The 54,068-nt window shown below is 61.7% G+C and carries 47 protein-coding genes and 1 pseudogene; 26 read left to right on the top strand and 22 right to left on the bottom strand.

The genetic code is table 11. The features are described 5' to 3' along the window. The coding region (locus JKA62_RS22090) for an Ig-like domain-containing protein (protein WP_201819428.1) at nt 1-5,915 on the top strand (5,915 nt) is incomplete at its 5' end. 25 nt (nt 5,916-5,940) lie between these two features. Here the strand turns inward: JKA62_RS22090 and JKA62_RS28980 are convergent. From JKA62_RS28980 to JKA62_RS22070, 4 genes and pseudogenes are all read right to left on the bottom strand, one after another. Then, nucleotides 5,941-6,153 (bottom strand): annotated as a pseudogene (locus JKA62_RS28980) (DUF454 family protein); the annotation flags it as partial. Between the two features lie 134 nt (nt 6,154-6,287). After that, nucleotides 6,288-6,977, bottom strand: coding sequence for a hypothetical protein (locus JKA62_RS22080; protein WP_041475172.1), 690 nt, complete (start codon nt 6,975-6,977; stop codon nt 6,288-6,290). Between the two features lie 117 nt (nt 6,978-7,094). Continuing rightward, complete coding sequence (locus JKA62_RS22075; protein WP_064383238.1) at nt 7,095-7,490, bottom strand: YbaN family protein; 396 nt, start codon at nt 7,488-7,490, stop codon at nt 7,095-7,097. 10 nt (nt 7,491-7,500) lie between these two features. Then, nucleotides 7,501-8,088: a UPF0149 family protein gene (locus JKA62_RS22070; RefSeq protein WP_201819426.1), complete on the bottom strand. Its 588-nt coding sequence runs from the start codon at nt 8,086-8,088 to the stop codon at nt 7,501-7,503. Nucleotides 8,089-8,365: 277 nt separating this feature from the next. Here JKA62_RS22070 and recQ point away from each other — a divergent pair, with 277 nt between their 5' ends. The 3 genes from recQ (at nt 8,366) to JKA62_RS22055 (ending at nt 12,979) form a co-directional block, all read left to right on the top strand. Beyond that, nucleotides 8,366-10,495: a DNA helicase RecQ gene (gene recQ, locus JKA62_RS22065; RefSeq protein WP_007958398.1), complete on the top strand. Its 2,130-nt coding sequence runs from the start codon at nt 8,366-8,368 to the stop codon at nt 10,493-10,495. Between the two features lie 134 nt (nt 10,496-10,629). Further along, nucleotides 10,630-11,064 (top strand): MarR family transcriptional regulator, encoded by a 435-nt coding sequence (locus JKA62_RS22060; RefSeq protein ID WP_007958397.1) that lies wholly within the window; start codon nt 10,630-10,632, stop codon nt 11,062-11,064. 127 nt (nt 11,065-11,191) lie between these two features. Further along, nucleotides 11,192-12,979, top strand: a complete 1,788-nt coding sequence (locus JKA62_RS22055) for a FimV/HubP family polar landmark protein (RefSeq protein WP_201819424.1) — start codon at nt 11,192-11,194, stop codon at nt 12,977-12,979. A 6-nt stretch (nt 12,980-12,985) separates the two neighbouring features. Here JKA62_RS22055 and JKA62_RS22050 read toward each other — a convergent pair whose 3' ends face one another. After that, nucleotides 12,986-15,187, bottom strand: a complete 2,202-nt coding sequence (locus JKA62_RS22050) for a patatin-like phospholipase family protein (protein WP_201819422.1) — start codon at nt 15,185-15,187, stop codon at nt 12,986-12,988. Between the two features lie 71 nt (nt 15,188-15,258). Between JKA62_RS22050 and JKA62_RS22045 the strand changes: the two genes are divergently transcribed. After that, the gene (locus JKA62_RS22045; protein WP_011332993.1) at nt 15,259-15,546 is read left to right on the top strand and encodes a SelT/SelW/SelH family protein; all 288 of its coding nucleotides are present in this window, start codon (nt 15,259-15,261) and stop codon (nt 15,544-15,546) included. On the opposite strand, the gene JKA62_RS22040 is transcribed toward JKA62_RS22045, so the two are convergent. Next, the gene (locus tag JKA62_RS22040) at nt 15,540-16,433 is read right to left on the bottom strand and encodes a DMT family transporter (protein WP_103385740.1); all 894 of its coding nucleotides are present in this window, start codon (nt 16,431-16,433) and stop codon (nt 15,540-15,542) included. The genes JKA62_RS22045 and JKA62_RS22040 overlap by 7 nt on opposite strands. A 72-nt stretch (nt 16,434-16,505) precedes the next feature. Next, on the bottom strand, nt 16,506-17,270 hold the full coding sequence (locus JKA62_RS22035; protein WP_011332995.1) for an AraC family transcriptional regulator: 765 nt from the start codon (nt 17,268-17,270) through the stop codon (nt 16,506-16,508). A gap of 133 nt (nt 17,271-17,403) precedes the next feature. Between JKA62_RS22035 and JKA62_RS22030 the strand changes: the two genes are divergently transcribed. Next, nucleotides 17,404-18,219, top strand: a complete 816-nt coding sequence (locus JKA62_RS22030; protein WP_007958385.1) for a UDP-2,3-diacylglucosamine diphosphatase — start codon at nt 17,404-17,406, stop codon at nt 18,217-18,219. A gap of 14 nt (nt 18,220-18,233) precedes the next feature. On the opposite strand, the gene JKA62_RS22025 is transcribed toward JKA62_RS22030, so the two are convergent. Both JKA62_RS22025 and JKA62_RS22020 read right to left on the bottom strand, forming a co-directional pair. Then, nucleotides 18,234-18,824 carry an HD domain-containing protein gene (locus tag JKA62_RS22025; RefSeq protein WP_011332996.1) on the bottom strand — a complete coding sequence of 197 codons (591 nt, stop codon included), beginning with the start codon at nt 18,822-18,824 and terminating at the stop codon, nt 18,234-18,236. Nucleotides 18,825-18,848: 24 nt separating this feature from the next. After that, complete coding sequence (locus tag JKA62_RS22020; protein ID WP_041475173.1) at nt 18,849-19,160, bottom strand: DUF962 domain-containing protein; 312 nt, start codon at nt 19,158-19,160, stop codon at nt 18,849-18,851. A gap of 167 nt (nt 19,161-19,327) precedes the next feature. Between JKA62_RS22020 and JKA62_RS22015 the strand changes: the two genes are divergently transcribed. Continuing rightward, nucleotides 19,328-20,389, top strand: a complete 1,062-nt coding sequence (locus JKA62_RS22015; RefSeq protein ID WP_011332998.1) for an AraC family transcriptional regulator — start codon at nt 19,328-19,330, stop codon at nt 20,387-20,389. Here JKA62_RS22015 and JKA62_RS22010 read toward each other — a convergent pair. After that, on the bottom strand, nt 20,346-21,800 hold the full coding sequence (locus tag JKA62_RS22010) for a TrkH family potassium uptake protein (protein ID WP_007958377.1): 1,455 nt from the start codon (nt 21,798-21,800) through the stop codon (nt 20,346-20,348). The two genes, JKA62_RS22015 and JKA62_RS22010, sit on opposite strands and share 44 nt — an antisense overlap. 121 nt (nt 21,801-21,921) lie before the next feature. Here JKA62_RS22010 and JKA62_RS22005 point away from each other — a divergent pair, with 121 nt between their 5' ends. Then, complete coding sequence (locus JKA62_RS22005) at nt 21,922-22,488, top strand: nitroreductase family protein (RefSeq protein WP_011332999.1); 567 nt, start codon at nt 21,922-21,924, stop codon at nt 22,486-22,488. Between the two features lie 10 nt (nt 22,489-22,498). Here JKA62_RS22005 and JKA62_RS22000 read toward each other — a convergent pair whose 3' ends face one another. The 6 genes from JKA62_RS22000 to JKA62_RS21975 form a co-directional block, all read right to left on the bottom strand. Beyond that, complete coding sequence (locus tag JKA62_RS22000; protein ID WP_011333000.1) at nt 22,499-23,839, bottom strand: sensor histidine kinase; 1,341 nt, start codon at nt 23,837-23,839, stop codon at nt 22,499-22,501. A gap of 67 nt (nt 23,840-23,906) precedes the next feature. Continuing rightward, complete coding sequence (locus tag JKA62_RS21995) at nt 23,907-24,356, bottom strand: Spy/CpxP family protein refolding chaperone (protein ID WP_007958371.1); 450 nt, start codon at nt 24,354-24,356, stop codon at nt 23,907-23,909. Nucleotides 24,357-24,492: 136 nt separating this feature from the next. Beyond that, entirely contained in the window at nt 24,493-25,170 is a 678-nt protein-coding gene (locus JKA62_RS21990) for a response regulator transcription factor (protein ID WP_007958370.1), read from the bottom strand. A gap of 7 nt (nt 25,171-25,177) precedes the next feature. Further along, nucleotides 25,178-25,588: a translation initiation factor 2 gene (locus tag JKA62_RS21985; protein ID WP_011333001.1), complete on the bottom strand. Its 411-nt coding sequence runs from the start codon at nt 25,586-25,588 to the stop codon at nt 25,178-25,180. A gap of 124 nt (nt 25,589-25,712) precedes the next feature. Next, complete coding sequence (locus JKA62_RS21980) at nt 25,713-26,012, bottom strand: YciI family protein (RefSeq protein WP_064378589.1); 300 nt, start codon at nt 26,010-26,012, stop codon at nt 25,713-25,715. Between the two features lies 1 nt (nt 26,013). Next, nucleotides 26,014-26,610 carry a septation protein A gene (locus tag JKA62_RS21975; protein ID WP_011333003.1) on the bottom strand — a complete coding sequence of 199 codons (597 nt, stop codon included), beginning with the start codon at nt 26,608-26,610 and terminating at the stop codon, nt 26,014-26,016. A gap of 87 nt (nt 26,611-26,697) precedes the next feature. Here JKA62_RS21975 and JKA62_RS21970 point away from each other — a divergent pair, with 87 nt between their 5' ends. The 8 genes from JKA62_RS21970 to arfB all read left to right on the top strand — a co-directional run bounded on the left by JKA62_RS21970 (nt 26,698) and on the right by arfB (nt 34,385). Then, nucleotides 26,698-27,561 carry a PHP domain-containing protein gene (locus tag JKA62_RS21970; RefSeq protein WP_011333004.1) on the top strand — a complete coding sequence of 288 codons (864 nt, stop codon included), beginning with the start codon at nt 26,698-26,700 and terminating at the stop codon, nt 27,559-27,561. Between the two features lie 13 nt (nt 27,562-27,574). After that, the gene (locus tag JKA62_RS21965) at nt 27,575-28,204 is read left to right on the top strand and encodes an L-threonylcarbamoyladenylate synthase (RefSeq protein WP_201819419.1); all 630 of its coding nucleotides are present in this window, start codon (nt 27,575-27,577) and stop codon (nt 28,202-28,204) included. Nucleotides 28,205-28,324: 120 nt separating this feature from the next. Then, nucleotides 28,325-29,023, top strand: coding sequence for a segregation and condensation protein A (locus tag JKA62_RS21960; RefSeq protein WP_170928268.1), 699 nt, complete (start codon nt 28,325-28,327; stop codon nt 29,021-29,023). Between the two features lie 11 nt (nt 29,024-29,034). Further along, entirely contained in the window at nt 29,035-30,048 is a 1,014-nt protein-coding gene (gene scpB, locus JKA62_RS21955) for an SMC-Scp complex subunit ScpB (protein WP_011333007.1), read from the top strand. 2 nt (nt 30,049-30,050) lie between these two features. Beyond that, the gene (locus JKA62_RS21950) at nt 30,051-30,242 is read left to right on the top strand and encodes a DUF1289 domain-containing protein (protein ID WP_007958358.1); all 192 of its coding nucleotides are present in this window, start codon (nt 30,051-30,053) and stop codon (nt 30,240-30,242) included. A gap of 154 nt (nt 30,243-30,396) precedes the next feature. Next, entirely contained in the window at nt 30,397-31,614 is a 1,218-nt protein-coding gene (gene rluB, locus JKA62_RS21945; protein WP_201819417.1) for a 23S rRNA pseudouridine(2605) synthase RluB, read from the top strand. 848 nt (nt 31,615-32,462) lie between these two features. Then, entirely contained in the window at nt 32,463-33,881 is a 1,419-nt protein-coding gene (locus JKA62_RS21940) for an amino acid permease (RefSeq protein ID WP_011333009.1), read from the top strand. A gap of 90 nt (nt 33,882-33,971) precedes the next feature. Beyond that, a complete protein-coding gene (arfB, locus tag JKA62_RS21935) occupies nt 33,972-34,385 on the top strand; it encodes an alternative ribosome rescue aminoacyl-tRNA hydrolase ArfB (protein ID WP_011333010.1) in 414 nt (137 codons plus the stop codon). Here the strand turns inward: arfB and JKA62_RS21930 are convergent. The 6 genes from JKA62_RS21930 to phhA form a co-directional block, all read right to left on the bottom strand. After that, nucleotides 34,382-35,569: an MFS transporter gene (locus JKA62_RS21930; protein ID WP_172829517.1), complete on the bottom strand. Its 1,188-nt coding sequence runs from the start codon at nt 35,567-35,569 to the stop codon at nt 34,382-34,384. The genes arfB and JKA62_RS21930 overlap by 4 nt on opposite strands. Nucleotides 35,570-35,664: 95 nt before the next feature. Then, nucleotides 35,665-35,844 carry a hypothetical protein gene (locus tag JKA62_RS21925; protein ID WP_011333012.1) on the bottom strand — a complete coding sequence of 60 codons (180 nt, stop codon included), beginning with the start codon at nt 35,842-35,844 and terminating at the stop codon, nt 35,665-35,667. A gap of 73 nt (nt 35,845-35,917) precedes the next feature. Further along, on the bottom strand, nt 35,918-36,049 hold the full coding sequence (locus tag JKA62_RS29040; protein ID WP_007958347.1) for a hypothetical protein: 132 nt from the start codon (nt 36,047-36,049) through the stop codon (nt 35,918-35,920). A 196-nt stretch (nt 36,050-36,245) separates the two neighbouring features. Continuing rightward, nucleotides 36,246-37,439, bottom strand: coding sequence for an amino acid aminotransferase (locus tag JKA62_RS21920; RefSeq protein ID WP_011333013.1), 1,194 nt, complete (start codon nt 37,437-37,439; stop codon nt 36,246-36,248). Continuing rightward, nucleotides 37,439-37,795, bottom strand: coding sequence for a 4a-hydroxytetrahydrobiopterin dehydratase (locus JKA62_RS21915; RefSeq protein ID WP_003222798.1), 357 nt, complete (start codon nt 37,793-37,795; stop codon nt 37,439-37,441). The genes JKA62_RS21920 and JKA62_RS21915 overlap by 1 nt, the downstream gene beginning before the upstream one ends. Before the next feature lie 110 nt (nt 37,796-37,905). Further along, nucleotides 37,906-38,697 carry a phenylalanine 4-monooxygenase gene (phhA, locus tag JKA62_RS21910; protein WP_011333014.1) on the bottom strand — a complete coding sequence of 264 codons (792 nt, stop codon included), beginning with the start codon at nt 38,695-38,697 and terminating at the stop codon, nt 37,906-37,908. A gap of 280 nt (nt 38,698-38,977) precedes the next feature. Here phhA and JKA62_RS21905 point away from each other — a divergent pair, with 280 nt between their 5' ends. The 10 genes from JKA62_RS21905 to JKA62_RS21860 form a co-directional block, all read left to right on the top strand. Next, nucleotides 38,978-40,540, top strand: coding sequence for a sigma-54-dependent transcriptional regulator (locus tag JKA62_RS21905; protein ID WP_201819414.1), 1,563 nt, complete (start codon nt 38,978-38,980; stop codon nt 40,538-40,540). Between the two features lie 204 nt (nt 40,541-40,744). Then, a complete protein-coding gene (locus JKA62_RS21900) occupies nt 40,745-41,485 on the top strand; it encodes a flagellar basal body rod protein FlgF (protein ID WP_011333016.1) in 741 nt (246 codons plus the stop codon). Nucleotides 41,486-41,530: 45 nt separating this feature from the next. After that, the gene (gene flgG, locus JKA62_RS21895; RefSeq protein ID WP_011333017.1) at nt 41,531-42,316 is read left to right on the top strand and encodes a flagellar basal-body rod protein FlgG; all 786 of its coding nucleotides are present in this window, start codon (nt 41,531-41,533) and stop codon (nt 42,314-42,316) included. Nucleotides 42,317-42,369: 53 nt separating this feature from the next. Next, nucleotides 42,370-43,065, top strand: coding sequence for a flagellar basal body L-ring protein FlgH (gene flgH / locus JKA62_RS21890; RefSeq protein ID WP_011333018.1), 696 nt, complete (start codon nt 42,370-42,372; stop codon nt 43,063-43,065). A 27-nt stretch (nt 43,066-43,092) separates the two neighbouring features. After that, nucleotides 43,093-44,181, top strand: coding sequence for a flagellar basal body P-ring protein FlgI (locus tag JKA62_RS21885; protein WP_011333019.1), 1,089 nt, complete (start codon nt 43,093-43,095; stop codon nt 44,179-44,181). A gap of 11 nt (nt 44,182-44,192) precedes the next feature. Next, a complete protein-coding gene (flgJ, locus tag JKA62_RS21880) occupies nt 44,193-45,485 on the top strand; it encodes a flagellar assembly peptidoglycan hydrolase FlgJ (RefSeq protein ID WP_011333020.1) in 1,293 nt (430 codons plus the stop codon). Nucleotides 45,486-45,506: 21 nt separating this feature from the next. Then, on the top strand, nt 45,507-47,552 hold the full coding sequence (gene flgK, locus JKA62_RS21875) for a flagellar hook-associated protein FlgK (RefSeq protein ID WP_011333021.1): 2,046 nt from the start codon (nt 45,507-45,509) through the stop codon (nt 47,550-47,552). A gap of 13 nt (nt 47,553-47,565) precedes the next feature. Beyond that, nucleotides 47,566-49,137: a flagellar hook-associated protein 3 gene (locus JKA62_RS21870; RefSeq protein ID WP_201819410.1), complete on the top strand. Its 1,572-nt coding sequence runs from the start codon at nt 47,566-47,568 to the stop codon at nt 49,135-49,137. Between the two features lie 116 nt (nt 49,138-49,253). Continuing rightward, nucleotides 49,254-52,850, top strand: coding sequence for a glycosyltransferase (locus JKA62_RS21865; protein ID WP_011333023.1), 3,597 nt, complete (start codon nt 49,254-49,256; stop codon nt 52,848-52,850). A 229-nt stretch (nt 52,851-53,079) separates the two neighbouring features. Next, nucleotides 53,080-54,068 (top strand): calcium-binding protein (locus JKA62_RS21860; protein WP_201819407.1); only part of this gene is annotated, 989 nt, incomplete at its 3' end.

The raw sequence follows: 54,068 nt of genomic DNA, 5'->3' as shown, positions 1-54,068 counted from the left end.
CCTACACCATCACCGATGCCGACGGCGACACCAGCACCGCCAACCTTGTGTTGCAGATCCACAACAACGACGATCCGGTGGTCATCAACGGGTTGAACGTCGAGGGCGGCGAACTCACCGTCTACGAAAAAAATCTGAGCGACGGCAGCAGCCCTGACGCTCCAGCCCTGACCCAAAGCGGCACCTTCACCATCACCGCGCTGGACGGCGTCACCACCCTGACCATCGGCGGCATCGCCGTGGTCACCAATGGCGTGGCCGCCGGCTTCCCGCAATCAATCGTCACTCCGTTGGGCAGCACGCTGACCATCACCGGCTTCAACGCTGCAACCGGCGTCGTCAGCTACAGCTACACCCTGGTCGATAACGAAGCGCACCCGACTGCCAACGGCGCGAATGTGCTGAACGAGCAATTCGCCGTGACCGTAGTCGATGACAACGGCACCACCACCAACGCGACGCTGGACGTGAACATCGTCGATGACTTGCCAAAAGGCGTGGACGACAGCAACGCGAGCACCGCGTCGGAAACCAATCTCACGCTGAGCGGCAACGTCCTGACCAACGACGTGCAGGGTGCTGACCGCGTGCCTGTCGGCGAAAACGCCGGCCCGATCACGGCGGGCACTTTCACCGGGAGTTACGGGACATTGGTGCTGAACGCCAACGGCACTTACACCTACACCCTCAATACCAACGATGCGGACTTCAAAAACCTGCACGGCGGTGGCAACGGCACTGAAACCTTCACCTACACCATCACCGATGCCGACGGCGATACCAGCACCGCGAATCTGGTGCTGAACATCCACAACAACGACGATCAGGTGTACCTCAACGGCATCGACGTCAACGGTGGCGAACTCACCGTCTACGAGAAAAACCTCAGCGACGGCACCAGCCCCAACACCCCGTCACTGACCCAGAGCGGCACCTTCACTGTGACTGCCCTCGACGGTCTGCAAACCCTGACCGTGGGGGGCATTGCCGTGATCACCAACGGCGTTGCGGCAGGCTTTCCGCAGTCGGCGGTCACTCCGCTGGGCAGCACGCTGACCATCACCGGATACGACCCGGCCACTGGCGTGGTCAGCTACAGCTACACCCTGGTGGATAACGAAACCCATCCGACCGCCAACGGCGCCAACAGCATCACCGAGAACTTCAACGTGGTGGCGACGGACACCGATGGCAGCACCGCCACCGGGCAGATCAACGTCAACATCATCGACGACCTGCCGACCGCCAAACCCGACGCGACGTCGGTGCAGGAGGGCGGCACCGTCAGCGGCAACGTGCTGGACAACGATATCGGCGGCGCCGACGGCCCGGCTGCCAGTGGCGCGGTAGTGGGCGTGCGCGCCGGTTCCGACACCTCGACCTCGGCCATCGGCGGCCTCAACAGCAACATCAACGGCACCTACGGCTACCTGACCCTCGACGCCAACGGCAACGCGGTCTATCACAGCAACCCGAATGCCGTGAGCGGCCCGGGTGCGGTGGACGTGTTCACCTACACCGTGCGCGATTCCGACGGTGACGAAAGCACCACCACCATTACCATCGACGTCTACAACAGCAAACTGTGCGCGGTCAGCGACACCGACGTCACCGTCTACGAAAAAGCCCTCGATCTGACCAAGGACGGCCAGGATCTGGCTCCTGGCACGGTCACCGGCAGCGATCCGACCAGCACCGGGGAAACAGCGTCCGGCACGCTGGTCGGCTCGGTCACCGGCGCGGTCGGTGCGATCAGCTATGCGCTGGTCGGCAGCGCCACCGGCAACTACGGGCAGATCGTGCTCAACCCCGACGGCACGTACACCTACACCCTGACCTCACCGGCCAGCACCACCCCGCACGCCGATGACGGCGCCAACAGCCTGACCGAAACCTTCACCTACCAGGCCACCGATTCGCTGGGCAACGTCGTCACCAGCAGCCTCGTGGTCAACATCGTCGATGACGTGCCGAAGGCGATCAACGACAGCAACGCCAGCACCGCGTCGGAAACCCAGTTGACCCTCAACGGCAACGTGCTGACCAACGACGTGCAAGGCGCCGACGTGGTGGCGACCGGCCCGAATGCCGGCCCGATCACCCCCGGCACCTTCACCGGGACTTACGGTACGCTGGTGCTGAACGCCAACGGCACGTACACCTACACGCTCAACACCAACGACGCAGACTTCAAAAACCTGCACGGCGGTGGCAACGGCACCGAGACCTTCACCTACACCCTGACCGATGCCGACGGCGACACCAGCACCGCCAACCTGGTGCTGAACATCCACAACAACGACGATCCGGTGGTCCTCAACGGCCTCGACGTGTATGGCGGCGAGCTGACCGTTTACGAGAAAAACCTCAGCGACGGCACCAGTCCCGACACCCCGGCGCTGACCCAGAGCGGCACCTTCACCGTCACCGCCCTCGACGGTCTGCAAACCCTGACCGTGGGCGGCATCGCCGTGATGACCAACGGCGTTGCGGCCGGCTTCCCGCAATCGACCGTCACCCCGCTGGGCAGCACGCTGACCATCACCGGTTACAACCCGACTACCGGCGTGGTCAGTTACAGCTACACCCTGGTCGATAACGAATCCCATCCGAACGCCAACGGCGCCAACAGCATCACCGAGAACTTCAACGTGGTGGCGACCGACACCGACGGCAGCACTGCGACCGGGCAGATCAACGTCAACATCATCGACGACCTGCCGACCGCCAAGGCCGACACCGGCTCGGTGGCGGAGGGCGGCACGGTCAACATCAGCGTGCTGGGCAATGACGTCAGTGGCGCAGATGGCGCGGCGATCGTGGTCGGCGTGCGCGCCGGCGGCAACACCGCGACTTCGGCCATCGGCGGCCTCAACAGCAACATCAACGGCAACTACGGTTACCTGACCCTCGATGCGGCCGGCAACGCGGTCTATCACAGCAACCCGAACTCGGTGAGCCCGCCGGGCGCCACCGACACTTTCACCTACACCATCCGCGACAGTGACGGCGACGAAAGCACCACCACCATCACCGTCAACGTCGCCGACAGCAAGCTTGTGGCCTCGACCGATCAGGACGTGACCGTCTACGAGAAAGCCCTCGACCTGACCCAGGACGGACAAGACCTGGCCCCCGGCACGGTCACCGGCAGCGACCCGGGCAACACCGGCGAAACCGCGACCGGCACGCTGGTCGGTTCGGTCAGCGGCGGCAGCGGGGCGATCACCTACACCCTGGTCGGCAGCGCCACCGGGACTTACGGGCAGATCCAGCTCAACGCCGACGGCACGTACACCTATACCCTGACCTCGGCGCCGAAAACCACGCCGAACGCCAACGACGGGCCGAACACCCTGAGCGAAAGCTTCACCTACAAAGCCACCGATGCGCTGGGCAACAGCACCACCAGCACCATCGTGGTCAACATCGTCGACGACGTGCCAAAAGCGGTAGCCTCGGAGCGTTCGGTGGCGGCGGTGGAGATCGACTCCAACATCCTTATCGTCCTCGACATCTCCGGCAGCATGGCTGACGCCTCCGGCGTACCGGGTCTGTCGCGGCTGGAACTGGCGAAGCAGGCGATCAGCGCCTTGCTCGACAAGTACGACGATCTGGGCGATGTGAAAGTGCAGCTCGTCACCTTCAGCAGCAACGCCACCGACCGCACTTCGGTGTGGGTCGATGTCGCGACGGCCAAGACCCTTCTGGCCGGCCTCAGCGCGGGCGGCGGCACCAACTACGACGCTGCCGTGGCAACCATGTACAACGCGTTCAACACCTCGGGCAAACTCACCGGGGCACAGAACGTCGGCTACTTCTTCTCCGACGGCAAACCCAACGAGGGTGACATCGGCACCGCCGACGAAGCGACGCTCAAGGCGTTCCTCGATGCCAACAACATCAAGAACTACGCGATCGGCCTGGGCAGCGGCGTGAGCAACGCCAATCTCGATCCGCTGGCGTACGACGGCATCACGCACACCAACACCAACGCAGTGGTGGTCACCGACCTTAATCAACTCAATTCGGTGCTGTCCGGCACTGTTGAGGGCGCGCCGGTCACCGGTTCGTTGATCGGCGAGGGCGGCACGTTCGGCGCCGATGGCGGGTTCATCAAGTCCATCGTGGTCGACGGCACCACCTACACCTATGACCCGAAAGCCAACGGCGGGCAGGGTTCACTGGTCGCCAGCGGCGGCGCCAACCACGGCACGTTCAACACGGTGAACAACACCCTGAGCATCGCCACCAACAACAGCGGCACCCTGGTGGTCAACCTCGATACCGGCGACTACAGCTACACCTCGCAGAAAACTACCACCGTGGTGATCACCGAGAACATCGGCTTCACCCTCAGCGACAACGACGGCGACCTCGCCAGCTCGACCCTGACCGTGAAAGTGATCCCCAACGCGCCTCCGGTGGCGGTGGACGACCACATCATCACCAACGTGCTGTCGGGCAACATCGTGGTGCCGGGCGAACTGTTGCTGGCCAACGACACCGACCCGAACGGCGACACCCTCAACGCCACGCCAACCTCGTTCAACACCGGCTGGATCTCCAAATCCGCGGACTTCACCGGCAGCGGCGCGATCAGCTTCACCGGCACCAACGCCAACACCGCCGCCAACCAGAACCTGGCCAACGTGCGCAATGCGTTCAGCGCCAACGCCGCAACCATGACCGCCGTGCTGGTGGTCAGCGGCTACCTCGGCGCGGTCACCAACACCAATGCCAACGATGAAGACCGCATCACCGTCAACCTGCGCCAGGGTGAAACCCTCAACCTGGACCACAACCTGGCGGCCGGTCACATCACCATGGAGTACTCGATCAATGGCGGCGCCTGGATCGCCCTCGCGGACGGCCAGACCCTGACCGCGACGTCCGACGGCGTCTACCAGATCCACATCACCAACATCACCAACACCACGGGCAGCAACGCCAACGCGGCGGAGAACTACCAGCTGACCATGACCCTCAACTACGCCGGGGCCCACGACATCACCCCGGACTACCACGGCACCTACACCGCCAACGACAACCACGGCGGCAGTGACACGGCGAACGTGACCATCAGCTATCAGGACGGCCACACCCTCACCGGTACCTCGGGCGATGACGTGCTGGTGGCCGGCACCGGCGACAACATCATCAACGCCGGCGACGGCAACGATGTACTGACCGCAGGCTCCGGCAACAACGAACTGCACGGCGGGGCCGGCAACGACTTGCTCTACAGCGGCCCGGGCAACGACCTGCTCGACGGCGGCACTGGCATCGACACCGCCAGCTACGCCCACGCCACTGCCGGGGTGACGGTCAACCTCGGCCTGCTCGGTGCGCAAAACACCATTGGTGCCGGGACAGACACCCTGACCGGTATCGAAAACCTGGTCGGCTCGAACTTCAACGACACCCTCACCGGCGACAACAATAACAACGTGATCAACGGCGGTCTGGGCAACGACATCCTCAACGGCGGCGGGGGCGATGACCTGCTGATCGGCGGGATGGGCAACAACACCCTGACCGGCGGGCCGGGCGCCGACACCTTCCAGTGGCTCAAGGGCAACAGCGGTCATGACCTCGTCACCGACTTCACTCCAGGCACCGACAAGCTCGACCTGTCGCAACTGCTGCAAGGTGAAAACGGCACCTCGGCGTCACTGGATGACTACCTGCACTTCACCGTCACCGGCAGCGGCGCCTCGGTCATGACCAGCATCGATGTCAGCGCCATGGCCGGCGCCACGCCTAACCAGACCATCGACCTGGCCGGCGTCAACCTCGCCAGTCATTACGGCGTGACGCCGGGGGCCGGTGGGTTGATCGCCAGCGGGCACGATACGGCGACGATCATCAACGGCATGCTGAATGATCATTCGTTGAAGGTGGATACGGTGTAAGCCGGAGCTGAAACGACAAAACCCGCTATCCCGGTTGAACGGGAGAGCGGGTTTTCAGAGCCGGGACTGGAAAACAAATACGTCCCCATTTCCTTTGCACCAGGTAGCACGAGAACAGAATGCTCGCCCAAATCAGCCTGATCGCGTAGCCCTTGCTTTTGAGCAGAATGCCGTTGCCATCAAGATAATCACGGATCCATGGCCCGAGCCGGGGATGCTCGACCAGCCATTGGTAGAAAAGGGCCGGTGAATAAATGCGTCCCCTTTTCACCCGCCGTTTCTCCCAACCGGTCAACGCAACGTACACTTTCTCTATTTCAGGACTGGATAATCTCTTATTTGTTAACTCTTTTCGCCTAGGTCGGGTTAGTGCTAACTCCATTTAATTATTTTGATTTCGAAGGTGCCGCGAATTTCGAAGCTAGATATTTCCTTGTTGTCCGTCGCTGTGTACTGGTATCTATCTTTGCCAAAAGAGTAATCAGAATATATAAAATTGTTCGAGTGATAAATAAGTATGTCGAGTGAGTGGCCCGCGTGATTGAATTCTATTGTTTTTGCAGTCGATGGTAGTGTGAATCTTGAATTGATCCCGCCTGCCACTAACAGTTTGATGTTATTTGCCGAGATAATACGTGCTGGGTAGAATCCCTGATTTTGGGGGGTAAAGGTTAATTCGCTCGGGAATATAAAAGATGCATTAGTTGGAAGGATCTGGTCAGGTGTACTCCTAAAGTCTTCTATTGTTTCATTCGTGCCCACGGTCAATGCCCATTGGTCAGTGGGCACCGAACTTGAGTTTGCTCGCAAGCCAAAGGTGTGCACCCCGTCCAGCATATTCAGCACTCGATGGAGGTATCGACCGCTCTGGTTGTACACGCTGCCGGCTGGGGTCAAAACCTTAAGTGTGCCGTTATGGGTATCGGTTATTTCCAGCGGATTTCCGGGCGGCCCGTCAGCACCCATTTCGATGCCTTTGGATTGCGTGGTGTCGGGGTTATTCAGCGGAGTTCCACCGGGATACGTGGTGAAGAAAGAGAAAAACGGATTCTGGGTGCTCATGAGAAACGCTCCTTCGTGGACTCAGCCGTTTCTGCCGGATCAGAAGCGGGCCTGTGACATGAAGCACCATCAGAGGAATGTTGCGCACCTGTCAACTCCGACAGTCACGACAAGCGGTCAAGGCTTGCGCAAGGTCTTCTGCCGCAGGATATAAACCGTCACCAGCACCGCACTGGTGAGCATGAACCCCCGCGCCCACGGCAGCGGCACCAGGTAGCACGAGAACAGAATGCTCGCCCACATCAGCCCGATCGCGTAGACCTTGCCCTTGAGCGGAATGCCGTTGCCGTCGAGGTAATCGCGGATCCATGGCCCGAGCCGGGGATGTTCGACCAGCCATTGGTAGAAACGCGGAGAGCTGCGGGCGAAGCAGGCGGCTGCCAGCAGCAGGAAGGGAGTCGTGGGGAGAACAGGCAGGAAAATCCCGATCACCCCCAATGCCACGCTGAGCCAGCCGATGGCCAGCAGGATGTAGCGCAACATCAGGGGGCGGTTGCCTATGGGGTTGTCCATAGGCCGGATCTTAGTGGTGACGTGGCTTGAGGATCGCCGGTTTTTCGTCGGGCGCCTGGCACAGCAGGTACAGCGCGGTCAGGGCTTCCGGGATCTGCACGATCATGTCGTCCATCAGGTTGTCGTCCTTGGCGATGTCTTCGAACTCGGGCTGTTCGTCGAACAGGCCCGAACCGACCATGATCGGCAGGAGCATTTCGCTGACTTCTTCTTCGGCGGTTTCGAACCAGGCCGCTTCGCGCAGGAACACGCCTTCCATGAAACCGATGCACCAGCCGCGCAGCTCGGAATCGTCCGGGTCGTCGCCCAGGTCCAGTTCGCAGGGCAGCTCGAATTCTTCATCCGACGCCAGTTGGCGGGCGATGTGGGCCTTGAGGCCGATCAGCGTGGCTTCGATTTCTTCACGCTGGGCTTCGCTGCTGTAATGCGGCTCTTCGGCGAACAGGGCGTCGATCCACTCACGATCCGGCACCACATCGGCGCAGATCGACAGCGCGGTCAGGTAACCGTGAGCGGCCACGTAGTCCAGCGCCTCTTCATGCAGCTCGTCGGCGTCGAGGAAGACTTGCAGGCGGGTTAGTTGCTCGGCGAAGGACATTAAAGGGCTACCTTGGGGGAATAAACAATGCGGGAATTCTAGGCCTTCTTGAGCCCTCAAGCCAGCCGCACGGCAGATTTGCCCGTACAAGCTTCTTATCGGCGGTGCCCTTTGCCGGGAAGGGCTCGGGTATACTGCCGCGCTTTGCGATCCCTGCCGGTGTCGCGGCTGATTGTGTAGGGCGCGATGCAATGCGCGCTTACGTTTTGTTTAAAGCAGCCTCGGCTGTCTTGAACCAGCCTGTGCAGGGATGTTTCGGTGGATTTTTGGAGTTTTTATGCTCGAGCAGGCTCAACGCGTCCTCAAGGACATCTTCGGCTACGACAGTTTCCGTGGCCGTCAGGGTGCAATCATTGAGCGCGTGGCCAGTGGCGGTGATGCCCTTGTCCTGATGCCGACCGGCGGCGGTAAATCCCTGTGTTTCCAGGTGCCGGCGCTGCTGCGCGACGGCCTGGCGGTGGTGGTGTCGCCGCTGATCGCGCTGATGGACGATCAGGTCGCCACCCTCGAAGAGCTGGGCGTGGCCGCCGCCGCGTTGAACTCCACACTGAGCGCCGAACAGCAGCGCGACCTCGCCAACCGGATCAAGCGCGGCGAAGTGAAAATGTTGTATCTGGCGCCGGAGCGTCTGGTGCAGCCGCGCATGCTGTCGTTCCTGCAAGGCTTGAACATCGCGCTGTTCGCCATCGACGAAGCGCACTGCGTATCGCAATGGGGTCACGACTTCCGTCCGGAATACCTGCAACTGGGGCAACTGGCGGAAATGTTCCCCGACGTGCCGCGCATTGCCCTGACCGCCACCGCCGACAAGCGCACCCGCGAAGAAATCGTCACCCGCCTGCATTTGCAGAACGCCGAGCGTTTCCTGTCGAGCTTCGACCGGCCGAACATCTTCTACCGCATCGTGCCCAAGGAGCAGCCGCGCAAGCAGTTGCTGGCGTTCCTGGCCGAACGGCGCAGCGATGCCGGCATCGTCTACTGCCTTTCGCGCAAGAAGGTGGAGGAGGTGGCCGCGTTTCTCACCGAGCAGGGCTTCCCGGCGCTGCCTTACCACGCCGGTCTGCCCAACGATCTGCGTGCCTATCACCAGAAGCGCTTCCTCAACGAGGAAGGGCTGATCATGGTCGCCACGGTGGCGTTCGGCATGGGCATCGACAAACCCAATGTGCGCTTCGTCGCTCACCTCGATCTGCCGAAATCCCTTGAGGCGTATTACCAGGAAACCGGGCGCGGCGGCCGTGACGGCCTACCGGCGGACGCGTGGATGGCCTATGGTCTGCAAGACGTGGTGATGCTCAAGCAGATGCTGCAGAACTCCGAGGGCGACGAACGCCACAAGCGTCTGGAGCAGCACAAGCTCGACGCCATGCTCTCGCTCTGCGAAGAAACCCGCTGCCGTCGTCAGGCGCTGCTGGCGTACTTCGACGAAGACATGCCGGAGCCATGCGGCCACTGCGACAACTGCACCGACGGCGTGCAGACCTGGGACGCCACCGAGCCTGCGCGTCAGGCGCTGTCGGCGATCTATCGCACCGGCCAGCGTTATGGCGTCGGCCATCTGGTGGACGTGCTGCTGGGCAAGGACAACGAAAAGGTCCGCAGCTTCGGCCATCAGCACCTGTCGGTGTACGGCGTCGGCAAGGCGTTGAGCGAGAGCGAATGGCGCTCGCTGTTCCGTCAGCTGGTTGCCCGCGGTCTGGCCGATGTCGATCACGAAGGTTATGGCGGGCTGCGCCTGAGCGACACCTGCCGGCCGCTGCTCAAGGGGGAAGTGAGCCTGGAGCTGCGCCGCGACCTCAAGCCGCAAGTCAGCGCCAAGAGCGGCAGCAAGAGCCCGGCCAGCCAACTCGTGCGCGGCGAAGAGCGCGAACAGTGGGAAGCGTTGCGTGCCCTGCGGCGCAAACTGGCGGAAGAACATGGCGTGCCGCCGTATGTCATCTTCCCCGACTCGACCCTGCTGGAAATGCTCCGCAGCCAGCCGACCTCGCTGGCGGACATGGCCCGGGTCAGCGGCGTCGGTGCGCGCAAGCTGGAGCGGTACGGCGAGGCCTTTCTCGAAGTGCTCGGCGGCGAGGCCGAGGCGCCGAAAGTGGTGGCCGACGTGCGCCACGAACTGATCACCCTGGCCCGTGCCGGCATGACGCCGTTGCAGATCTCCGGTCAGCTGCAGTGCTCGGAAAAGAACGTCTACACCATGCTCGCCGAAGCCATCGGCAAGCAGCAGCTGTCGCTGGAACAGGCGCTGGATCTGCCGGAAGACCTGATGGGCGAAGTCCAGGATGCGTTCCTCGACGGCGAAGGCGAGTTGCCGTCGGTCGCCGAAGTGGCCGAGCTGTTTGCCGGTCGTGTACCGGAAGGCGTGCTTTACTGCGTGCGGGCTGCGCTGCAATCCGAGTTTGAAATGTAAGAGGGTGTTTGTGCCAACCGTTATACGGTTGTAACGATTCAGTACAGGACGCCTCTTGCCTATAGGCAAATGTCATGCTTAGCTGACTAATAATTAGTTTTTCTCTATTTGTTCAGTCTACTCATGAGTGTTTTATGCCGTTAACCGATCAACACCGTTTTGGCATGCAATTGGCCCAGATGTCCCGTGGCTGGCGTGCCGAACTGGATCGCCGGCTGGCTGGCCTGGGCCTGTCCCAGGCACGCTGGCTGGTGCTGCTGCATCTGGCGCGTTTCGAAGAGGCGCCGACCCAGCGGGAGCTGGCGCAGAGCGTCGGCGTCGAAGGGCCGACCCTGGCTCGTCTGCTCGACAGTCTGGAAAGCCAGGGCCTGGTGCAACGCCAGTCCGTGATGGAAGACCGCCGGGCGAAAAAAATCGTGCTGTGCTCACCGGCGCTGCCGCTGATCGAACAGATCGAAACCATTGCCACGCAACTGCGCAAGGAATTGTTCGAAGGCGTCGACGAGGCGGATCTGAAGGTCTGTATGCGGGTTCACGGGCACATTCTGGCCAATCTGGAAAAGTCTTGAGGCACAACCGCGTGCCGTTTTTTTGAGAGATCGCGCTGGGCAGACTATAAGAACTACTGGGCAATATCGTGTTCGTACCGGATGTGCGAACGCATAGAAGTCGGTTTTGCTTATTTAAGGGATGCTCATGCTCGGAAGTCGGCACGTGGTACTGCGTTGCGCCAACTCGCTGCTGGTGGCCGGTGTTCTCACCTGGTCCACCGCGTCAATGGCGCTGGGGCTCGGTGACATCACCGTGCATTCAGCCCTCAATCAGCCGCTCAAGGCTGACATCGCCCTGGTGGATGTCGGGGGCGTCAGCGAAAGCGAACTGGCGGTCCGTCTGGCCTCGGCGGAGGAGTTTGGCCGCGCCGGCGTCGAGCGCGTGTTCTTTCTCAACAACCTCAAGTTCACCCCGATCCTGCGTGGCAATCGCAACATGATCCGGGTGACTTCCAGCAAACCGGTCAACGAACCCTTTCTGAATTTCCTGGTGCAGCTCGATCAGCCCAACGGCCACCTGCTGCGCGAATACACCGTACTGATCGACCCGCCGGGTTCGCCGGGAATTGTCCCGGCCACCGATGAGCCAACTGCGCGTGCGCAGTCGTCGGAATTCCCGACCCCCGAGGCTCCGTCCGCAACCACGCCGGCCAAACCTGCTGCGCCTGTTCAGCCACCGGCTCCGGTCGTTGACGCGCAGGCTGAGCAACTGGCGGCGAGCCTTGTGCAGAACCAGCAACTGCAAAAAACCATCGATGAATTGAACGTGAAGCTTCAGGCCCAGGAAGTGCTGATCGCTGACGGCAAGAAACAGCTCGGTGACTTACAGGCCCGCCTGATTGAGGTGCAACAGGCGCGGCCGGCACCGGTAGCCCCTGTGGTCCCTGCGCCTGCGCCGGTCATTGCCCCGGTCGAGTCTCAAGAGGATTCACTCAACTGGCCGTTGCTCGGCGGACTGCTGCTGGTACTGGGTTTGTTGGTGGCAGGGCTTTACGTGCGCCGGCAACGACAGCAGGCGCAAGGGACTGCTGCGCCGTTGCCGTTCCTGCCGGCTCGAAACGAACCCCCGGACGCCGATGCCGAACCGATGCAGCCGAGCGCCGTTCACAGTGCTGTCGAACATCGCGAAGAACACGCCAACGGCGATGTGCTGGAAGCGGTCGGCATTTATCTGGCCTACGGTCGTTTGGGTGAGGCTGCCGGCCTGTTGCGCGATGCGTTGCAGCGAGAGCCGGAGCGCATCGACCTCGGCGTGCAGTTACTTGAAGTGCTGGGGCGGCAGGGCGACACGCCGGCCTATGACGAGCAGGAAAATCGTCTGCGCTCGCTCGGGGTCGAGGATCGGCGTTTGCAGGAAATTCGCGCCCGCTACCCGAAACTGGTCAGCGCAGCACCTCTGGTGGCGGCGGCCCCGGTGATTGCCGCGTTGCCGATCGACCCCGCGACGCCTGTGGAGCCGGTGGCCGAAGACAATTTCGAGCTGAATCTGGATCAGCTCTCGATGGCGTCCAGTTGGGATCTTGAGGAAACTCGCCCGACCAGCGCGGCGCCTGAACAGGCACCCTCAACGCTCGGCTCCGATCTGCAGGTATTGCCACAGGATTTCGAACTGCCGGAAAGCCTGCCCGACGAAGCGGAAACCGCCGAGCTCGAATGGATCGTCGAGCCGGAAGCGCAACCGCTGGACGAGGACTTTCTCAACGAGTTTGGCGATCCCGGCCCGACGCTGTCGCTGGAGCCACTGGAGTTGCATGCTCCGGAACTGGACTCCGAACCCTCGGACGCCGCCAACGCCGGCAAGCTCGAACAGGCCCAGACCTGCATCGATGACGGCGATATCGACAGCGCCATTGCCTTGCTCAACGAACTGCTCAAGGAAGCCGACGAACCCCTCAAGCAAACGGCGCGCACGCTGTTGGCGGGGATTCGCTGACCGCCTTCAGAAGGTCTGCCCGAGGTTCAGGTACACCGCCTGTTCATCCGCATCGTTCAGGCCATAGCTGAAATTCAACGGCCCCAGCGGCGTATCGAAGCCGATGAACACGCTGGCGGCGTTGATGTAGCCGCTGTCGAACTCATTGTCGTTGTTCCAGGCCCGGCCGCGTTCCAGTGACGCACCGGCGTACAACGGGAAGTCCAGCGGCAGGTAAGAGCGTGGCGTGAGGCGGCGGTAATACACTGCGCGCATCAGACTGACGTTCTGCCCGGAGATCGCGTCTTCGCGGAAACCGGACAATTGCCGAGCGCCGCCCAGCAGGAAACTGGAGGTCACCACGTTGGCATCGTCCAGCGTGCGGCCGTAACGACCACCCAGAATCAGCGTGTCAGGTCCACTGCTCATGGCCTTGTCCAGTTTGAATTCCCACTGCCGGTAGCGTGTGTCGGAACCCAGGCTCGGCTCGAACTGCACCAGCGTCAGGCCGATGTCTTCGCCTTCGTGGGGGAAGTAGACGTTGTCCAGCGAGTCGAACGAGTACTTCAGCGCATAGAACCCTTCGTTGAAGTTTTCGCTCGGCAGATCCTGATCGCCGATCCGCACATCCGCCTTGCCCCAGGCCTCGCCAACCCCGAAGCGCACTTCGCCGCTGTTGCCGATCTGCCGGCCGACATTGAGGCCAAAGCCGTAGCGCTCGACGCGATACTGGGCGATCGGATCGTTGTCCAGAACCGAGTCGACGTTCTGTGCGGCGAACGATGCATAAGGCGCCACGAAGTAGCGAGAGCCGACGTCCAGCGGCTGATAGAACTCGCTGTACAACTCTTGTTTGTCGCCGATCTGTGCCCGGGTCAGCCACTCCGCGCCGAGGCGGTTGATGCCGTTCATGCGGTAACTGGCGCCGAGGTTGAAGGCGCTGTCGCCGCGCATGTCATCCGACAGGTTGAGGCCGACCCGCAGGTAATCGGTGCCGGTGCGTTTGCCGCGCGCGCTGATCACCAGCGTGTGATCCGATCCCTTGTGCACCACGCGGTATTGCACCTGCTCGAAGTAATCGAGGCCGTACAGGGTGCCCATGTCGGTTTGCAGACGACCCAGGTCCAGCGGTTCACCGATGTGCTGGCGGATGTAATAGCGGATCACGTCATCGCCGACTTTCGAGTCGTTCTCGACCTTGATCGCGGTGATGATCGGTGTGCGCTGGCCTGGCGCGCGGGCGGCGTTGAGCTCGGCGTCCTGCGATTGCGCGGGTTTGAGGCGGGCGAGGCGCACGTCCAGAGCCTGGGTCGCGCGGTAGCCGGCGTCGATCATCTCCTGGCCGCGACCGAAGTCGGTGGCGCCGAAACTGGCCAGCGGCGGTTGGATCAGCACGTCATCGGGATGCAGGGTCGCCAGTTGCTCTTCGGAGTTGCGACGAGTCATCAGGGTGATCGACTGGTTCAGCACATCGACCACGGTCACCAGTTGCTTGCGGTTGCGCAGCGGGGTGCCGATGTCGACCACGATGGCCACGTCGACGCCCATTTCACGGGCCACGTCGAGAGGGATGTTGTCGGTCATGCCGCCATCCACCAGCAATCGGCCGTCGAGTTCGACCGGGGCGAACACCGCCGGGATCGACATGCTGGCGCGGATCACCTGGGGCAGGTGACCTTTGCGGAACACCACTTTTTCGCCGTTGGCGATGTCGGTGGTCACGGCGCGGAACGGGATCGGCAGCTTGTCGAAATCCCGGGTGTCGCTGGTGTGGGCCAACAGGCTTTCCAGCAGCAGCGCGAGGTTCTGGCCCTGAATCACGCCCAATGGCAGGCCGAGGCTGCCGTCATCGCGAAAGCTCAGTTTCTGTTTCACCAGAAAATCGCGGTCGTCCTGCTTGCGCCGGAACGGCACGTCTTCCCGGGGCGGAGCGTCGGACAGTGCCTGCTGCCAGTCGATGGTCAGGGCGAGTTTTTCCAGCTCGTCGATCTTGTAGCCCGAGGCGTAAAGCCCGCCGACCACCGCGCCCATGCTGGTGCCGGCAATCGCATCGATCTTGATGCCTTGCTCTTCCAAGGCCTTGAGCACACCGATGTGCGCCAGTCCACGGGCCGCGCCGCCGGACAGCACCAGGCCGACTTTCGGGCGTGTGGCCTCACTGGCATGGACGCTGACACCAGCGAACAGGGGAAGGAAACCAAGCAGCAGGCAGATCAGCAGACGACGCATCGTGAGTCTCGGGGCGAGCGATAAAGCCGGCTATTATAGCGGCGCCCTCTGGCTCAGGAGTTTCAGCGATCATGACCGTCACAAAACCGGAAATCGTCATCACTTATTGCACGCAATGCCAGTGGCTGTTGCGCGCCGCGTGGCTGGCGCAAGAGCTGCTCAGCACCTTCGGCGACGATCTTGGCAAAGTGTCACTGGTGCCGGGCACCGGCGGGATATTCCACATTACCTGCAACGACGTGCAGATCTGGGAACGCAAGGCCGACGGCGGTTTCCCGGAGGCCAAGGTGCTCAAGCAGCGGGTGCGCGACCAGATCGATCCTGACCGCGACCTAGGCCACAACGACCGTACTCAGTGAGAGGCGGCTTCGGCCGCGACGGTTTTCTTGTCGCTGCTGCCTGACATCCGGCTCGATACCACGATCGCAACGATGATCAGCGCGCCGCCGATCAGCATGCGCAGGGTCGGATCTTCATCGAACAGCAGCCACGCCACGGTAATCCCGTACACCGGCTCCATGGCGAACACCACTGCGGCGGTGCGCGCCTTGATCACCGCCAGGCTGGCGACGAACAGACTGTGGGCGACGCCGGTGCAGAACACCCCGAGCAAACCGATCCACAACCAGTCGATGGCCCGCACTTCGCTCAGTTGCGGCGCCGCCACCGGCAGCAGACACAACGCCACCACCACGTTCTGACACAGCGCCGCCTGCACCGCCGGGATGCGCCCGGAGCTGGCGCGGTTGGTCAGCGACAACAGCGAAAACAGCAGGCCGGACAGGATCGCCCAGAGCAGGCCCGTGGTCGCGCCGCTGGCCAGATCGAACGCCGGGGTCACCAGCACCAGCCCGATACTGACCAACGCTACCAGCACGATTTCATTGGCGCGGATGCGTTCGCGGAAGATCAGCCCTTCGAGGATCACCGTGAAGGCCGGGAAACTGGCGAAACCCAAGGTCGCAATGGCGACACCCGCAACCTTGACCGCAATGAAGAAACTCACCCAGTGCCCGGCCAGCAGCACGCCGCTCAGGGCCAGTCGCCGCCAGTCGACGGCTTGCAGTTTCTGCCAGCCGCCCTGTTGGGCGAAACGGGCGAAAAACGCCAGGGCCAACACGGCAAACGCGGCGCGTCCGAACACGATGACGGCAGGCGTTGCGGCCGCGAGTTTGCCGAAGACGCCGGTCAGGCCGAACATCAGTGCGCCGATATGCAGGGCGCCGAGGGCGGTACGAGGAGTCATTGCAGTCCTTTTTCCAAACACCATTACAGACACACATTGAAGCGTGTCACGACGCAAAAGTCTGTCGGCAGGCTATCGACTTTTGTCGTCAGCCTCGCGTCGCAATTGTGTAGGAGAGGTGCCGAACTCACGCAGGACGGCGGCCGAAAATGCGCTTTGCGAGTTGTAGCCGACACGGCTGGCCACTTCACCGATGGGCAGCGTGGTGTTGCGCAACAGCGCCACGGCTTTATGCAGCCGGCGACTGCGAATGTAGTCCATCGGTGTCTGCCCGCATTCGGCGACGAACCGCGCATGCAGGCGGGCGCTGGACAATCCGGCGACGCGCGCCAGATCCGCGACTTGCAGCGGATAGGCTGCGTACTGCTCTATGTGCGCGTCGAGTGCCGCGTAGGGCAGGCGGCGCGCGACGATCTCGACGGGTGGCACGTGGTTCAGGCTCGCCAGCAGCAACACCGCGCCTTGTTGCGCAATCAACGGGTCGTCCACCGGACTGTTCGCCAGCCAGTTGACCAGTTGACCTTGCCCGGCATCCAGCGACAATCGGGCGGCGTTGTCCAGCAGGCGGCGGCTGGCATCGGCGTGATTGCCCAGCGAGCGCTCCAGCCATTGTTCGTCCGGCACATCCAGCACCAGACAGCGGCTGCCCTTGGGGCTGCCGCACGCGTGATGCGCGCCGGCGGGGATCACCACGAAGCTCTGCTGCAATACCTGACTGCCACGCCCTTCGACTTCGAAATCCAGCGCGCCTGACAGGCCGAACACCAGTTGCGCGTGGTCGTGGCTGTGGGCGATCAGGTCGTGGCTGTAATGGCGCAGGGTCAGGATCGGGTGCATGGTGGTCTCCGGGCGAGCCGCCAGTCTACACCGGCGCAGGGGGCGACGCCTTTGTCACACGACTGACGCACACCTGTCATGGTCGATTAACCGGGCGCGCGCAGAGTGGCGAAAACATCGCAGAGGGTTGCCCATGACCAGCGCCGAGCTCGCCAGACCCAGCCGTAAACAAAGGGTTCGCACCTTGTGGATTTCCGACGTGCACTTGGGCACGAGGGATTGCCAGGCCGAGCATCTGTCGCAATTTCTCAAGGGTTATCACGCCGACAAGATCTACCTGGTCGGCGACATCATCGACGGCTGGAAACTGCGCGGTGGCATGTACTGGCCGCAGGCGCACACCAACGTGATCCGCCGTTTGCTGACCATGAGCAAGCGCGGCACCGAGGTGATCTATGTCACCGGCAACCACGACGAATTCCTGCGCCGCTATTCGAAGCTGATTCTGGGCAATATCCAGCTGGTCGACGAGGCGGTACACGTCACCGCCGATGGCCGGCATCTGCTGGTGATTCACGGTGACCAGTTTGACGTGATCACCCGTTATCACCGCTGGCTGGCGTTCCTCGGCGATTCGGCCTACGAGTTCACCCTGACCCTCAACCGCTGGCTCAATCACTGGCGGGCGAAATACGGTTACGGCTACTGGTCGTTGTCGGCCTATCTCAAGCACAAGGTGAAGACCGCGGTCAGCTTTATCAGCGACTTCGAGGAAGCCATCGCCCACGAATGCGTGAAGCGCGAGTTGCACGGGGTGGTCTGCGGACACATTCACCACGCCGAGATCCGCAAGGTCGGCGAGGTGGATTACCTCAATTGTGGCGACTGGGTGGAGTCGTGCACGGCGCTGATCGAGCACTGGGATGGCACGATCGAGCTGTATCGCCTGGCCGATGCGCAGGCGCGGGAAGCCGAACTGAAAGCGGCGAAGGTTGCCGAACTGGCCTGAGTTTTCAAATCAACTCAGGCCGGGCTGTGCTCTTCCATCGCCGCTTTGTAGATCGAGTTTTTCGGTTGGGCGAACAGCCTTTCCATCATCGGCTCGAAGAAGCTCAGCGGCAGGGTGTCGTACTCGGGGTCGAACGCCGCTGCGTCGTATTTGGCGCAGAACTCCGCGGTCGCCAGAAACTGCGGGTGGTCGCTGAACTGCTCGCGCAGGTGCCGATCCATGCCCAGGTGATGGAAGAAGTAGTAGCCCTGGAAGATCCCGTGCTTTTCCACCATCCACAGGTTTTCGGCACTGACGAACGGCTTGAGAATGGCCGCGGCAATGTCCGGGTGATTGTAGGAACCGAGGGTGTCGCCGATGTCGTGGAGCAGGGCGCAGACCACGTATTCCTCGTCGCGCCCGTCGCGAAAGGCGCGGGTTGCGGTTTGCAGCGAGTGGGTCAGGCGATCCACCGGGAAACCGCCGAAATCGCCTTCTAGCAGTTTCAGGTGCGCCATGATCCGGCCCGGCAACTGACGGGCATAGGCGCTGAAATCCGCCGCAATGATCGCCCAGTCGTCCGGTGTGCCGTCCTTCATGTGGGTGAAACGGGCATTGGCATTCATCGGCAATCCTCTTGGTCGGAATTTCTAGAACGGCACGCGGCCCAGGATCATGTCGCGGTACATGACGAAGTCGCCGAGCAGGCTGTAGAACGGGTGCTGGAAGGTGGCCGGGCGGTTTTTCTCGAAAAAGAAATGGCCGACCCAGGCAAAGCTGTAGCCCGCCAGCGGCAACGCAAGTAAAAGCAGCCAGGCGCCCTTGGCGATGGTCAGGGCGAGAATGAAGATCACCAGCGTCGTGCCGATGAAATGCAGGCGACGGCAGGTGCTGTTGCTGTGCTCGCTGAGGTAATACGGATAGAACTCGGCGAAGCTGTTGAAAGGCTTGAGGGTTTCCACGACTGCGATCTCTGTGGTTATTGTTCTGATTGCAAGTTGTTCGGCGGGTAGCTTATTTGAGTCTAGAGTGATCATTGGCGTCGGCCAGTGACAATCGGCGCCACTTTACTATCCTTGGGAAATCGGCCGTAGTATGCGGCTCACCATGTCATCCAAGAAAAAACGCCATGAGCGAACGAACGACTTCTGCAAGCTGGGCGATGGGGATTGTCAAAGCACTGGAAATGGACGGCCTGGATTGCCGGGTCTTGTTCAGACAGCTGGGGCTCGACTACGCGGCGCTGGAGGATCCGGACGCACGCTTCCCACAGGATTCCATGACCCGACTGTGGCAACGGGCGGTCGAGCTGTCCGGTAATCCCGCCATCGGCCTGAACATGGGCAAGGTGGTGCGGCCGGCTTCGTTCCATGTCGCGGGCTATGCGCTGATGTCCAGCAATACGCTGGCGGAAGGTTTTCAGCGACTGGTGCGTTATCAGCGGATCATCGCCGAAAGTGCCGACCTGAGTTTTCGCCTGCTCGATGAAGGTTATGCGCTGATCCTGACGGTGCATGGCGATCATCTGCCGCCGACCCGGCAAAGTGCCGAAGCCTCGCTGGCCTGCGCACTCGCGCTGTGCGGCTGGCTGACCGGGCGCACGCTGCACCCGCGCAAAGTGCTGGTGCAGGGCGATGAGCCGGATGATCTTGAGCCCTACAAACAAGCCTTCCATGCACCGCTGGTGTTCAACGCGCCGTATGACGCGCTGATCTTCGAACGCGCCGACATGGAAGCGCCGCTGCCCACCGCCAACGAAGCGATGGCGCTGCTGCACGACCGGTTTGCCGGGGAATATCTGGCGCGGTTTTCCGAGAGTCGCGTGACCCACAAGGCACGTCAGGTGCTGTGCCGCCTGCTGCCGCAGGGCGAACCCAAGCGCGACACGGTGGCGCAGACCTTGCACCTGTCGCAGCGCACCTTGCAACGTCGTTTGCAGGAGGAGGGCACCAGTTTTCAGCAGTTGCTCGACGACACGCGCCGCGAACTCGCCGAGCAATACCTGGCGCAGCCGAGCATGACCTTGCTGGAGATTGCCTATCTGCTGGGCTTTGCGGACCCGAGCAATTTCTTCCGCGCCTTCCGCCGCTGGTTCGACACCACGCCCGGCGATTATCGGGCGCGGTTGCTGGAAGCGCCGAAGGCGATCAGTGACGCCAGAACGCCGGAATACACAGTACAAACACCGTAATGATCTCCAGTCGGCCGAGCAGCATGCCGAACGACAGAATCCATTTGGCCGCATCCGGCAGGCTGGCGAAGTTGCCGGCCGGGCCGATGGTCTCGCCCAGGCCCGGACCTACGCCGGACACGGTGCTGGCGGCGCCGGTCAACGCCGTCATCCAGTCCACGCCCAACAGCGACAGCAACAGGGCGATCACGCAGATGGTGATGGCGAAGAAGAACGAAAAGGTCAGAATCGAACGGACGATCTCTTCGTCGAGGCGGTGGCCGTTGTACTTCTGCTTGATCACCGCACGCGGGTGAATCAACTGGTTAAGGTTGGCCTTGAGCAGGATGTAGGCGACCTGGAAACGGAAGATCTTGATCCCGCCCGCCGTCGACCCGGAACAGCCGCCGACGAAGCCCAGATAGAAGAACAGCATCAGCGAGAAGTTGCCCCACAGGCTGTAGTCCCCCAGCGCAAATCCGGTGGTAGTGACCACCGACGTCACGTTCAGCGCCACATGCCGCAGCGCGTCCAGCCAATGCAGATTGGTAGTCCACCAGTACCAGGTGCCGAGCACCAGCCAGGTCGCCAGCAACATCCCGAGCAAACCCTGCACCTGTTGATCCTTGATCAACGCCCGGCGATTGCCGCGCAGCGTCGCCACGTACAGGGTGAACGGCAGGCTGCCGAGAATCATCACCACCACGGCCACCCAGTGCACCGCCGGTTGCGTCCATTTGGCCAGAGACTGGTCGGAGGTCGAGAACCCGCCGGTGGAAATCGCCGACATCGCGTGGTTGATCGCATCGAACGGGCTCATCCCGGCCCACCAGAACGCCAGGCTGCCGAGAATCGTGATGCCGACGTAGGCCGCCACGATCAGCCGCGCCACCATGTGCGAGCGGGGCATGACCTTTTCCGAGCGGTCCGAGGATTCGGTCTGGAACAGGCGCATGCCACCGATGCGCAGCAGCGGCAGGATCGCCACCGCCATGCCGATGAAGCCGATGCCGCCGATCCAGTGCAGCAGCGAGCGCCACATCAGGATGCCGGGGGACATGTCGTCCAGGTGGTTGAGCACGGTCGACCCGGTGGCCGTGATGCCGGACATGCTTTCGAAGAACGAGTCGGTGTAGCTGATGTGCTGGGTCAGCAAAAACGGCAGCGCGGCAAAGATGCACACCACCAGCCAGCTACTGACGGTCAGCAGGTACATGTCCCGGGGGCGCAGGTGGATGTGTTCCGGACGCCCCGGAATCACCAGCGCGAGGCCGGCGACGAAGGTGATCATGCTCGCCCAGAGGAACGACGGCAGATCGCCGGTGCGCTCGAAAATCACCAGGGTGGCCATGGGCACGACCATGGCGATGGCCAGGGTGATCAGGAAGATGCCGATGATGAAACCAATGATCCGTAAGGTCGGCAACGCCATGAAGTCCGCTCGGGCTGATGTGGGAAGGGCGCCATTCTACCTGCGGTGCAAGGCATGTAAACCGACGCGTCTGGATCACTTGCAGCTAGAATAGCCGGACATTTTTTTCAGGAGGTGGCCGATGCAGGCTCTCGACGCTTTGCTCAACCGTGTTTCCGTTCCACGACTGATCGATCCGGCCCCCACCGCCGAACAGCGCGAAGTGCTGTTCGCCGCCGCGACCCGCGCACCGGATCACGGCCATTTGCAGCCGTATCGCTTCCTGACCGTCGAAGGCGCGGCGCGTGAGCAGATGGGCGAGTTGCTGGCCGAAGCTGCAAAAATGCAGGAAGGCGAAGTCACCGAAGCGATGATCGACAAGGCCCGCAACGGCCCGCTGCGGGCGCCGCTGGTGGTCGTGGTCATCGCCAAGTTGCAGGATCACGTCAAATACCCGAAGGCCGAGCAGTTGCTGGCCGCAGGCTGTGCGGCTCACGGGATTCTGCTGGCGGCTTACGCGCAGGGGATTGGTGCGGTGTGGCGTACGGGTGATCTGGCGTACTCGAAACATGTCGCCAAGGGTTTGGGCCTGACGGATGACGAAGAGGTGATTGCCTTCCTGTACCTCGGCACACCGCAGAAAGAACCGCGGGTGGCCGAGAAGGTTGATCTGGCGGAGTTTGTCAGCGCGTGGCCAGCAAAGGCCTGACACATTGGTTTTATGGTTGGACAACTGCCCCCGGTACGAGAGGCAATTCAAGACTCGCCACAAACCCGCCCTGCGGATGATTGGCCAGCACCAGCGTCCCGCCATGCCGTTCCGCCGCCCGCCGGGCAATCGCCAGTCCCAGGCCATGGCCGGCAGCGGTCTGCCCCGGCGCCCGATAAAACGGTTCGCCCAACTGGCTCAGATGTTCGGCCTGCACCCCTGGCCCATGGTCACGCACGCTGACCACGATCCGCTCGCCCTGACGTGACGCCTGCATTTCAATCGACTGCCCCACCGGGTTGAAGCGCTGGGCATTGCGCAGCAGGTTGTCCACGGCGCGTTCGATCATGGTCGGCCAGCCTGTCAGATTGAGTGCCGGTTCGGCCTCCAGACGCACGGTCTGCTCCGGCGAGCCCAGCTGCGCATCCTTTTGCAGGGTGGCGAGCAAGGCATTCAGATCCACGTCTTCGGCGCTGGCGTTGTCGGCATCGACCCGTGCCAGCACCAGAATTTCACTGATCAACGCTTCCAGCCGATCACACTCGCGGGTCAGGCGCGGCCAGAGTTTTTCCCGTTCTTCCGGGCTTGCACGCTCGGCCAGAGCTAGGGCAATGCGCAGCCGTGCCAGCGGTGAACGCAGTTCGTGGGACACATCGCGCAGCAACTGGCGCTGACTGCCGATCAGGCTTTGCAGACGGGCGCCCATTCGGTTGAAGTCGTTGGCCAGCACGCCGAATTCATCGCGGCGGTTGGCCAGTTGCGCCAGGCTGTTCTGCTGATACGTGGTCTGGCCGAGGTCATGCACCGCGCCGCGCAGGCGACTGAGGGGCCGGGTGATGGAAAACGTCACCAGCAGGCTGAACAGAGTCAGCACCACCAGCGCGATGCCCAGTGCACTCAACGGCCAGAGCAGGCTTTCGCGGTGCCAGGCGTCGAGTTCCGGGTGCGGGATGCGATAGATGAAGAGGTAGGTGTCGCCGCTTTTGTCGCTGGTGAATTCGTCGGTCAGACGGCGCCATGGCAGGCGTCGGTCATCGTTGTTCTGCCGCGCCTCGAAGGCGGCCGCGCGCCGGGGGAAGGTGCCGCGCACCACCGGGTCGCCGCTTTCGTTCAGCACTTGCACGTCGATGTGGTACTGGCGCTTGCGCTGTTCGAGGATGTCCTGGGCGGCGTTTTCGCCCTGGGCTTCGTAAGTCTGCGTCCATTCCGCGGCCAGAGTGTTGAGGCCCGGATGGCGGCTGAGGATCCACGCGTCCTGGTTGAGCATGTGCCCTAGCAGAATGGAAAGCCCTGCAACCAGAGCGATGGCCAGCCAGAAGCTGGCGAGGATACGCCAGAACAATGAACGCACAGAAAATCCTCAAACAAAGAAAACCCAACGGCGGTGAGCCGTTGGGTCGGGGCGTGACGCTAGAACATTATTGCGCCTTTTGCGGCTGCTGCGCTTTCCAGGCTTTGAACTCGGCCCATTCGGCGCGACGCTCGGCCTGTTTCTTCTGGATCTCGTCGAATTTCTTCTGTTGATCCGGTTTCAACACGGCGCGGACATCGGACTCGGCTTTCTTGTGGTTGGCCGCCATCTCGTCCTTCATGGCTTTCTGGTCGGCTGGCGAGAGTTTTTCCAGGTATTTTTCGACCGTCTGCTTACGCTCGTGCATCTGCTCGCCCATGATCTTGCGGATCTGCTCGCGCTGTTCGCGGGACAGGTCCAGCTGGCTGTACGGGCCTTTGCCGTGCATGCCGTGCATCTGACCGCCATGGCGCGGGCCGTCCAGCGGGCCACCCATCGGGCCGCCATCCTGTGGCATGGCCATGGCAACGGTCGGCAGGGCAGCGGCAAACATCAGAGCGATAAGAGTCTTGCGCATGGTGAATCTCCTTTGTCTCGTTCCCGGTACGTTCCGGATGAGTACAGATTACGGAGATCAAGGTCAGCGGCGGTCAGCGCTGTGTAAAGCTTGGGTAAACACGTTTTCGCGCCGACCTGACAAAACTGACAGACGATCAGAGGCTGTAGTAGTAGCCACGGCTGCGCAGGGCGACGATGCGCGGGCGGCCGTCGGGGTGCGGGCCGATCTTTTTGCGCAGGTTGCTGACGTGCATGTCCAGGCTGCGGTCGTACAGGGTCAGCTTGCGGCCGAGGGCGATCTGCGCCAGTTCCTGTTTGTCCAGCGGCTCGCCCGGTTGCTTGAGCAGGGCTTCGAGCAGGCGGCTTTCGGAGACGGTGAGGGTGAATTCCTTTTCGTCGATGCTGACCACGCCGCGCACGGGGCTGAAGCTCAGGTCGCCCAGTTCGAGCTGGGTCGACACGGCGGCCGGATGACTGCGGCGCAGCACGGCGCGCAGCCGGGCAGTCAGTTCGCGCGGATCACAGGGTTTGGCCAGGTAATCGTCGGCGCCCAGTTCCAGGCCGAGGATCCGGTCCAGCGGCTCGCCCCGGGCCGAGAGCATCAGCACCGGCAGGTCGGCGTGATCGCTGCGCAGTTGCTTGAGCAGTTCCAGGCCGCTGCCGTCGGGCAGCATCACGTCCAGCACCACGGCCGCCGGCGCGGTTTCGGCCAGCGCCTTGCGGGCACTCTGACCATCGTGGCAGGCCCGGACCTGAAAGCCTTCCTGGCTCAGCCAGCTACTCAGGAGTTCACACAACTCCTGGTCATCATCAATCAGTAACAGCTCGCTCATGACTCACTCAATTTAGCCATTGCCGACGTTTTCGGCTTGCTCCACTGGCAAAGATACCGCAGAGCAGCGCCAATAGCGCTACCCCGGCCCCGGTGACGAACCATTGCTGCTGTTCGGTCAGCAGGCGCGGGAGCGGGCTGGCCTGGGCCTCCTTGAGTTGCAGCTTCAGACGCTGGTTCTCCTGGCGCAGCCGGGCGAGCTGGGCGCTTTCGCGGGTGTTATCGGCATTTTGCAGTTGTTTGCTCAGTTCTTCCCGTTGCTGCTCACTGGCCTTCAGGCGCTGCTGCAACTCGGTGATCTGACTGCCGGCGCTCAATGAAAGCGGCGTGGAGCTGCCGCCCTCGGTGCTTTCGTCACCATGGGCGGGCGCCATGATCGACAACGTGACCAACATCAGACACAACGGACCCTTGCGCATCGCGACTCCTGTTTCCAAATGGATATTGGGCAGGTTGTCGGCCGGCAAACGAGAATAATGAGCGATTGAGAACGCGATGAACCGACAAGGTTCATCGCGCTGAGGGCTTTTACGGGGGGGAAGGTTACGGCAGGACTTGCTTGAACGGCTTGACGATCACGTTGGCATAGACGCCGGCGGCGATGTAAGGATCGGCATCGGCCCAGGCTTGCGCCGCGCTCAGGGAGTCGAATTCGGCAACGATCAGGCTGCCGCTGAAACCCGCTGCGCCCGGATCATTGCTGTCGACCGCCGGGTGCGGGCCGGCCAGCACGATGCGGCCTTCGCCCTTGAGCACTTGCAGGCGTTCAAGGTGTGCCGGGCGCGCAGCGAGGCGGGCGTCCAGGGAGTTGGCGACGTCGGTGGCAATGATGGCGTAGAGCATGTCAGTCCTCGGTTTTTGGCGTTGTGGTATCGGCGTCGTGCAGGTGACGGGACAGGTAAATGCCCTGACCGACCAGGAACAGCACGGTCATGCCCAGGCTGCCGAACACCTTGAAGTCCACCCAGATGCTCTGGAAGGTGAAGGCGACGAACAGGTTGGCGGCCCCGCAGAACAGGAAAAAGGCGATCCAGGCGATGTTCAGTCGGGTCCAGACCGGATCCGGCAGGGTCAGTGCGTGGCCCATGATGCGCTTGATCAGCAGGCGGTCACCGATGAAATGGCTGCCGATGAAGGCCAGGGCGAACAGCCAGTTGACCACCGGGGCTTTCCATTTCAGGAAGGTTTCGCTGTGAAAGGCCAGTGTCAGGCTGCCGAACACCAGGCAGGCAATCAGGGTCAGCCACTGGCTCTTCTCCAGCTTGCGCTGCTTGATGAAGAGCGCGCCGTACACCACCAGGGAGCTGATGATCAGCATGGCGGTGGCACTGTAAATGCCGCCTACCGTCAGTTCATGGCCGGCAACGTCGACGGTGCGTGGATCGAGTTTGTAGACGATGAAGAACAGCAGAAGCGGGATGAAATCGATGAATTGTTTCACAGTGAGAGCCAGAAGCTGGATGTGGCGGCATAATAACAAACATATGGGCGCGCGATAGCGCCAGCTGATTTGAGGTTACACATCCCCGTGAATGTCGATTTGCACTGCCACAGCACGGCCTCCGATGGCGCCCTGGCGCCTGCGGCACTGGTTGCGCGTGCGTTCGAGAACGGCGTGCGAGTCCTGTCCCTGACCGATCATGACACCCTCGAAGGCCTTGCCGAAGCGCGCACGGCCGCCGAGGCGCTGGGCATGCAACTGGTCAACGGCGTCGAATTGTCCTGCACTTGGGGCGGGGCGACCATTCACGTGCTCGGTTACGGTTTCGACGTCAACGCCGCGCCGTTGGTCGAGGCGATCGCCAATCTGCACGATGGTCGCTGGCTGCGGTCTGAGGAAATAAGCCGCAAGCTCGCCCTCAAGGGTATGCCGAATGCCCTCGACGGCGCGCGGCAGATCCAGCAGGAGCTGGGCGACAGCGGCAACGCGCCGGCCCGCCCGCATTTCGCCGACTGGATGGTGCGTGAAGGTTTTGTAAAGGATCGCGCCGAAGCGTTTCGCAAATGGCTCGGCGCCGGCAAGCTGGGAGACGTCAAGCAGCACTGGCCGACCCTGGAAGACACCGTCGGCACGCTGCGCGCCGCCGGCGCATGGGTCAGCCTGGCGCATCCATGGCACTACGATTTCACCCGCAGCAAGCGCCGAAAGCTGATTGCCGACTATATTCAAGCGGGCGGGCAGGCGATCGAAGTGGTCAATGGTCATCAACCTGCGGAACAGGTGGGCAGCCTGGCAATCCTTGCCCGAGAGTTCGGTCTGCTGGTCAGCGCCGGCAGTGATTTCCATGGCCCTGGTGGCTGGTCCGAGATCGGCCAGTACCGGCCGGTGCCGGAGGACCTTCCACCCCTGTGGTGTCGGTTCAAACATGACCCAGTTATTGCCGCCGTCTGAACAGGTAGAGAATGTGAGTCAATTTTTCCAGATTCATCCGGAAAACCCGCAAGCGCGCCTGATCAAACAGGCCGTCGAGATCATCCGCAAGGGTGGAGTTGTGGTCTATCCCACCGACTCTTCCTACGCAATCGGTTGCCAGATCGGTGACAAGAACGCCATCGAGCGCGTTCGTCGCCTGCGTCAACTCGACGAAAAGCACAACTTCGCGCTGATCTGCAGCGACCTGTCGCAACTGGGCAATTACGCCAAGATCGACACCGGGACCTTTCGAATCCTCAAAGCCCACTTGCCGGGCCCGTACACCTTCATTCTCAACGCCACCCGCGAAGTACCGCGGCTGCTGCTGCATCCGAAGAAGCGCACCATCGGTCTTCGGGTGCCGAGCCATCCCATCGCGCTGGCGCTGCTGGCCGAACTGGGCGAGCCGCTGATGAGCGTGACCCTGATCATGCCGGGCGATGAAGACCCGTTGAGCGATCCGTACGAAATGCGCCAGGTGCTCGAGCATCAGGTGGACCTGATCATCGACGGCGGATCCGGCGGCATCAAGGCCTCCACCGTGATCGACCTGACCGGCGATGATCCGGAAGTGATCCGCGTCGGTTGCGGCGACCCGGCTCCATTCATGGTCGAGGCCTGAATGTCCGCAGTGGAAACCGTTGATCCCCAGGCCGGTGCCCAGCAGGAACTGCCGTTTGCCATGGTCTATGGCCAGGCCGTCACGGAAATGCCGCTGGACCTGTACATCCCGCCGGACGCCCTGGAAGTCTTCCTCGAAGCCTTCGAAGGCCCCCTCGACCTGCTGCTGTACCTGATCCGCAAACAGAACATCAACATCCTCGACATCCCGGTGGCGGAAATCACCCGCCAGTACATGGGTTATGTCGAGCTGATGCAGTCGGTGCGCCTGGAACTGGCCGCCGAGTATCTGGTGATGGCCGCGATGCTGGCCGAGATCAAGTCGCGGATGCTGCTGCCCCGGGCCGAAACCGTCGAGGACGAAGAGGACGACCCGCGCGCCGAACTGATCCGCCGTCTGCAGGAGTACGAACGGTTCAAGGCCGCTGCCGAGGGCATCGATGGCCTGAGTCGGGTCGGCCGCGATGTGATCGTGCCCAAGCTCGACGCCCCGGAAGCCCGCGCGCGCAAGCTGTTGCCGGACGTGGCGCTGGAAGAAATCCTGATGTCCATGGCCGAAGTGCTACGCCGCGGCGACATGTTCGAAAGCCATCAGGTCAGCCGCGAGGCGCTGTCCACCCGCGAGCGCATGAGCGACGTGCTGGAGCGGCTCAAGGGCGGCGGGTTTGTGCCGTTCATCGAGCTGTTCACCGCCGAAGAGGGCAAGCTCGGCGTGGTGGTGACCTTCATGGCCATCCTTGAACTGGTCAAGGAATCCCTGATCGAGCTGGTGCAGAATGAGCCGTTCGCCGCGATCCACGTGCGAGCCCGAGCCGAATAACGAGTCCCGATATGAACCTGACTGAACCCCGCGAGCTGGCGTCCCTGCTTGAAGCCTTTCTGTTGGCCTCGGGAAAGCCGCAATCCCTCGAGCGCCTGTATGAACTGTTCGAAGAAGGCGAACGCCCGGAGCCACCGGTCTTCAAGAAAGCCCTGACCCTGCTTGGCAAATCCTGCGAGGGCCGGGCGTTCGAGCTCAAGGAAGTCGCTTCCGGCTATCGTCTGCAAATCCGCGAAAAGTTCGCGCCGTGGGTCGGTCGTTTGTGGGAAGAGCGCCCGCAGCGCTATTCCCGGGCGCTGCTGGAAACCATGGCGCTGATCGCCTATCGCCAGCCGATCACCCGGGGCGAGATCGAGGATGTGCGGGGCGTGGCGGTCAACACCAACATCGTCAAGACGCTGATGGAACGTGAGTGGATCCGCATCGTCGGTTACCGCGACGTGCCGGGCAAACCCGCGATGTTCGCCACCACCAAGGCGTTTCTCGACCACTTCAACCTGAAGAACCTTGACGACCTGCCGCCGCTGGCCGAGTTGCGCGAAATCGAGGCAGATCCGGTGCTCGACTTCGACGACGCTCCGGTGCCGCCGGGCTTGCAGGAGCTGGCCGACGCCAGCGCCGAGCCGGAGGAGGCGAAGGAGGAAACCAGTTTCCACACCTTGCTGCTGGAACTGGACAGCATGGAGGAGGGGATCAAGACCGACTTCGACGACTTGCTGCGTGACGGGGCGGGCGGTGAATCGATGCCGACCGGGGTTGAGTCCGATCCGCTCGAGCCGCCGGTTGAGGGTGAGTTCGAAACTGAATTCGAGCCTGAACCTGAGTTTGAGCCTGAATTTGAGCCCGAGCAGGAAGACGATGTGCTCGGCGTGGCCGAAGCCCGGGAAAAACTGCTCGCTGCCGTCGCCCGGCTGGAACAGCCCGCGCCGGAACCCGCCGCTGAGGAAGAACTGAGCGAAGAAGAAGCCGAAGCCCGCGCCCTGGCCGAAGCCATCGAAGCCGAACGCCGCGAGTTCGAGGATTGAGCATGAGCTCGACCAAAGACCCGTGCATCAGCGTCTGCAAGTTCAGCGACGACATCTGTCTGGGCTGCGGCCGCAGCAAGCGCGAGATACGGGCCTGGAAGAAACTCGACAAGGACGACAAGCGCACTGTGCTGGCCGAAGCCGCGCTGCGTCTGATCAAGCTCGGGGCCACCGGTCGGCGGAAAAAGAAATAACCTTGCCCTGATCGACTAGTCTCTGATGCGCGCGCGGCCACATCCGCGTATGATTCGCGACCCTTCGGCGATCCCTTCGCCCGAAAACCCAGATTTCAACGTTTCAGCGGCTCAATTCAGCGCCGCTGAACAGACCACACCGGGAGGTGCCCAGATGAGTGACATCAATCAGAAAGACGACCAGGAAATCGGCCCAGCAGGCGAAAAGCTGCAGAAAGTCCTCGCCCGTATCGGCGTCGGCTCGCGCCGTGACGTCGAATCCTGGATCGCTGCCGGCCGGATCAAGGTCAATGGCAAAGACGCCACTTTGGGCCTGCGTGTCGACATGCACGATGCAATCACCATTGATGGCAAGGTCATCAAGCGCGAAGAAGCCGCCGAGTCGGTTCGCCGCGTGATCATGTACAACAAGCCCGATGGCGAGATCTGCACCCGTGACGACCCGGAAGGCCGTCCGACCGTGTTCGACAAGCTGCCGCGTCCGAAAGAAGGCCGCTGGATCAACATCGGTCGTCTCGACATCAACACCACCGGTCTGCTGATGTTCACTACCGACGGTGAACTGGCCAACCGCCTAATGCACCCGTCCTACGAGATGGACCGTGAATACGCGGTGCGTGTCCGCGGTGAAGTCGATGACGAAATGATCGAGCGCCTGAAGGCCGGCGTCGTGCTGGAAGACGGCCCGGCGCGTTTCACCGACATCCAACAGGCACCGGGTGGCGAAGGCTTCAACCACTGGTATCACTGCGTGGTGATGGAAGGCCGTAACCGTGAAGTACGTCGCCTTTGGGAATCCCAGGGCCTGGTGGTCAGCCGCCTGAAGCGCGTGCGTTTCGGTCCGGTGTTCCTCAACTCCGACCTGCCGATGGGCCGCTGGCGCGAAATGAGCCAGTACGAAGTTGACGTGCTGAGCGCCGAAGTCGGCCTGACTCCGGTGGCCATGCCGCAACTGAATGCCAAGAGCAAAGACAAGCTCGACCGCATGCAGCGCAAGTCGTCGCGTCCGATGGCCCGTACCGAGCGTGTGCGCACCCTGCGTCCGGCCAACGGTGCACCGATTGGTGCCGGTCCGCGTCCGGTTCGCGAGCCGCAGATCGAAGGCGAGCGTCCAGGTCGCAAGCCGGCAACGCGTCCGGATGGCGAGCGTGGGCCACGCAGTCCGCGTCCGGCCAATGGCCGTACCGAGCGTGGCGAAGGTCGTGGTACGCCGGTGGCGGATCGTCCAGTCGACACCAAGCGCCCGGCCAAACCGGCGCCGAAGCGCCCGGGCATCAAGCTGGCCGACGATGACAAGCCGTCGGGCAAGCGCCGTGGCGCACCAGCCGGTTCCGGCCAGCGTCCGGGGTTTGGTCGCAAGAAGCCGGAATAAGACGGTTGTAAGCTTCAAGCTTCAAGCTTCAAGCTGAAAACAGAAACGCCAACCTCAGGGTTGGCGTTTTTTTTTGGACTTTTTATTTCTTTTTTCGGGTGTGTTTTTCTTGTTTTAAAACAAAAAAACTTAACGCCTTTCAAATAGTTAGCCAGCTAACGTCAATTGCCGGACCCTTCTTCGATGGGTCTGGAGTGGAAATTTTACGTTACGCGCTGTCAGCGAATATTTACGAAAAAGCCCTCGCCGTCCCATGAATCGAGTGGCTTTGCCCGGCTGTAAGGAAAATCTGCCGGAGCCAGGCCCGACGGGCCTTGCGCAGCGCTCTGGCGCGCTTGTTTCAGCGTCGTTTGAAAGGTGAGATGCGTCCCATGCCTGTCGTGCAGGTGCATAACAAGAAGGAGGCGCAATGAACGCCGATATCCATTTTCACTTCTCCACGTGGGACGGATTTTCCATCGTCCACGCCGATGGCCTGCAAAGGCCTGACTCAATTTTTGCAGCCGCCCGGGCCTCCCGGGGTGGACACATGCAATCCCGGCAACCGACACGCTGATCCGGCGAGGTCTGGCAGCAGGGGGTTAGCGGTGTACAATGCGCCGCGTTTTAACTGTGACCCTCTGCGTAATCGCGCAAACCTCAAGGTTTATCCGCCTTGTTCACTCCGCCGCGTCACAAGCGTGTCGGGTTCGATTTCGTCACAGATAAAAACAAACAGGTGACGCATGACCGTTGTAAAAAAGCTGAATTCCTGGTGCCTGCGCTGGGGTTTGATCAGGGTTGGCTGAAATCGCAACCTTGCAGCAACGTCTACTGAACATCATCAAACCTTGCGTGAGACCTTTTTCATGAGTGGACAAAACTCGCAATCAGGCGAGCTGAAACGCGGCCTGAAAAATCGCCACATTCAACTGATCGCCCTCGGTGGCGCGATCGGTACCGGATTGTTCCTCGGTTCGGCCGGGGTGCTGAAATCCGCCGGCCCGTCGATGATCCTCGGCTATGCCATCTGCGGCTTCATCGCCTTCATGATCATGCGCCAGCTGGGCGAAATGATCGTCGAAGAGCCGGTGGCCGGATCCTTCAGCCACTTTGCGCACAAATACTGGGGCGGTTTCGCCGGCTTCCTGTCGGGCTGGAACTGCTGGATCCTGTACATCCTGGTGGGCATGTCGGAGCTGACCGCGGTCGGCAAATACATCCACTACTGGGCGCCGGAGATCCCGAGTTGGGTCACTGCCGCGGCGTTCTTCGTGCTGATCAATGCGATCAACCTGGCCAACGTCAAAGTCTTCGGTGAAGCCGAATTCTGGTTCGCGATCATCAAGGTCGTGGCGATCGTCGGCATGATCGCCCTGGGCAGCTACCTGCTGGTCAGCGGCCATGGCGGCCCGCAGGCTTCGGTCAGCAACCTGTGGTCCCACGGTGGTTTCTTCCCGAACGGCGTCAGCGGTCTGGTGATGGCCATGGCGATCATAATGTTCTCCTTTGGCGGTCTGGAAATGCTCGGTTTCACCGCAGCCGAAGCCGACAAGCCGAAAACCGTGATCCCGAAAGCGATCAACCAGGTGATCTACCGGATCCTGATTTTCTACATCGGCGCACTGGTGATCCTGTTGTCGCTGACTCCGTGGGACAGTCTGCTGGAAACCCTCAACGCTTCTGGCGATTCCTACAGCGGCAGCCCGTTCGTGCAGGTGTTCTCGATGCTCGGCAGCAACACCGCTGCGCACATCCTCAACTTCGTGGTCCTGACCGCGGCATTGTCGGTGTACAACAGCGGCACCTACTGCAACAGCCGCATGCTGCTGGGCATGGCCGAGCAGGGCGATGCGCCGAAAGCGCTGGCGAAGATCGACAAGCGCGGCGTGCCGGTGCGTTCGATCCTGGCCTCGGCGGCCGTGACTCTGGTGGCGGTGCTGCTCAACTACCTGATCCCGCAACACGCGCTGGAACTGCTGATGTCGCTGGTGGTTGCAACGCTGGTGATCAATTGGGCGATGATCAGCTTCTCGCACTTCAAGTTCCGCCAGCACATGAACAAGACCCACCAGAAGCCGCTGTTCAAGGCGCTGTGGTACCCGTACGGCAATTACATCTGCCTGGCGTTCGTCCTGTTCATCCTCGGCGTGATGCTGCTGATCCCGGGCATTCAGATCTCGGTGTACGCGATTCCGGTGTGGGTGGTGTTCATGTGGATCTGCTACGTGATCAAGAACAAACGTGGCGCGCAGCAGGCACTGCACGCAGCGAGCGCAGCCAAGTAAGCGTCGTTGCAAAAACAACAAACCCGGCCAAGTGCCGGGTTTTTTGTACTTTCGCGGTATCCTGCGGGTTCTGATCAGGGACGCTTTTCCATGCTGGTGATTTCCAACAACGTGCATCTGCCGGATGCCGAGATCGAACTGACGTACATCCGCGCCCAGGGCGCCGGTGGGCAGAACGTCAACAAGGTCTCCAGCGCCGTGCACCTGCGCTTCGACATTCCGGCCTCGTCCTTGCCCGAGTTCTACAAGGAGCGGCTGCTGGCGCTGCGCGACAGTCGCATTACCGGTGATGGCGTGCTGATCATCAAGGCCCAGCAGTACCGTACGCAGGAACAGAATCGCGCCGATGCGCTGGAGCGTCTGACCGAGCTGATCCTCAGCGCCACCAAGGTCGAGAAAAAGCGCCGGCCGACCAAGCCGACGCTGGGCTCAAAGAAGCGTCGGCTCGAATCGAAAACCAAGCGCGGCAGCATCAAGGCCGGGCGGGGCAAGGTGGATTTCTAGTCTTCGCGGTACTTCGCCGTGTGGCGGTAGAGATAGACGCTCAATGCCAGACCGCTCAGCGCGGCGAGGGCGGCGAACAGGAAAATCGAGGCAAATCCGAAGCCCGCTGCAATGGCGCCCGCCAAAGGGCCGGTGATGCCCAGCGACAAGTCGATGAACAACGAATAAGCCCCGACCGCCGCACCACGGCTGGAGGCCGGCACCAGGTTTACCGCCTCCACGCCGAGCGCCGGGAATACCAGCGAGAAACCGAAACCGCTCAATGCCGCGCCGGCCAGTGCCCAGTGCGCGTCCGGCGCCAGCCACAGCAACAGCAGGCCCAACGTTTCCACCGACAGGCAGGCAATCGCCACACGAAAGCCGCCGAGGCGATTGATCAGGTTGCCGAACAGCAGTCGCGCACCGATGAAGCTGGCGCCGAACAGGCTCAGGCACAGCACCGCGTTGTCCCAGTGCTGCGTGGCGTAATACAGGGTGATGAAGGTGGCGATGGTGCCGAAACCGATCGAGCCCAACGCCAGTCCGCAGCCGTGCGGGAAGACGCGGCCCAGCACATGCATGAACGGCAGACGCTCGCCGGCCACGATCGGCGCGGCGGTTTTCGGCCAGGCCAGCAGCAGCCCCAGCGTGGCGAGCAGCAGAATGCTCACACCCATGCTCCACAAACCGAAACGGCTGACCAGCCATACCCCGAGCGGCGCACCGACCGCCAGCGCACCGTAACTGGCGATGCCGTTCCACGAGATGACTTTGGCGGTGTTGGCGGCGCCGACGCGGCCGATGCCCCAGCCGATCGAGCCTGAGCCGACCAGACTTTCCGCGCTGCCCAGCACCAGGCGGCCGACGAACAGGCTGATCAGGCTCAGCAGCGGCAGGTTGGGCGTCCACGCCGAAATCAGCATGAACACACCGCTCAAACCACAACCGGCCAGACCGATCATCACCGCACGTTTGCTGCCCTGGTTGTCGATGATCTTGCCAGCATACGGGCGGCTGAGCAGGGTGGCGAGGTATTGCACGCTGATCACCAGCCCGGCGATGACCGCACCGAAGCCCAGGTCGCTGTGCACATAGCCGGGCAGCACCGCCAATGGAATGCCGATGTTCAGGTAGCCGATGAAGGTGAACAGGACGATGGAAACGACTTGCAGCGTGACCGCCAGGGGGCGCTGGGGTTCGGGCATAGAGGACGACATGAATTACGATCCACGGGAAGAGCAGAATAGATAGGCTGCTCATGATACCGATGCGGACGCGTCCAGGGCGGGGAAAAGTAAAACTATTTGGCCGGGGCGACCAATTGCGTGGTGACCAGGGCGGCCAGCGCGTTTTCTTCGCTGCCGAAACGGGCGAGCAGGGCGGCCTGTTTCTCGGGCGAGAGACGGCTCCAGATCTCGATCATCTTTTCGGTGGCACCGATCAGGGTCTCGGCCTGTTGTTCATCGAATTCTTTGGACATGGCAACTCAGGTTTCAGGCAGTGTGGAAAGCGCATGTTAGCGCTTTCCACACGGTCTGTACGGCGGGTGTTGCTTACTCTTCGCTGTCGGCCGGACGGCTCTCGGCGGCTTCTTTCGGCTCGGGCTGTTGGGCACCGGCTTGTTGCGTGGTCGTCTGCTCAGTTTCGTGCAGGCTTGGGAAGGGGAGATTCGGAATCTCGTGCATGGTTGCGCTCCTCGCTAAGTCTGTTGATAGATCTGGTAGATCCGCGCTTTCAGAAAGCTTGCGCAGGATACAGCAAGAAAAATGACAATCAGACTTTTAAATCCATTTGGTTCGACGGGCGGGATTGTCTAGACAAGTGCGACAGGGTGACGCAGGGCAGATGTGGGAGCGAGCCTGCTCGCTCCCACAGTTGGGACTATTTGCAGACGTTGGCGATCGCTTCGGCCAGCAGGTCGAGACGCGTCGCATCAATCCCGGCAACGTTGGCCCGGCCCGAGCTGACCATGTACACGCTGTGATGCTCACGCAGGTTCTTCACCTGTTCCGGCGACAGTCCGGTGTAGGAGAACATCCCGCGTTGCACGCCGATGTGCGCAAAACGCTCGCGCAGGCCGTGCGGTTCCAGCGCTTCCACCAGTCCGCTGCGCAACTGGGCGATGCGCAGACGCATGGCTTCCACTTCGTCGGCCCAGCGGCGTTTCAGCTCCGGGTCGGCGAGGATCGTGGCGACCACAGCCGCGCCGTGATCCGGTGGCGTTGACCACAGGTTGCGGGCGATGTGCGCCAACTGGCTGCGGATGTCGATCAGCTTGTCAGCGGTTTTCGCGCTGACGATCAACGCACCGGTGCGGTCGCGATATAAACCGAAGTTCTTCGAGCAGGAGCTGGTGATCAGCAGCTCGGGCAACTCGGCGGCGAACAGCCGGGTCGACCATGCATCCTGCTCCAGACCGTCGCCAAAGCCCTGGTAGGCAAAGTCGATCAGCGGCAGCAGGTCACGGCGGCGTACTACCTCCAGCACTCGCTGCCAGTCGTCGTGGCTCAGGTCGAAACCGGTCGGGTTGTGGCAGCACGCGTGCAGCAGCACCACATCACCTTTCGGCACTTCGTTGAGCACGGCGAGCATCGCATCGACGTCGAGGCGGTTGTCGCTGCCGACGTACGGGTAATGGCTGATCTTGACCCCGGCGGCCGCGAAAATCGTTTCGTGGATCGGCCAGGTCGGGTTGCTCAGCCATACACCCTTGCCCGGCAGGCATTGGGCGATGAAGTCCGCCGCCAGACGCAGGGCGCCAGTACCGCCCGGCGTTTGGGTGGCGCCGGCGCGTTGCTCGGCGATCAGCTTCGAATCGACGCCAAGCACCAGCTCATTGATGACCTTGCCGAACAGCGGATTGCCGTGGCCACCGATGTAGGTCTTGGTGTCCTGGCTCTCGACCAGACGCGCCTCGGCGATTTTCACCGCCTCGGGGATCGGCGTCAGGCCCTGGGCATCCTTGTAGACGCCCACGCCAAGGTCGAACTTGCGCGGGTTGGAATCCTGCGCGTAGGCCTCCATCAGACCGAGGATCGGGTCGCCGGGCACTCGGCCGATGGCGTCGAAGTGCATTACTTGCGTCCTTCTGCGGTCTTGGCCACTTCGTCAGTGCGCGCGGCCATGATGAAGTCGTTGCGATGCAGGCCTTTGATGGAGTGGCTCCACCAGGTCACGGTGACTTTGCCCCACTCGGTGAGCAGGCCCGGGTGGTGACCTTCGGCCTCGGAGATCTCGCCGACGGCGTTGGTGAACGCCAGCGCGTGCTTGAAATTCTTGAACAGGAAGACTTTTTCCAGCTGCATGATGCTGTCGCGTACTTCGATGTTCCAGTCAGGAATCTGCTTGATCAGGATCGGCAGTTCTTCATCGCTGACTTGTGGGGCATCGGCACGGCAGGCTTCGCAATGGGCTTGGTTCAAAGTGGACATGGTGAACTTCCTGAAATCTGAAGGTGTTTTTTTATATTGGCGGTCAATGTCGCCACGCTAAACCAAAGTGGCGACGACGGACAGACTCACTTGTAAGCAAAAGTCGCGGGTCACGCGGCTTTCGGTTTTGGCGGAAACTTCGGTGCGTGCAGACCCAGCTGCATGCCTTGCTTGACCATGGCCATGATGTCTTCGTGGGCCAGGTCGAACAGGCGCTTGAGGTTCGGCAGGACAAAATACAGCGGTTGCAGGATGTCGATGCGGTACGGCGTGCGCATCGCTTCCAGCGGATCGAAGGCCTGATGCTCGGGCTCATCCGACAGCGAATAAACAGTTTCTTTCGGCGAAGACAGGATGCCGCCGCCGTAGATGCGTTTGCCTTGCGGGGTGTCGACCAGGCCGAACTCGATGGTCATCCAGTACAGACGCGCCAGATAAACGCGTTCTTCCTTGGTCGCCTGCAGGCCGAGTTTGCCGTAGGTGTGGGTGAATTCGGCGAACCACGGGTTGGTCAGCAGCGGGCAGTGGCCAAAGATCTCGTGGAAAATGTCCGGCTCCTGCAGGTAGTCCAGTTCTTCACGGGTACGAATGAACGTGGCCACCGGAAACTGCTTGCTGGCGAGCAATTCGAAAAAGGTCTGGAAAGGGATCAGCGCCGGGACGCGGGCAACCTGCCAACCGGTGGTCTCGCCGAGCACCTTGTTGATCTCGCCCAGTTGCGGAATGCGGTCGTGGGGCAGACCGAGTTTTTCGATACCGTCCAGGTATTCCTGGCACGCACGACCCTCGATCACTTTCAACTGGCGGGTGATCAGCGTGTTCCACACCGCGTGTTCTTCGGCGGGGTAGTCGATAAAACCTTGCGCATCGGGCTCGCGGGCCACGTATTGCGTCTGCTTCATACTGCTCTCCTGCGAGGGGAATTTCGTTCTTGTTATGTCCTGCGATGGACTGAGAAATACCCCGGAACGTTTGTTGTTGCAGCAGGTTGAAGACTGGTTGAGTAGGAAAAGTCTCTTTAATTCGTAAAATTTTCGTTACGCTTCGCGCGATAAGTCGTGTTTACGGTGACTGTCGGGTTTGAAAAGGCCGATGGCTGTCACATAATCTTGACGACTATCTTGCGCGCTGCGCAGAAAATTCCGGCGTCAGACCGCCTCTTCACCTGTTTCGGGCCTTTATATGCGTATCAAAGTCCACTGCCAGAACCGCATCGGCATCCTGCGCGACATTCTCAATCTGCTGGTGGAGTACGGGATCAACGTCGCCCGTGGCGAGGTGGGCGGTGAGCATGGCAACGCGATCTACCTGCATTGCCCGAACCTGATCAACATTCAGTTCCAGGCGTTGCGACCCAAGTTCGAGGCGATTGCCGGGGTGTTCGGCGTCAAGCGGGTAGGGTTGATGCCCAGCGAGCGGCGGCACATGGAGTTGAATGCGCTGCTCGGCGCGCTGGAGTTTCCGGTGCTGTCGATCGACATGGGCGGCTCCATCGTTGCCGCCAACCGTGCGGCAGCGCAGTCGCTCGGAGTACGGGTGGACGAGGTGCCGGGGATTCCGTTGTCGCGTTACGCCGAAGATTTCGATCTGCCGGAACTGGTGCGCGCCAACAAATCGCGAATCAACGGCATGCGGGTCAAGGTCAAGGGCGACATCTTTCTGGCCGACATCGCGCCGCTGCAATCGGAACACGACGACAGCGAGGCCATGGCTGGCGCAGTGCTGACGCTGCACCGCGCAGACCGGGTCGGCGAGCGCATCTATAACGTGCGCAAACAAGAGCTGCGTGGCTTCGATAGCATCTTCCAGAGCTCCAAGGTGATGGCAGCGGTGGTGCGCGAGGCCCGGCGCATGGCGCCGCTGGATGCGCCGTTGTTGATTGAGGGCGAAACCGGCACCGGCAAGGAATTGCTGGCGCGGGCCTGCCACCTGGCGAGCCCGCGTGGTCAGTCGCCGCTGATGGCGCTCAACTGCGCGGGGCTGCCGGAGTCGATGGCCGAGACCGAACTGTTCGGCTACGGCCCCGGTGCCTTTGAGGGCGCGCGGGCCGAAGGCAAGCTCGGGCTGCTGGAGCTGACGGCGGGCGGCACGCTGTTCCTCGATGGTGTCGGCGAAATGAGCCCGCGCTTGCAGGTGAAACTGCTGCGATTCCTGCAGGACGGCTGCTTCCGCCGTGTGGGCAGTGATGAAGAGGTTTACCTCGATGTGCGGGTGATCTGCGCAACCCAGGTCGACCTGTCGGAGCTGTGCGCGCGCGGCGAATTTCGCCAGGATCTGTATCACCGCTTGAACGTGCTGTCGCTGCACATCCCGCCACTGCGCGAATGCCTCGACGGTTTGACGCCGCTGGTGGAGCACTTTCTCGATCAGGCCAGTCGACAGATCGGCTGCCCGCTGCCGAAACTGGCGCCGGCGGCGATGGACCGGCTCAGTCACTACCATTGGCCGGGCAATGTGCGGCAACTGGAGAACGTGCTGTTCCAGGCGGTTTCGCTGTGCGACGGCGGCACGGTCAAGGCCGAGCACATTCGCCTGCCGGATTACGGCGTGCGTCAGCCGCTTGGCGATTTCTCCCTCGAAGGCGGGCTGGACGAGATTGTTGGGCGCTTCGAGAAGGCGGTGCTGGAGCGCTTGTATTCCGAGCATCCGAGCAGCCGGCAACTGGGCAAGCGGCTCGGGGTTTCCCATACGACCATCGCCAACAAGTTGCGTGAGTACGAAGTCGGCAAGGACGCGTCGGAGTGATCACGGCCGGATCGGGTGTTTGCCGCCAAGCGGCATGACACCGCCGGTTTTTCGTCTTCGATACATTTCCCTCCTCTCGGCAAAATCCCTCAAGTCCTTTGTTTATCGGGTCCTCGGCCGCCAGAAAAAAGTTGGTCTGCAAATTGCTTATGGCTCAGCAGTACAGCGGTGGGCGGCAAACGTCCGGCATGCAGAGGAAAGAGTGTGGACAAGTACCTTTATGTGGCAATGACCGGCGCCAGCCAGAACGCACTGGCGCAAAAGGCTCATGCCAACAACCTGGCGAACATCTCCACCAACGGTTTTCAGCGCGACCTGGAACAGGCGCGTTCGATGCCGGTGTTCGGTGACAGCTTTCCGGCGCGTGCGTTTGCCATGAGCGAACGGCCCGCCACCGACTTCACGCCGGGGTCGCTGGTGCAGACCGGCCGTGACCTCGACGTGGCCGTCAGCGGCAACGGTTTCATTGCCGTGCAGAACCCCAACGGCGGCGAAAGCTACGTGCGCACCGGCAGCCTGAATATCGACGCCCTTGGCGTCTTGCGTGCCGGCAATGGCATGCCGGTCATGGGCAATGGCGGGCCGATCGCGGTGCCGCCGGAGCAACAGGTGGAAGTTGGCGAAGACGGCACCATCAGCATTCGTGCGATGGGCGAAGGCCCGCGGGTCATGGCCGAAGTCGATCGCATCAAGCTGGTCAACCCGGACATCAAGAACATGAACAAGGGCCTGGACGGTTCGATCTACACCAAGGACGGCCAGCCTGCGCCGGCCGATGCCAACGTCAAACTGGTGTCGGGGTTCCTGGAGTCGAGCAACGTCAATGCCGTGGAAGAGATGACGTCGGTGCTGGCCCTGGCCAAGCAGTTCGAACTGCACGTCAAGATGATGAACACCGCCAAAGACGACGACCAGGCCATGGCTCGGGTCTTGCAGATCAGCTAATTATCAGAACGTCGCGCCGTAAAACAGGCGCACGAGGAGAATCGAATGCTTCCGGCTCTATGGGTTGCCAAAACCGGTCTGTCCGCCCAGGACACCAATCTGACCACCATTTCCAACAACCTGGCGAACGTGTCGACCACGGGTTTCAAACGTGACCGCGCCGAGTTCCAGGACCTGCTCTATCAGATCAAGCGTCAGCCAGGCGCCCAGTCGACCCAGGACAGCGAACTGCCGTCGGGTCTGCAAGTGGGTACCGGTGTGCGCATCGTCGGCACCCAGAAAAACTTCACCGCCGGCAGCCTGCAAACCACCGAGCAGCCGCTGGACATGGCCATCGACGGTCGCGGTTTCTTCCAGATCCTGCAGCCGGACGGCACCACGTCCTACACCCGTGACGGTACTTTCCACCTCGACTCCAACGGCCAGATCGTCAACGCCAGCGGTTTCGCCCTGGAACCGGCCATCGTCATCCCGAACAACGCCCAGACCTTCACCGTAGGTCGTGACGGCACCGTGTCGATCACCGTCGCCGGCAACCCTGCCGCTCAGGTGATCGGCAACCTGCAAACCGCTGACTTCATCAACCCGGCCGGTCTGCAAGCGGTGGGCAACAACCTGTTCCTGGAAACCGCCGCTTCCGGTGCGCCGCAAGTCGGTACTCCGGGCCTGAACGGTTTCGGCACCACGCTGCAGAACACCCTGGAAACCTCCAACGTCAGCACCGTGGAAGAGATGGTCAACATGATCACCACCCAGCGCGCGTACGAGATGAACTCCAAGGTGATCTCCACCGCCGACCAGATGCTCTCGTTCGTAACGCAGAATCTGTAATCAAGTCTATGAGGCGGCCATGAGGTCGCCTGCAACACCGTGAGGTAAGGGTCATGAAGCGCTTTGTATCTGTTGTGGCATTGAGCGGGGTCGTCTCGCTCGCGGGCTGCGTCGCTCCGACGCCCAAGCCCAATGATCCTTACTACGCCCCGGTGTTGCCGCGCACACCGTTGCCGTCGGCCGCCAACAACGGCTCGATCTATCAGGCCGGTTTCGAGCAGAACCTGTACAGCGACCGCAAGGCATTCCGGGTCGGTGACATCATCACCATCACCCTGAACGAGAGGACCCAGGCCAGCAAGAACGCCAACTCGCAGGTGGCCAAGAACAGCAAGACCGGCATCGGCCTGACGTCGCTGTTCGGCGGCAGCGCCACCACCAACAACCCGTTGGGCGGTAACGACCTGAGCCTGGATGTCGGTTACAGCGGCGACCGCGCGACCAAGGGTGACAGCAAGGCGGCCCAGGGCAACACCCTGACCGGCTCGATCACCGTGACCGTCGCCGACGTGCTGCCCAACGGCATCATCGCCGTGCGTGGCGAGAAGTGGATGACCCTCAACACCGGCGACGAGCTGGTGCGGATCGCCGGTCTCGTGCGGGCCGATGACATCGCCACCGACAACACCGTGTCTTCGACCCGGGTCGCCGATGCACGCATCACCTACTCGGGCACCGGTTCGTTCGCCGATGCGAGTCAGCCAGGCTGGTTCGACCGTTTCTTCCTCAGCCCGCTGTTCCCTTTCTAGGTGGCTACGTTGAATTTCAAGAGCCTCATGCTCGCTGCGGCGTTGATGTCTGCAGCCTTTGGTGCCCACGCCGAGCGGCTGAAAGATATCGCCAGCATTTCCGGCGTGCGTTCCAACCAGTTGATCGGCTATGGCCTGGTGGTCGGTCTTAACGGTACCGGCGACCAGACCACGCAGACCCCGTTCACCCTGCAGACCTTCAACAACATGCTCTCGCAGTTCGGCATCAAGGTGCCGCCGGGATCGGGCAACGTGCAGCTGAAAAACGTCGCGGCAGTGTCGGTGAGTGCCGATCTGCCGGCGTTCGCCAAGCCGGGTCAGCAGGTCGACATCACCGTGTCGTCCATCGGTAACTCCAAGAGCCTGCGCGGCGGCACCCTGTTGCTGACCCCGCTCAAGGGTATCGACGGCAACGTTTACGCCATCGCTCAGGGCAACCTGGTGGTGGGTGGTTTCGACGCCGAAGGTCGTGACGGTTCGAAGATCACCGTCAACGTTCCGTCGGCCGGTCGCATCCCGGGCGGTGCGTCGGTCGAGCGTTCGGTGCCGAGTGGTTTCAACCAAGGCAACAGCCTGACGCTGAACCTCAACCGTTCCGACTTCACTACCGCCAAGCGCATCGTCGACAAGATCAACGACATGCTCGGCCCTGGCGTGGCTCAGGCCATCGACGGCGGTTCGATCCGTGTGACCGCGCCGCTCGATCCGAGCCAGCGCGTCGACTATCTGTCGATCCTGGAAAACCTCGAAGTCGATCCGGGTCAGGCCGTGGCGAAAGTCATTATCAACTCGCGTACCGGCACCATCGTCATCGGCCAGAACGTGAAGGTATCGCCGGCCGCCGTGACCCACGGCAGCCTGACCGTGACCATCACCGAAGACCCGATCGTCAGCCAGCCGGGCCCGCTGTCCAATGGCCAGACCGCCGTGGTGCCGCGCTCGCGGGTGAATGCCGAGCAGGAAGCCAAGCCGATGTTCAAGTTTGGCCCGGGCACTACCCTCGACGAGATCGTCCGGGCGGTGAACCAGGTCGGCGCCGCGCCGGGTGACCTGATGGCCATCCTCGAAGCACTTAAGCAGGCCGGCGCGTTGCAAGCCGACCTGATCGTGATCTGAGGACGGCGACCATGGATATGCGCAAAAGCGGTCTGGTCAGCAGCAGCGATTCGGGTTCGTACTCCGACCTCAATCGCTTGAATCAGCTGAAGGTCGGCGACAAGAACAGCGATGCGAACATGCGCAAGGTCGCGCAGGAATTCGAATCGCTGTTCCTCGGTGAAATGCTCAAGTCGATGCGTTCGGCCACTGAAGCGCTGGGCCAGGACAACCCGCTCAATACGCCGGCCGCCAAGCAGTATCAGGAAATGTATGACCAGCAACTGGCGGTTTCCCTGTCCCGCGAGGGCGGTGGTATTGGCCTGGCCGACGTGCTGATCAAGCAGATGTCGAAGAACAAACCGATGGCGCCGGGCGAGGCTGCGGCCGCATCCGCCGCCAAGCAGGAAGAAGCCAGGGCCAAGGCCGCTGCCGTGGCCACACCGATTGCCGCCGGTACCATGGCTGCCAATGGTCCGTTGTCGCGACTCAATGGCGAGCGTCCGCTGTGGGCGTCGCGTTCGTTGCATGCGCCGAACACTGAACTGACCCATCGCAATGACATGGAAATGATCAACCAGCGTCGTCTGGCGTTGCCGCCGAAACTGGCGGATCGCTTGCTCGCCGGTCTGGTGCCGTCGGCTACGCCGGCAGCGGCCACTCAACTGCCGCAACGCGCCGCGACCGCCGCTGTTACCGGTTCCGGCCCGCTGTATAACGGCGACTGGCTGGCCCGCGCCGAGGCGGACAAGGCTTCCGGCGGACAGATGCAGATTTACGGTCGTGCGATGGCACAGATCCCGTTGGCGCCAGCCAAGCGCGCGTTCAGCAACGCCGACCAGTTCGTCAACACGATGTTGCCGATGGCGCAGGAAGCCGCCGCGCGCATTGGCGTCGATCCGCGTTATCTGGTGGCTCAGGCTGCGCTGGAAACCGGCTGGGGCAAATCGGTCATGCGCGCCCAGGACGGCAGCAGCAGTCACAACCTGTTCGGCATCAAGGCCAGCAGCAACTGGAAGGGCGATTCGGCCCGCGCGATCACCAGCGAATTCCGCAACGGGCAGATGGTCAAGGAGACGGCCGAGTTCCGTTCCTATGCCTCGTACAAGGACAGCTTCCACGATCTGGTGACTTTGCTGCAGAGCAATAATCGCTATCAAGATGTGCTGAAGTCGGCCGATAACCCAGAACAGTTTGTACGCGAATTGCAGAAGGCCGGTTACGCGACCGACCCGAACTACGCGACGAAGATTTCGCAGATTGCCAGGCAGATGACGGTCAATCAGAACTACGCTGCGGCCGGCGTTTCAACAACGCCCTTATAAACACAAGGTAAGGTTTGAATCATGAGTTTGCTCAATATCGGGATGTCGGGGTTGGCCGCGAGTTCATCCTCTCTGGCTGTGACGGGCAACAACATTGCCAACGTCGACACCGCCGGTTATTCACGCCAGCAAACCGTGCAGGGCACCAAGTCCTCGATTCAGTACGGTAACGTGTTCATCGGTACCGGTACGACTCTGGCCGACGTGCGCCGGGTGTACAACTCCTACCTCGAATCGCAGCTGCGTACCGCCACGTCGCTCAATAGCGAAGCCGCCGCCTTCGGTGCGCAGGCGACCGCGCTGGACGGCTCGCTGTCCGACACCAACACTGGCCTGACCGGTGTGCTGCAGAAATTCTTCACCTCGATGCAAGGCGTGTCGACCTCGGCCACCGACGACACTTCCCGCCAGTCGGTGCTGACCGGCGCCCAGGCCCTGACCAGTCGCTTCAATGCGCTGGCCAAGCAGATGAACGATCAGAACGCCACGCTCAATGGCAACCTGTCCGACATGGCGTCCCAGGTGAACAAACTGGCAACCTCGATTGCCACGCTGAACCAGAAGATCGGCGAGATCTCCACCAGCGGCGGCCAGCCGAACGATCTGCTCGACAGCCGTAACGAAGCCGTGCGTCAACTCTCCGAGCTGACCGGCGCGCAAGTCGTTGAGCGTGGCACCAGCTTCGACATCTACATCGGCAGCGGCCAGCCGTTGGTCATCGGCAATACCACCAATACCCTGAGCACCGTGCCGCTCAAGGGTGACCCATCGCGCATGGGCATCCAGATGGATCGTGGTTCGAGCACCATCGACATCACCTCGGCGATGACCGGTGGTGAAATCGGCGGTCTGCTGACTTATCGCAAGGAAGTGCTCGATCCTGCACTCAACGAGCTGGGCCGTGTGGCACTGGTCGTTGCCGACCAGATCAACCGCCAGCAAGCCCAGGGCATCGACAAGAACGGTGACTTTGGCGCGGCCATTTTCAACAACATCAACAGTGCCGCCCTGATCAGTCAGCGCAGCATCGCCCAGTCCGGCAACAGTGCAGGTTCGGGCAATCTTGATGTCACCATCAAGGACACCGGCAAGCTGACCACCAGCGACTATCAGGTCACCTTCACCAGCGCGACCAACTACACGGTCAAGCGCTCCGACGGCACCGACATGGGTTCGTTCAGCACCACGACCACGCCGCCTCCGGTAATCGACGGCTTTACCCTGGCCCTTAACGGTGGTGCGCTGAGCGCCGGCGATACGTTCAAGGTCACCCCGACCCGCAACGCGGCGTCCAGCATTCAGACCGTGCTTACCGACCCGAAGAAAATCGCCGCCGCCGGACCATTGACCGGCGTGGCCAGTGCCAACAACTCAGGCACCTACACTCAGCCGACGCTGACTGACGTCGTCGATATCTACAACCCGGCGTCCCAGGCAGAGTTGCAGAACGCGCTCAAGTATTCGACCCCGGTCAAACTGGTATTCGGTGCCACCACCAGCGGCAGCCAGACTTACAACATGGTTGATGCCAAGGGGGCCACGATCGGTTCCGGCGTCATCGTTCCCGGTCAGGCGAACACCCTGAACCTGAAGATCGGCATGGTCGACTCCACCGGTGCTCCGGTGATGGACACCACCGTCATCCCGAACGTGCAAAAGACCTTCACCGTGCAGACCACTGTGGGCGCGACGCCGAAGTCCGGCGAAACCTTCACCATCAACCTGACCGGCGCGGCCTCTTCGGACAACCGCAACGCCCAGGCACTGGTCGGTTTGCAGACCAAACAGACCGTTGACACCGGCACGGCGAGCAAGGGCATCAGCCTGACCGACGCTTACAACAAACTGGTAACCAACGTCGGTACCCAGGCTGCCCAGAGCAAATCCGACAGCGCAGCCACCACGGTGATCCTGGATCAGGCCCAGGGTGCACGGGACTCGCTGTCCCAGGTCAACCTGGATGAAGAGACCGGCAACCTGGTCAAGTATCAGCAGTACTACACAGCGTCTTCGCAGATCATCAAAGCTGCGCAGGAAACCTTCGCCACGCTGATCAACAGCCTTTAAGGAGCCGTAATTCATGCGCATTTCCACCGCCCAGTATTACGCGACACAAGCTGCCCAATATCAGCGCAACTACAGCAAGACGGTCGCGACCGCCAACGAAGCCAGCAGCCTGCAGCGCATCAACACGGCAGCCGACGATCCGATCGGTGCCGGTCGCTTGCTGAAGCTGGGCCAGCAGGCCGCGATGCTCGAGCAGTACAAAGGCAACATCGACACCACCAAGAGTTCACTGACCGTTCAGGAATCCACCCTGACATCCATCACCACCGCCCTGGCACGTGCCAAGGAAATCGGCCTGGCCGCCAACAACGGCATCGCCACCGATACGGATCGCAAGGCTTACGCGGCGGAACTGACCCAGATCCAGCAGCAGGTGCTGGGCCTGATGAATTCCAAGGACGCCAACGGCAACTACCTGTTCTCCGGCTCGAAGACCGATACCGCGCCGTACTCGCAGAACGCCGACGGCACCTACACCTACAACGGTGACCAGACCCAGGTCAACCTGGGCATTGGCGACGGCCTGTCGGTGGCGACCAACACCACCGGTTGGGATGCTTTCCAGCAGACCATCAATACCGCCCGGACCCAGACCAGCATGACGGCTCCGGCTGTCGATGACGGTCGTGTGGTGCTGACCAACGGTATCGTGGGTACCGCTGCGACTTACAACGCCAAATTCACGGCCGGCCAGCCGTACACCGTGGATTTCATCAGCAGCACTCAGATCAAGATCACCGATGCCCTGGGCAATGACGTCACCACCGAAGCCAGTCAGAACGGTGCGATCACCAACAGCAACGGTGCCAACCAGACGGTCAGTTTCCGTGGTGTCGATCTGAAACTGAACATCAACCTCAAGCCAGGTGATACCAATCCGGACGCGGTCATCGCCGGTCACAGCTTCCAGCTGTCGGCCACACCGGACTCGTTCACCTCCGTGCGCAGCCCGGGCAACCCGTCGACCGCGGTCATCACCGGTTCGAACGTGACCAACCAGGCGGCCTACAACGGCGCCTTCCCGTCGGGCGGCGGCGCCGTTCTGAAGTTCACGAGTGCCACGGCATTCGACCTGTACGCGGCGCCTGTCACTGCCGACAGCAAACCGGTGTCTTCGGGCACGGTGGTCGGTGGCAACGCTACGGCTGCGGGCGTGACTTTCGCCATCGGTGGCACGCCAGCCGCCGGTGACCAGTTTTCGATTCAGTCCAACAACCACCAGACCCAGAACGTGCTCGACACCCTGGGCCAGATGGTCACTGCACTGAACACACCGATCGATGGTGATCCGGTCGCCAAGCAGAAATTCCAGGGTGCGATGGAGTCGGCGCTCGGCAACATCGAAAGTGCCGCCAACCAGATCGGCAGCGCCGTCACCTCGATCGGTGCCCGTGGCCAGTCGCTGGATGAACAGACCACCACCAACGAGACCCTGATCCAGGCGAACACCACCACTCAGGGCTCAATCCGCGATTCCGATCCGGCCGAGGTGATGACCCGCCTGACCCTGCAGCAGACCATGCTGCAGGCCTCGCAACTGGCGTTCAGCAAAATCAGCCAGCTGGGTCTGTTCAACAAGATCTGACGGCAGGCAGGCGGGCGCGCAAGCGCCCGCGTTGCCCTGTTCCTTCAATAGTTAATGTCTTAGCGGTTTCAAGAGCTCGCTTTTCTGGGCGGGTTCACACCGCCTGTGAGCCCGCCGTGAATTCACTTCCCCTCGTCAGCCTCGTCATTCCAGCCTTCAATCCGCGTTTTTTCGAACGGGCATTGCAAAGTGCCGTGAGTCAGGGCTATGGCAATCTCGAAATCATTGTCTGCGATGACAGTCGTGGTCACGAGATCAAAACCATCGTCGACTCGGTGAGCGATAGCAGCGGCGTGGCGGTGCGTTATGTACGCAATCCCCGGACGCTGGGGCTGGTGGGCAACCTGCACGTCTGTCTCGAACAGGCTCAGGGCGAGTTCATAAAATTCCTGTGCGATGACGACCAGTTGTTCAGCATCTGTGTCGAGCGTCAGGCGCAGACACTCATCGATCATCAGGATGTCAATCTGGCCCTGGCCCAGCGCCTGTTCTGGGATGCCGACGACCGGCCGTTGCCGTCACGCCTGCAAAACACGCCGCTGTCTCCGACCTGCGGGCTGTTCAAGGGTGAAGACCTGCTGGCGATCTTCGAGAACTTCCCGGTCAACATTCTGGGCGGTTTCAGCAATGCCCTGTTTCGCCGGGCCGATGTAGTGGAGTTGCTGCCGGCGTTGACCCAGCCGGGACACTGCTTTGTCGCCAGTCTGGACTTCGCCTTGTATGTCTGCCTGCTGCGCCGGGGCAACATGGTGGTTTCGAACCATGTCCTGAGTGTCGAGCGTCTGTACCCTGAACGATTGAGTGGTCAGCAGGCCATGCGCGATGCGATCGAGGCCGAGCGTCAATGGCTGACGCAGATGCTCAAGGCACGCAGCGGCGAATCGGCGCCTGCACCGGGCTGGGTGCGCTACGTGCCGATGACCAAGGCGGCCGAGTTGCCGCGTGTCTGGGAAGAACTGCCGCTGAGCCGGACGCTGGGTACCAAGCAGACGACCCAGGATTGGCACGTGGGCATCTCCAGCGTCAGTTTCGCCGAGCTGTACGCGCAGTGGCTCGAATGCCGCCACCTGACCGAAGGCCAGCGTGAATTGCTGCCGGATACACTGGCCGCGTGGCCGCGTACACCGAAAATCGTTGCACTGATTATTGACGAGCAGGGCAGTCGCTCGGCGCTGGATCTTACGTTGCAATCACTGGCCGCCCAGGAGTATTTGCCCGAGCTGACCATCGTATTGTCTGCGGCCTGTACCGAGGCGCGGCTGGACGAGCGCGTGGTGCGCATGCCGCTGCAGGATGACTGGCAGCAACAAATCAATGATCTGTTGCCGCAACTCGATGGTGCCGACTGGTTCTACCTGCTGCGTGCCGGCGATCGGTTGGTGGTGCCAGCGCTGTTGGTGATGGCCGAGCGCATTGCGTTGTCGCGTACCTTGAAGTGTCTGTACAGCGATGAAGGTGGGTTGACCCAGGGCGAATCGACCGAGCCGGTATTCAAGCCGGACTTCAACCTTGATCTGATGCGCAGCTACCCCTACGTCGGCAGGGCGCTGGCGTTCGAGCGTGAGCGCTTCCTGGCCCTGGGTGGTTTCGATTCGTCGTTTGGCGAACTGGCACCCCACGATGTGCTGTGGCGCATGGTCGAGGAGGGCGGCACGCCGGTGGTCGGTCATATCGCGGAGGTGTTGCTGGAGTCTGTATTTGACCTGGCCAAGTGGCTGTCCGGACCGGAAATGGCAGACAGCAATGCGCAACTGGTCGGCGCACACCTGGATCGGCTGGGCATCGCTCATGACATCCGTCGCGGTGCATCGAACCTGTTGAACCGGGTCGACTATCACCACGCCCGCCGGCCGCTGGTGTCGATCGTCATCGTCAGCAAGGATCAGACGGCGGCGGTGCAACGCTGCATCGAGAGCCTGCTGGAGAAAACCGCATACGCCGAGTACGAACTGCTGCTGGTGGACGACGGCAGCGAGAGCGCCGAAGCCCAGGCCTGGTTCGATGGCATGGCGCAATTGGGCAGCGAGCGGATTCGCGTGCTGGACTGCCCGCAGCAGGAAAACCTGGCGGCGGTGCGCAATCTCGCCGTGAGTCAGGCCCGTGGCGATTACGTCCTGCTGCTCAACCCGTACGCCGTGATCACCAACGGCGAATGGCTGGCGGAAATGCTCAATCATGCGCAAAGGCCGGAAGTCGGTGTAGTGGGCGCGAAACTATTCAACCCGGATGGCCGGATCGTGCATTCCGGGCTGATTCTGGGTCTGCAAGGGCCGGCCGGCGTACCGTTTTTCGGTGAATCGCTGCAGGCGACGGGTTACATGTATCGTCTGCTGGCGGCGCATGACCTGAGCGCCGTCGGCAGCGATTGCCTGCTGGTGCGCAAGTCGGTGTTCGAGGCCGTCGGTGGCCTCGACGAACAGGACCTGGCGCAGTCGCTGAACGAAGTGGACTTGTGCCTGCGTGTCGGTCAGCAGGGTTATCTGGTGGTCTGGACGCCTTATGCGCAGTTGGCATTGGGTGCGCAGCCGGCCGGTACGCCGAAAGAGGGTGAAGAGGCGCGGCTCGGCAAAGAGCAGGAAACGTTCTACAAGCGCTGGTTGCCAATCGTTGCGCGGGACCCGGCCTACAACAAGAACCTGTCGCTGAGCGGCCTTGGCGGGTCGAGCTTCAGTCTCGATCCGGGCTTGCGTACTGGCTGGACTCCGTTCTCCCAGCCACAACTGCCGAAGATCCTTGCGCTGCCGGTCAACGCCTCCGCCATCGGTCACTACCGCGTGACGCAGCCTTTGATCGAGCTGGAAGCGGCGGGGCGTGCGCTGGGGCGGATTCACTACAACCTGCCGACGATCATTGAGGTCGAACGCCAGTCTCCGGACGTGATCATTTTGCAGGGGCGCTATGCCGAAGCACCGATCAACGAAATCCCGGGTCTGCAAAAGTACTCCAGTGCGCGGCGGATCTATGAGCTCGATGACTACGTTATCGATGTGCCTCACCGCAACGCGCATATCCGCAACATGCCGAACAAGGACGAAATGGAAAAACTGGTCCGCCGGGCGATTGCCATGTGCGACCGGGTCGTGGTGTCCACGGCGCCGCTGGGCAATGCGCTGTCGAGCATGCACAACGACATCCGGGTCGTTCCGAACATGCTGTCCCAACATATGTGGTGCGACTTGCGCAGCCAGCGCCGCACCTCGAAAAAACCGCGGGTCGGCTGGGGCGGCGGCACCAGCCACCACGGCGACCTGGCGGTGATTGCCGACGTTGTTCGTGAACTGGCCAATGAAGTCGACTGGGTGTTCTTCGGCATGTGCCCGGATGAGTTGCGTCCGTACATGCACGAATTCCACGGCGTGATCGGTCTGGACGTGTACCCGGCAAAACTGGCGAGCCTCAACCTCGACCTGGCCCTGGCACCGCTGGAGTTCCACATTTTCAACGACTGCAAGAGCAACCTGCGTCTGCTGGAGTACGGCGCCTGCGGATACCCGGTGATCTGCACCGACACCGAGGCCTATCGCGGTTACCTGCCATGCACCCGGATCAAGACCAACACCACGGACGAGTGGCTGCAAGCGATCCGCATGCACCTGGCCGATCCGGATGCGAGCTATCGCATGGGCGACGAATTGCGTGAAGTCGTGCTGCGCGATTACGTGCTGCGTGGGGATAACCTGCGGTACTGGGAAAACGGCTGGCTGGCGGATTGATCGGTTCATCCGCGCTCCAAAAAAAACAGGCGACTATTGCAATCGCCTGTTTTTTTTTACCTGCCTGTTCGTCTTTGTTTCATTGGCGATACATTTCTTTGCAACGGACTCAAGCGCAGGGAGTTTCCTGTCGATATCAACACATTGCAGTTCAAGAAAATCATGCCGCGATGACGAGTGATCGCCACGCTGGCCGGTACCGGTTCACAAACAAGGCAAGGAAGATGTAATGGCGGTAATCAACGGGACAAACGGCGCGGATACGCTGAACGGTACGAGTGGGGATGATGAGATCAATGGCCTGGGTGGCAATGATGTGATTATCGGGAGTGCCGGGGCTGACAAAATTGACGGTGGCGCGGGTTTCGACACGGTCGATTACTCGGCTTCGTTCGCCGGGGTCAATGTCGATATTCGTCCGGGCACCGGGTTGCCTGGCACCGGTGGTGATGCGCAAGGCGACACGCTGATCGGCATTGAAAAGGTCATCGGTTCGGCGTTCAACGATACCTTCACCACTGATGCTTATCTGTACGCCACTTACGAAGGCGGTGCAGGCGATGACATCTACTTCGTCAACGGCGGTGGCGTGACCGTCATCGAGCAGGCCGGTGGCGGCAACGATGAGGTACGCGTCACCTACAAAGAGCACACGCTGGCGGCCAACGTCGAGCGTCTGACCTACGTTGGCACCGAGTCGTTTACCGGTGCGGGCAATGCCAGCGACAACATCATCACTGGCGGCAACGGCAATGACACGCTGCTGGGCGGTGGCGGGGCTGATCAGTTCTTCGGTGGTGCGGGCATGGACACGGTGTCCTATGACGACAGCACCGTAGGCGTCACGCTCAACCTGAAAACCGGTGTCAATTCCGGAATCGGTGCGGGCGATGTCTACAACGACATCGAAGCAATCACTGGCTCCAAATATAACGACACCTTCATCGCCGATGGCCGGGTGTTTGCCTTCAACGGGGGGACGGGCACCGACACGGTCGACTATTCAACCTCGGCCGAAGCCATCAACGTTGATGTTCGTCCGGGTATCGGTCTGGCAGGCACCGGTGGCGATGCGCAGGGCGATACCCTGGCCAGCATCGAAAAAGTCATCGGTTCGGCCTTCAACGACACGTTCACCGCAGCCCCTCTCAGCACCGTGACCTTCGAGGGCGGCGCCGGCGATGACATCTACTTCGTCAACGGCGGTGGCGTGACCGT

Source organism: Pseudomonas sp. B7 (genome assembly GCF_016735645.1).
Taxonomy (GTDB): Bacteria; Pseudomonadota; Gammaproteobacteria; order Pseudomonadales; family Pseudomonadaceae; genus Aquipseudomonas; species Aquipseudomonas glycinae.
The sequence above is the reverse complement of the archived record's forward strand: the minus strand, read 5'-3'. Positions and strand labels throughout refer to the sequence as shown.

Excerpts from the sequence above, each read along its gene's own strand:
- JKA62_RS22080 (WP_041475172.1), bottom strand. The coding sequence starts at position 6,977 with ATGAGCACCCAGAATCCGTTTTTCTCTTTCTTCACCACGTATCCCGGT.
- JKA62_RS22075 (WP_064383238.1), bottom strand. The coding sequence starts at position 7,490 with ATGGACAACCCCATAGGCAACCGCCCCCTGATGTTGCGCTACATCCTG.
- JKA62_RS22070 (WP_201819426.1), bottom strand. The coding sequence starts at position 8,088 with ATGTCCTTCGCCGAGCAACTAACCCGCCTGCAAGTCTTCCTCGACGCC.
- recQ (WP_007958398.1), top strand. The coding sequence starts at position 8,366 with ATGCTCGAGCAGGCTCAACGCGTCCTCAAGGACATCTTCGGCTACGAC.
- JKA62_RS22060 (WP_007958397.1), top strand. The coding sequence starts at position 10,630 with ATGCCGTTAACCGATCAACACCGTTTTGGCATGCAATTGGCCCAGATG.
- JKA62_RS22055 (WP_201819424.1), top strand. The coding sequence starts at position 11,192 with ATGCTCGGAAGTCGGCACGTGGTACTGCGTTGCGCCAACTCGCTGCTG.
- JKA62_RS22050 (WP_201819422.1), bottom strand. The coding sequence starts at position 15,187 with ATGCGTCGTCTGCTGATCTGCCTGCTGCTTGGTTTCCTTCCCCTGTTC.
- JKA62_RS22045 (WP_011332993.1), top strand. The coding sequence starts at position 15,259 with ATGACCGTCACAAAACCGGAAATCGTCATCACTTATTGCACGCAATGC.
- JKA62_RS22040 (WP_103385740.1), bottom strand. The coding sequence starts at position 16,433 with ATGACTCCTCGTACCGCCCTCGGCGCCCTGCATATCGGCGCACTGATG.
- JKA62_RS22035 (WP_011332995.1), bottom strand. The coding sequence starts at position 17,270 with ATGCACCCGATCCTGACCCTGCGCCATTACAGCCACGACCTGATCGCC.
- JKA62_RS22030 (WP_007958385.1), top strand. The coding sequence starts at position 17,404 with ATGACCAGCGCCGAGCTCGCCAGACCCAGCCGTAAACAAAGGGTTCGC.
- JKA62_RS22025 (WP_011332996.1), bottom strand. The coding sequence starts at position 18,824 with ATGAATGCCAATGCCCGTTTCACCCACATGAAGGACGGCACACCGGAC.
- JKA62_RS22015 (WP_011332998.1), top strand. The coding sequence starts at position 19,328 with ATGAGCGAACGAACGACTTCTGCAAGCTGGGCGATGGGGATTGTCAAA.
- JKA62_RS22010 (WP_007958377.1), bottom strand. The coding sequence starts at position 21,800 with ATGGCGTTGCCGACCTTACGGATCATTGGTTTCATCATCGGCATCTTC.
- JKA62_RS22005 (WP_011332999.1), top strand. The coding sequence starts at position 21,922 with ATGCAGGCTCTCGACGCTTTGCTCAACCGTGTTTCCGTTCCACGACTG.
- JKA62_RS21995 (WP_007958371.1), bottom strand. The coding sequence starts at position 24,356 with ATGCGCAAGACTCTTATCGCTCTGATGTTTGCCGCTGCCCTGCCGACC.
- JKA62_RS21990 (WP_007958370.1), bottom strand. The coding sequence starts at position 25,170 with ATGAGCGAGCTGTTACTGATTGATGATGACCAGGAGTTGTGTGAACTC.
- JKA62_RS21985 (WP_011333001.1), bottom strand. The coding sequence starts at position 25,588 with ATGCGCAAGGGTCCGTTGTGTCTGATGTTGGTCACGTTGTCGATCATG.
- JKA62_RS21980 (WP_064378589.1), bottom strand. The coding sequence starts at position 26,012 with ATGCTCTACGCCATCATTGCCACCGACGTCGCCAACTCCCTGGACGCC.
- scpB (WP_011333007.1), top strand. The coding sequence starts at position 29,035 with ATGAACCTGACTGAACCCCGCGAGCTGGCGTCCCTGCTTGAAGCCTTT.
- JKA62_RS21950 (WP_007958358.1), top strand. The coding sequence starts at position 30,051 with ATGAGCTCGACCAAAGACCCGTGCATCAGCGTCTGCAAGTTCAGCGAC.
- rluB (WP_201819417.1), top strand. The coding sequence starts at position 30,397 with ATGAGTGACATCAATCAGAAAGACGACCAGGAAATCGGCCCAGCAGGC.
- JKA62_RS21940 (WP_011333009.1), top strand. The coding sequence starts at position 32,463 with ATGAGTGGACAAAACTCGCAATCAGGCGAGCTGAAACGCGGCCTGAAA.
- arfB (WP_011333010.1), top strand. The coding sequence starts at position 33,972 with ATGCTGGTGATTTCCAACAACGTGCATCTGCCGGATGCCGAGATCGAA.
- JKA62_RS21930 (WP_172829517.1), bottom strand. The coding sequence starts at position 35,569 with ATGCCCGAACCCCAGCGCCCCCTGGCGGTCACGCTGCAAGTCGTTTCC.
- JKA62_RS21925 (WP_011333012.1), bottom strand. The coding sequence starts at position 35,844 with ATGTCCAAAGAATTCGATGAACAACAGGCCGAGACCCTGATCGGTGCC.
- JKA62_RS29040 (WP_007958347.1), bottom strand. The coding sequence starts at position 36,049 with ATGCACGAGATTCCGAATCTCCCCTTCCCAAGCCTGCACGAAACTGAG.
- JKA62_RS21920 (WP_011333013.1), bottom strand. The coding sequence starts at position 37,439 with ATGCACTTCGACGCCATCGGCCGAGTGCCCGGCGACCCGATCCTCGGT.
- JKA62_RS21915 (WP_003222798.1), bottom strand. The coding sequence starts at position 37,795 with ATGTCCACTTTGAACCAAGCCCATTGCGAAGCCTGCCGTGCCGATGCC.
- phhA (WP_011333014.1), bottom strand. The coding sequence starts at position 38,697 with ATGAAGCAGACGCAATACGTGGCCCGCGAGCCCGATGCGCAAGGTTTT.
- JKA62_RS21905 (WP_201819414.1), top strand. The coding sequence starts at position 38,978 with ATGCGTATCAAAGTCCACTGCCAGAACCGCATCGGCATCCTGCGCGAC.
- flgG (WP_011333017.1), top strand. The coding sequence starts at position 41,531 with ATGCTTCCGGCTCTATGGGTTGCCAAAACCGGTCTGTCCGCCCAGGAC.
- flgH (WP_011333018.1), top strand. The coding sequence starts at position 42,370 with ATGAAGCGCTTTGTATCTGTTGTGGCATTGAGCGGGGTCGTCTCGCTC.
- JKA62_RS21885 (WP_011333019.1), top strand. The coding sequence starts at position 43,093 with ATGCTCGCTGCGGCGTTGATGTCTGCAGCCTTTGGTGCCCACGCCGAG.
- flgJ (WP_011333020.1), top strand. The coding sequence starts at position 44,193 with ATGGATATGCGCAAAAGCGGTCTGGTCAGCAGCAGCGATTCGGGTTCG.
- flgK (WP_011333021.1), top strand. The coding sequence starts at position 45,507 with ATGAGTTTGCTCAATATCGGGATGTCGGGGTTGGCCGCGAGTTCATCC.
- JKA62_RS21870 (WP_201819410.1), top strand. The coding sequence starts at position 47,566 with ATGCGCATTTCCACCGCCCAGTATTACGCGACACAAGCTGCCCAATAT.